We start from the raw sequence: 54,308 nt of genomic DNA, 5'->3' as shown, positions 1-54,308 counted from the left end.
ACCAGCCCAACTCACAGACCACGGCGCCCTGGTGGCTACCCGACCGCGGCTGGCTCCGACAACGGCTGGCGTAGTCAGGTCGCTTGCGGGCCAGTAGTCAGGGTCACTCGCGGGCCAGGCAGCGACCCTTACTACGCCAGCCATCGGTGGTAGCCGTCGGCGGTCCGGGCCAGGAGTGGGCCGCCGCCCCGTGCCTTGCTCGCCGCCGCCTCCTCTTATCCGGCAACGAACGCGGAGGGGTGGGGAGTTCCGCGTTCCGTTACGGATTGTAGTCGGACGGGTGGGGGTGGTGAGGAGGCTTGGGGATACACCCGCGCAGTCGGGGCCGCACAGGCAGGACACAGTGGGGCCGCACAGGCAGGACACAGTCGGGGAGGCGACCGCCGAGGCCGAGGCCGGCAACGCTGCCCACAGGGACGCGACCGCGTAGCCGACCGGAACCGACGCGGCGGGAAAGACGCCAACGGCGCCGGGTCGGAGGGGATGTCCCGGAGCCCGCCCGCAGGATCTGGAGCAAAGCCCCGGGTAATCCTCACCCACACACCAGAGGCGCCCGCACCGAGGACGGGCTCCGGGGCAGCCCCTCCGACCCCCACCCACCGAAGAGTGAGCGAGGCCACCCCAGCCACCACCGCGCCAGACAGACAGACCGACAGACAGACAACAACGCGGGGCGACCACAAACCACCCCCCGCCGCCACGGCGCGCAACCACCCACCGACAGGGACCGGCGGCATACCCAACCCACCAAAACCCCAACGTGGGATGTCAAGAACAGACGTTGGCCCAAGCCTCCCCCAGCGCCCCCGCGACCCCCGACGCCGCGATCGGTTCGCCGTGCGGGCCGGCCGCGAGGCGCCCCGCGAGGCCGTGGAGGTAGGCGCCCACCGAGCCCGCATCGCGCGGCGCGAGGCCCGAGGCGAGGAGGGCCCCGGTGAGGCCGGAGAGGACGTCGCCGCTGCCGGCCGTGGCGAGCCACCCCGTCCCGGTGGGATTGGCCCGCACCGGAACGCCCGGCCCCGGATCCGCCACCAGCGTCGTCGAGCCCTTCAGCAGCACCGTCGCCCCGTACCGCGCCGCCAACTCCCGTACGGAGCCCAGCCGCGCCGCCTCGACCTCCTCGCGGCCGCGCCCCAGCAGCGCCGCCGCCTCCCCCGCGTGCGGCGTCAGCAGCGTCCCGGCCGCGCGCCGCCGGAGCCGATCCGGCGTCAGGAAGCGCAGCCCGTCCGCATCGACGAGCACCGGAACGTCCGCGTCCAGGACGGCCAGGACGTCGTCCAGCGCCCCCGCCTCGTCGCCGAGGCCCGGGCCGATCACCCACGACTGGACCCGGCCGGCCTTCCCCGGCGGGCCGGCGTGCACCAGCGTCTCCGGGAACCGCGCCAACACCGCGTCCGCCGCCGGCCCGACGTACCGCACCGCCCCGGCGCCGCCCCGCAGCGCGCCCGCCACCGCCAGCACCGCGGCCCCCGGATAGCGCGCCGACCCGGCGACCACCCCGACCACGCCCCGCCGGTACTTGTCGCTCTCGGCGGCCGGGCGCGGCAGCAACTCCGCGACGTCCGCATGTTGAAGCGCCGTCACCTCGGCGGTCTCCGGCGGGGTGAGCCCGATGTCCACCAGCCGCAGCGCGCCGGCCCGTTCGCGCGCCGGGTCGATCAGCAGGCCCGGCTTGTACGCGCCGAACGTGACGGTGACATCGGCCCACACGGCGTCCCCGTGCACCTCGCCGGTGTCGGCGTCCACCCCGCTCGGCAGGTCGACCGCCACCACCCTCGCGTGGTCCCACGCGGCGCGGGCGAGCCGGGCGGCCTCCGGGCGCAGCCCGCCGCGGCCGCCGATGCCGACGATGCCGTCGAGCACCAAGTCGGCGCGTTCGACGGCCCGGAGCGGGTCGGTGGCGACCCGGCCACCGGCGGCGCGGAGGGCGGCCAGGCCGCCGGCGTGCGCGCGTTCGGGCGCCAGCAGCACGGCGCTCACGCCGGCGCCGCGCCGCGCCAGCCGCGCGCCGGCGTACAGCGCGTCCCCGCCGTTGTCCCCACTGCCCACCAGGAGCACCACCCGGGAGCCGTAGACCCGGCCCAGCAACTCGGCGCAGGCGACGGCCAGTCCGGCCGCCGCCCGCTGCATCAGGGTCCCCTCGGGCAAGCGGGCCATCAGCTCCTGCTCGGCGGCCCGCACGGTCTCAACGCTGTAGGCAGTCCTCATGCGGCCAGTGTCACACCGGGGCGGGGGCGGGCGACGTACCGCGCGCCCGACGGCCGACGCGCGCCCGGGCGCTACCCCTCGGCGACCACCACCGCCGAGGCGACGCCCGCGTCGTGACTGAGCGACACATGCCAGGACCGCACGCCGAGTTCGGCGGCCCGGGCGGCGACCGTGCCCCGGACCCGCAGCCGCGGCTGCCCGCTGTCCTCGACGTAGACCTCGGCGTCCGTCCAGTGCAGTCCGCCCGGGGCGCCCAGCGCCTTGGCCACCGCCTCCTTGGCGGCGAACCGGGCCGCCAGGGAGGCGATGCCGCGCCGTTCGCCGCTCGGCAGCGTCAACTCCCCCTCGATGAACAGCCGGTGCGCCAACTCCGGCGTCCGCCGCAGCGCCGCGTCGAACCGGTCGATCTCCGCGACGTCGATCCCAACCCCAATGATCACCAGGTCACTCCACCGTGACCGACTTGGCGAGGTTGCGCGGCTGGTCGACCTCGTTGCCGCGGGCGGTGGCCAGCTCGCACGCGAACACCTGGAGCGGTACGGAGGAGACCAGCGGCTGGAGCAACACCGGCGTACGGGGCACCCGGACGAGGTGGTCGGCGTACGGGACCACCGCCTCGTCGCCCTCCTCCGCGATGACGATGGTGCGGGCGCCGCGGGCCCGGATCTCCTGGATGTTGGAGACGATCTTGTCGTGCAGGACGGACCGGCCGCGCGGCGAGGGGACGACCACGACGACCGGGAGGTCCTCCTCGATGAGCGCGATCGGGCCGTGCTTGAGCTCGCCGGCGGCGAAGCCCTCGGCGTGCATGTACGCCAGTTCCTTGAGCTTGAGGGCGCCTTCCAGGGCCACCGGGTAGCCGACGTGCCGGCCCAGGAAGAGCACGGTGTTCTTGTCGGCCAGGGAGCGGGCCAGTTCGCGGACCGGCTCCATGGTGTCGAGCACCTGCTCCACCTGCGTGCCGATGGCGGCCAGTTCGCGGACCACGGCCCGGATCTCGTCGCCCCACTTGGTGCCGCGGACCTGCCCGAGGTACAGCGCGACGAGGTAGACGGCGACGAGTTGGGTCAGGAACGCCTTGGTGGAGGCGACCGCGACCTCCGGGCCGGCGTGGGTGTAGAGCACCGCGTCGGACTCGCGGGGGATCGTCGAACCGTTGGTGTTGCAGATGGCGAGCACCCGCGCGCCCTGTTCGCGGGCGTGCCGCAGCGCCATCAGGGTGTCCATGGTCTCGCCGGACTGGCTGATGGCGATGACCAGCGTGCGGTCGTCGAGGATCGGGTCGCGGTAGCGGAACTCGCTGGCCAGCTCGGTCTCGCAGGGGATCCGCGTCCAGTGCTCGATGGCGTACTTGGCGATCATCCCGGCGTGGTAGGCGGTGCCGCAGGCCACGATGACGACCTTGCTGACCTCGCGCAGCACCGCCGGCGGGATCCGCACCTCGTCCAGCGAGAGGACGCCGGCGCCGTCGACCCGGCCCAGCAGGGTGTCGGCGACCGCCTTCGGCTGCTCGGCGATCTCCTTGAGCATGAAGTAGTCGTAGCCGCCCTTCTCGGCGGCGGAGGCGTCCCAGTCGACGTGGTAGGCGCGGACCTCGGCGGGCGCGCCGTCGAAGTCGGTGACCGTCACGCCGTCCCGGCGGAGCTCGACGACCTGGTCCTGGCCGAGTTCGACGGCCTCCCGGGTGTGCGCGATGAACGCCGCCACGTCGGAGGCGAGAAACGCCTCGTCCTCGCCGATGCCCACCACCAGCGGGGAGTTGCGGCGCGCCCCGACGACCAGGTCCGGCGCGTCGGCGTGCACCGCGACGAGGGTGAAGGCGCCCTCCAGTCGCCGGCACGTCTGCCGCATCGCCTCGGGCAGTTCGCCGCACGAGGAGTACGCCTCGGCGAGCAGGTGCGCGACCACCTCGGTGTCGGTCTCGGAGGTCAACGCGTGGCCGCGGTCGGTGAGTTCGGCGCGCAGCGCGGCGAAGTTCTCGATGATGCCGTTGTGGACGACGGACACCCGGCCGGCGTTGTCCAGGTGCGGGTGCGCGTTGACGTCCGTCGGGCCGCCGTGCGTGGCCCACCGGGTGTGGCCGATGCCGACCGTGCCCGAGGGCAGCGGCCGATCGGCCAACTCCTTCTCCAGATTGGCCAGTTTCCCGGCCTTCTTGGCCGCCGCCAGACCCCCGTCGGCCAGGACCGCGACGCCGGCCGAGTCGTAGCCGCGGTACTCCAGCCGCTTCAGCCCGGCCAGCACCACCTCTAGGGCGCTCTGCCCGCCCACGTAACCCACGATTCCGCACATGGGGGGCAGCCTACGCGCCGGCCTCGACCCCGCGCCGTACGGGCGCGCGCCGCGGCCCGGCCCCGGAATCCCCCGCCCTGGCCCGCTCCCGGCGCGGGTCGCGCGGACCCGCAGGTCGGACCGTGCGGGCCGGCCGCACCGCCACCCCGCCGCGGCCCGCCCGCCCGCGCGGCGGACAATGGGCCCGTGTCTTTGACGACGGATCCGCACGCGCACCCACGACGCCGCACCGACAGCTCGCCGTACGTCGATCTGACGCGCGCGGAGTGGAGCGCCCTACGGGAGAAGACCCCGCTGCCGTTGACCGCCGAGGAGGTCGAGCAACTGCGCGGCCTCGGCGACGTCATCGACCTCGACGAGGTGCGCGACGTCTACCTCCCGCTGTCCCGGCTGCTCAACCTCTACGTCGGCGCCACCAGCAATCTGCGCGGCGCGCTCAACACCTTCCTGGACGACACCGGCAACGGCCACGGCTCGCAGCCCGGCACCCCGTTCGTGATAGGCGTGGCCGGCAGCGTCGCAGTCGGCAAGTCCACCACCGCCCGGCTGCTCCAGGCGCTGTTGGCCCGCTGGCCGGAGCATCCGCGGGTGGAGCTGATCACCACCGACGGCTTCCTCTACCCCAACGCCGAGCTGCACCGGCGTGGCCTGATGTCCCGTAAGGGCTTCCCGGAGTCCTACGACCGTCGGGCGCTGACCCGCTTCGTCGCGGACGTGAAGTCGGGCCGGGCGGAGGTCACCGCGCCGGTCTACTCGCACCTGATCTACGACATCGTGCCCGACGAGCGGCTGACCGTGCACCGGCCGGACATCCTGATCGTCGAGGGGCTCAACGTCCTCCAGCCGGCGCTGCCCGGCAAGGACGGCCGCACCCGGCTGGGCCTGGCCGACTTCTTCGACTTCTCGGTCTACGTGGACGCCCGGTCCGAGGACATCGAGCGCTGGTACCTCGGCCGCTTCCGCAAGCTGCGTCAGACGGCGTTCCAGAACCCGTTCTCGTACTTCCGCAAGTACACCCAGGTCTCCGAGGAGGAGGCGCTGGACTACGCGCGGATGATGTGGCGCACCATCAACCGCCCCAACCTGGAGCAGAACGTGGCGCCCACCCGCGGCCGCGCCAACCTGGTGCTCCGCAAGGGCCCGGACCACAAGGTGCAGCGGCTGTCCCTGCGGAAGCTGTAGACAACGCGGCGGGGGCGCCCGGGCGGCGGCAGAACTGCCGCCGGGGCGCCCCCGCCGTCCGTAACTCCGTTACCCCAGAGCGGACTTGACCGCGTCGGCAAGCCGCTGGGCGACCGCCCGCGCCTGCTCGATGTCGGCGGCCTCGACCATCACCCGCACCAGCGGCTCGGTGCCCGACGGCCGCAGCAGCACCCGACCGGTGGCGCCCAGCTCCCGCTCCGCCTCGGCGACCGCCGCGGACACCTCGGGGGAGCTGCCCACCCGGGACTTGTCGACGTCGGGCACGTTGATGAGGATCTGCGGCAGCCGCTCCATGACGCCGGCGAGCTCGGCCAGGGTCCGGCCGGTCGCGGCGACCCGGGCCGCCAGCATCAGGCCGGTCAGCGTCCCATCGCCGGTGGTGGCGTGGTCCAACACGATGACGTGCCCGGACTGCTCGCCGCCCAGCGCGAAGCCGTGGGCCTTCATCTCCTCCAGGACGTAGCGGTCGCCGACCGCGGTCTGGACGAGGGCGATGCCGGCGCGCTCCATGGCCAGCTTGAAGCCGAGGTTGGACATGACGGTGGCGACGACGGTGTCCTCGCGCAGCGTGCCGGCCTCGTGCATGCCGAGCGCCAGGACGGAGAGGATCTGGTCGCCGTCGACCTCGTTGCCGGCGTGGTCCACGGCCAGGCAGCGGTCGGCGTCACCGTCGTGGGCCACGCCCAGGTCCGCGCCGTGCTCGACGACGGCGGCGCGCAGCTTGTCGAGGTGGGTGGAGCCGCAACCGTCGTTGATGTTCAGGCCGTTGGGCTCGGTGCCGAGGGTGATGACCTCGGCGCCGGCCCGCGCGAACGCCTCGGGCGAGACCCGGGCCGCCGCGCCGTGCGCCCCGTCGATGACGATCTTCAGCCCGTCCAGGCGGTTGGGCAACACGCCGACCAGGTGCGCGACGTACTTGTCGAAGCCCTCGTCGTAGTCGGTGACCCGGCCGACGCCGGAGCCGGTGGGCCGCTCCCACGGCTCGCCGGAGCTGTGTGCCCGGTAGGTCTCCTCGATCCGGTCCTCCAGCTCGTCGGCCAGCTTGTGGCCGCCGCGCGCGAAGAACTTGATGCCGTTGTCGGGCATCGGGTTGTGGCTGGCGGAGAGCATCACGCCCAGGTCGGCGCCGAGCGCCCCGGTCAGGTACGCGACCGCCGGGGTCGGCAGCACGCCCACCCGCAGCACGTCCACCCCGGCGCTGGCCAGGCCCGCGACCACCGCGGCCTCCAGGAACTCACCGGACGCCCGCGGATCGCGGCCGACCACGGCCGTCGGCCGGTGCCCTGCAAACGTCCCCGCCTCGGCCAGCACGTGTGCCGCCGCGACCGACAGGCCGAGCGCCAGCTCCGCCGTCAGGTCCGCATTGGCGACGCCGCGCACACCGTCCGTGCCGAAGAGTCGTCCCACTGGTGTCCTCCATTGCGATCCACCAGGCGCCGTCCCGGGCGCCTGCCACCGAGTGTCTAAACGACCGCCCCGGCAGCACACAGCGTGCCGCCGGGGCGAACGTGACGTACGGGCAGCGATTAGCGCTTGCTGTACTGCGGCGCCTTGCGGGCCTTCTTGAGACCGGCCTTCTTGCGCTCGACCGCACGGTCGTCACGCTTGAGGAACCCGGCCTTCTTCAGGGCGGGACGGTTGGCGTCCACGTCCGCCTCGTTCAGCGCACGGGCCACGCCGAGGCGCAGCGCACCGGCCTGGCCGGAGATGCCGCCGCCGGCGATGCGGGCGATGACGTCGTAGCGGTTGTCCAGTTCGAGCACCTTGAAGGGCTCGTTGACTTCCTGCTGGTGCACCTTGTTGGGGAAGTAGCCCTCAAGGGTGCGGCCGTTGATCTTCCACTGGCCGGTGCCCGGGACGATCCGGACGCGGGCGATGGCGTTCTTGCGGCGGCCCAGGCCGGCGGCCGGCTGCGGCTCACCGAAGCGGGACGCGAGGGACTCGGAGGTGTACTCGCCCTCCACGACCTCGGTCTCGGTGGTGTACTGCTCGACCTCGACCTCGTCCAGCGGGGTCTCGGGGGTGGTCTCAGCCACGATGCTCCTCAGATTCTCTCTGTCGTCTTAGGGGGTGGCCGGACTTACTGCGCGACCTGGGTGATCTCGAACGGGACCGGCTGCTGAGCAGCGTGCGGGTGCTCGGCACCCGCGTAGACCTTCAGCTTCGAGAGCATCTGACGGCCGAGGGTGTTCTTGGGGAGCATGCCCTTGATGGCCTTCTCGACGGCCTTCTCGGGGTTCTTGTCCAGCAGCTCGTCGTAGCGGACGGAGCGCAGACCACCCGGGAAGCCGGAGTGGCGGTAGGCCATCTTCTGGGTGCGCTTGTTGCCGGAGAGGTGCACCTTGTCGGCGTTGATGATGATGACGAAGTCACCCGTGTCAACGTGAGGGGCGTAAACCGGCTTGTGCTTACCCCGCAGGAGGGTGGCGGCCTGGCTGGCCAGGCGGCCCAGGACGACGTCCTGCGCGTCGATGATGTGCCACTGGCGCTGAACGTCGCCGGGCTTGGGGCTGTACGTACGCACGTCTTAGCCTTCGCTTCGTGAGTTGGGTATCCCCTGGTCCTGACGGACCGCGGGGAAGGGTCCTGTCCTGGCACCACGGCCACTCACACAGCCAGGCGGCACTACGGGCGACGCAACCCGATCGTCCACTGCTGGTCAGCGGCCCTGTAAGCCGGCGTAAGGCCCCTCACGTGAGATGGAGCAAGCCCATACGCATAACGAACTAGCAGGATACTGACCCGACCCCGTACGGGTCAAAACACGCACCGGACGGACGTGCGACCTGCCCCTTCTCCCCCACCGGCCGCGCGGCCGAGCCCCTCGCCACGACCGCCTCCGTCGCCGCCCCCCACAGGCCGCGGGGCCCTTCGCACAGGAAGCACTCCGGCCCCCCACACGGACGCGCGTGCGCATTAAGATGCGCGGCATGAGTTTTGGGCAAGGGGGGCCGTTCGGCGGCCAGGGGGATTCCACCCCGAACTGGGAGGCGCTGGCCGACGAGAGCGAGGCCCGCAACCGCCGCAAGCGCTGGCTGATGATCGGCGGCGGCGCGATCGCCGCGCTCGCGGTCGCCGGCATCGTGGCCGCCGCCGTGATCACCAGCAGCGGCCCCTCCGACGGCAACCCCTCGGCCCACCCCAGCACGTCCGGCCAGTCCGCCCTGCCGGACGACAAGCCGTCCTTCCCCGACGTCTCGGTCCCGCCGCCGCCCAACCCGCAGGACTACATCTCCGACCCCAAGAAGGACACCGCGCCGCTCAATCCGGACACCCTCTTCCCGCAGCGGACCATGGTCGTCGGCGAGCACAGCTACGCGAAGACGACCGCGGCCAGCACCGGCGACTGCACCGCCGGCGCCCAGGGCGCCCTGGTCTCCTCGCTCAGCCACAACGGCTGCAAGCAGCTGCTGCGCGCCACGTACACCAAGGGCGGGGTCGCGGTCACCATCGGCGTCGCGGTCTTCGACTCCCCCGCCAAGGCCACCGCGGTGATGAACGAGAGCAAGCCCAACCTCATGCCGCTGCCCGGCGGCGAGGTCCCCGCCAACTTCTGCCAGGGCAGCAAGTGCCGGATGACCACCAACGCCACCGGCCGCTACGCCTACTTCACCATCGCCGGCTTCACCAACGGCAAGGACGTCGGCGGCAACGACGCCTCCCAGCAGATCAGCCGGGACGGCGGGGCCTACGCCTTCACGCAGATCGCCCAGCGCGGCAAGGACCAGGCCGCCAAGGCCGCCGCGGAGCAGCTCAAGGAGGCCGAGCGGAAGGCCGGCCGGACCTCCTGACGCGTAGCACGCCGTAGCGCCGGCCCGCCCGCCGTGGCGGCGCGGGCAGGCCGTTTGGAGGGGCCTCAGCAGCAGCAGCCCGACGGCAGCGACCGCTTGTTGCGCGCCTCCTTGTTGCGGGCCATCAGCAGCTCGTCGGCCGGGTACCCGACCTCCTCCAGCGTCAGCCCGTGCGGCCGCACCACGTGCACCGCGGAATCCCGCACCCCGGCGGCCAACACCTTCCCCGGCCAGTCCACCGGCCGGTGCCCGTCGCCGACGAACAGCAGCGCCCCCACCAGCGACCGCACCATGTTGTGGCAGAACGCGTCCGCCCGCACCGTCGCCGTGACGATCCCGTCCGCGCCCCGCTCCCAACTCAGCTCCTGGAGCGTGCGGATGGTGGTCGCGCCGTCCCGCCGCTTGCAGTACGCGGCGAAGTCGTGCTCCCCCAGCAGCGCCCGGGACGCCTCGTTCATCGCCGCCACGTCCAGGTCCCAGTCGTGCCACAGCACGTGCCCGCGCAACAGCGGATCGACGCCGCCGTGCTGGTCGCAGACCCGGTACGCGTAGCGCCGCCAGATCGCCGAGAACCGGGCGTTGAAACCGTAGGGCGCCTCGGTGACCCGCCACACCCGGACGTCCTTGGGCAGCCGCCCGGCCAGCCGGCGCAGCAGCTTGTCGGCGTGCTCGGCCCACAGCTCGGCCGGCAGGTCCACGTGCGCCACCTGCCCGCGCGCGTGCACCCCGGCGTCGGTCCGCCCGGCGACGGTGAGCTCGTAGGTCTCGCCGGACCGCGTCACGGTCCGGATCGCGTCCTCCAACTCCCCCTGGACCGTGCGCCGTTCGCGCTGTTTGGCCCACCCGGAGAACTCCGTACCGTCGTACGACAGATCCAGCCGCACCCGGACGAACCCGGGCTCCACTTCGTCACTCACACCAGCAATCCTCTCAGGCCGGGCGCAGACGAAAGCGGGCCCGCCCCCAGGGGGGCGGACCCGCTCACCGCTTCAGCGCCGGACTCAGGCGTCCTTCGCAGCCTTGTCAGCCGCATCCGCGGCGGGCTCGGCGGCGGCCTCGTCGGCCTCCTTCACCGCGCGCTTGGTCGCGGCCTCGGCCTCGGCAACGGTCGCCTTCTTGGCGATCTCGCCCTCGACCAGCTCGATGACGGCCATCGGGGCGTTGTCACCACGGCGGTTGCCGATCTTGGTGATGCGGGTGTAGCCACCCGGACGCTCCGAGAACCGCGGCGCGATCTCGGTGAAGAGCGTGTGCACGACGCTCTTGTCCGTGATCAGCTCCATGACCTGACGACGGTTGTGCAGGTCGCCCTTCTTCGCCTTGGTCACCAGACGCTCGGCGAACGGACGCAGACGACGGGCCTTGGCCTCGGTCGTGGTGATGCGGCCGTGCTCGAAGAGGTTGGTCGCCAGGTTCCGCAGGAGCGCCTTCTCGTGCGAAGCGCTGCCGCCCAGACGGGCACCCTTGGTGGGCTTCGGCATGGTGTTTCTCCTTCATTGCTGCACCGGCCGTATCAGGTACCGGTGTCAGTTCCCACGAGGCGGCCGCCCCGCGGAAGTCACAAGCCGGCCCGAGCGTCGCGAGGACGCCCGAGCCGGAAAATCTCAGCCCGTCCGGCGTTTGAGGACAAAGCCTCAGCCGGACACGGCGGGACAGTCGAGCACGCTCGACCACCCCGCCGTCAGGGCGATCAGTACTGCTCGGTCTCCACGAAGCCCTGGTCCGCGTCGTCGTCCGCACCGAACGCGTCGGCGGCGGCGGTCGGGTCGAACCCGGGGGGCGAGTCCTTCAGGGCCAGGCCCATGCCGGCCAGCTTCGCCTTGACCTCGTCGATCGACTTCGCACCGAAGTTGCGGATGTCGAGCAGGTCCGCCTCGGACCGGGCCACGAGCTCACCCACGGAGTGGATGCCCTCGCGCTTGAGGCAGTTGTAGGAGCGGACGGTGAGCTCCAGCTCCTCGATCGGCAGCGCCAGGTCGGCGGCGAGCGCGGCGTCCGTCGGGGACGGGCCCATGTCGATGCCCTCGGCGTCGATGTTCAGCTCGCGGGCGAGACCGAACAGCTCCACCAGGGTCTTACCGGCCGAGGCCATGGCGTCGCGCGGACGCATCGCCTGCTTGGTCTCGACGTCGACGATCAGCTTGTCGAAGTCGGTGCGCTGCTCGACACGGGTCGCCTCGACCTTGTACGTGACCTTGAGCACCGGCGAGTAGATCGAGTCGACCGGGATGCGGCCGATCTCCTGGCCGACCTGCTTGTTCTGGACGGCGGAGACGTAGCCGCGACCGCGCTCGACGGTCAGCTCCATCTCCAGCTTGCCCTTGCCGTTCAGCGTGGCCAGGACCAGGTCGGGGTTGTGCACCTCGACACCGGCCGGCGGCGCGATGTCGGCGGCGGTGACGACGCCGGGGCCCTGCTTGCGCAGGTACATCACGACCGGCTCGTCGTGCTCCGAGGAGACGACCAGCTGCTTGATGTTGAGGATCAGGTCGGTGACGTCTTCCTTGACGCCGGGCACGGTGGTGAACTCGTGCAGCACGCCGTCGATGCGGATGGACGTGACCGCCGCACCCGGGATCGAGGAGAGCAGGGTCCGGCGAAGGGAGTTGCCGAGGGTGTAACCGAAGCCCGGCTCCAGCGGCTCGATCACGAACCGGGAGCGGTACTCGTCGACGACCTCTTCGGTCAACGAGGGACGCTGAGCGATCAGCATGGTGTGTTTCCTTCAGTCGTGGACGCCCGCTATTTGACGTCCGCTGTACTGACAAGGGTACGGGCGGCACGGCGCCATCGGCTCCGTACCGCCCCCACCGGTCAGCTCTTACTTGGAGTAGAGCTCGACGATCAGCTGCTCCTGCACCTGGGTGTCGATCACCTGGCGCTCGGGCAGGCTGTGCACGAGGATCCGCAGCTGCCCGGGGACCGCCTCCAGCCACGCCGGAACGGTCTTCTCGCCGGCCTCGGCCTTGGCCACCTCGAAGGGGGTCAGGGCGCGAGAGCCCTCGCGGACCTCGATGACGTCGTGCACGGCCACGCGCGCCGACGGGATGTCGGTCTTGCGGCCGTTGACCTGGATGTGTCCGTGACGGACCAGCTGACGAGCGTGGTCGCGGGACTTGGCGAAGCCGGCCCGGTAGATCACGTTGTCGAGACGGGTCTCAAGGATGCGCAGAAGGTTCTCACCGGTCTTGCCGGACTTCTGGTTCGCTTCCTTGTAGTAGTTCACGAACTGCTTCTCAAGGACGCCGTAGATGCGGCTGCACTTCTGCTTCTCGCGCAGCTGCAGCAGGTACTCGCTGTCCTTGGTGCGCCCGCGACCGTGCTCACCCGGGGGGTAAGGACGGATCTCGATCGGGCACTTTGCGCTCTCGCACTTGCTCCCCTTGAGGAAGAGCTTCTGCTTCTCCCGACGGCAACGCTTGCAGTCGGCCCCGGTGTAACGCGCCATTGTCTAGTTGTCTCCTACTTCAGTGGGTCAGACGCGGCGACGCTTGGGCGGGCGGCATCCGTTGTGCGGGGTGGGGGTGACGTCCTGGATGGAGCCCACCTCAAGGCCGGTCGCCTGCAGCGAACGGATGGCGGTCTCGCGGCCCGAGCCCGGGCCCTTGACGAAGACGTCGACCTTGCGCATGCCGTGCTCCTGCGCGCGGCGGGCGGCCGACTCGGCGGCCATCTGCGCGGCGAAGGGGGTGGACTTGCGCGAGCCCTTGAAGCCGACGTGGCCGGCAGAGGCCCAAGAGATCACGTTCCCGGTCGGGTCGGTGATCGAGACGATCGTGTTGTTGAACGTGCTCTTGATGTGAGCGTGCCCGTGGGCGACGTTCTTCTTCTCCTTGCGGCGCACCTTCTTGGCGCCGGCCGTACGGCCCTTCGGAGGCATTCAATAACTCCCGTGGAGGTGGTCGGTCCTACAGCGAAGACCGCTGGCGGGGTCCTGCTGAGGACTACTTCTTGCCCGGCTTCTTCTTGCCGGCGATCGCGCGACGCGGACCCTTGCGGGTACGGGCGTTCGTGCTGGTGCGCTGACCGTGCACCGGCAGGCCGCGGCGGTGACGCAGACCCTGGTAGCAGCCGATCTCGACCTTGCGGCGGATGTCGGCCTGGATCTCGCGACGGAGGTCACCCTCGGTCTTGAGGTTGTTGTCCACGTACTCGCGGATCTTGACGAGGTCTTCCTCGGTCAGGTCGCGGACCCGGGTGTCCGGGTTCACGCCGGTCGCGGCGAGGGTCTGCTCCGAGAGCGTCCGCCCAATGCCGAAAACGTAGGTGAGGCCGACCACCACACGCTTGTCGCGCGGGAGGTCAACGCCTGCGAGGCGTGCCATTGATGTGGCTCCTGATGGCTATTCGGAGGTCTTCCGCAGCACCGTTCCCGTAAGACTCTGCGGCATTACGAGCCGGGTCCCCGGCCTCCGAGCCGGGGGTGTCGTCCCCTCACGCCGGGCGCGGGGGTCGGGTGACTGCGTATGTACGTGTACTTCGTGCGTCGCGCGAACTGCGAAGTTGCAGGTGGTCGGCGTGCGTCAGCCCTGGCGCTGCTTGTGGCGCAGGTTGTCGCAGATGACCATGACCCGGCCGTGGCGGCGGATCACCTTGCACTTGTCGCAGATCTTCTTGACGCTCGGCTTGACCTTCATGGGTGTGAGGTTCTCCGGGTCAGTGCCAATGCCCCACGGGAGCGGGGCTTCGACAAGATCTACTTGTAGCGGTAGACGATTCGGCCACGCGTCAGGTCGTAGGGAGAGAGCTCCACGACGACCCGGTCATCCGGGAGGATACGGATGTAGTGCATCCGCATCTTGCCGCTGATGTGCGCGAGGACCTTGTGACCGTTCTGGAGCTCCACCTTGAACATTGCGTTCGGCAGAGACTCGATCACGGTGCCCTCAATCTCGATGGCACCTTGCTTCTTGGCCACGCTTCGCCTTTCGGATCGGCTACCTTGATCGACTCATGTGCACGTCGGCCGTGAGATGTGCTGGCAATGCTTCAACATTGCCCCCTATCTCCAGGCACACGGATGCACGAGAGCCGACGCGTCAGTCTACGTCAGTGCCTGAGAAAAGACGAATCCAGGGTTATTGCCCGCAGACCAAGATCCTTACGCGCCAAGGCCAGTTACTAGCCCAGGGGGTCCGGCGCCGCGGTGATGCCGAGGGAGGCCAGCTTGGCCTTGCCGCCGTCCGGCGCGGTCAGCACCAGCGGGCCGTCCTCGGTGAGCGCGACCGAGTGCTCCCAGTGCGAGGACCAGCTGCCGTCGTTGGTCTTGACCGTCCAGTCGTCGTCCAGGACGTGGGTCTTGGCGGTGCCGAGGTTGACCATCGGCTCGATGGCGATGCAGAAGCCGGGCACCAGCTTCGGGCCCCGGCCGCGCTTGCGGTCGACGTAGTTCAACAGGTGCGGGTCCATGTGCATCTGCGAGCCGATGCCGTGGCCGCCGTAGTCCTCGACGATGCCGTACTTGCCGCTGGACGGCCGGGGTTGGCGACGGATGTAGCCCTCGATCGCCTTGGAGATGTCCACCAGCCGGTTGCCCTTGGCGACCGCGGCGATGCCGGCCCACATCGACTCCTCGGTGACCCGGCTGAGTTCAACCAGCTCGGCGGAGTGGCCGGAGCCGACGAAGGCGGTGTACGCCGCGTCGCCGTGCCAACCGTCGACGATCGCGCCGCAGTCGATGGAGATGATGTCGCCGTCGGCCAGCACCGTGTCGGCGGACGGAATGCCGTGCACCACAACGTCGTTGACCGAGGTGCAGATCGTGGCGGGGAAGCCGCCGTAGCCCAGGAAGTTGGACTTCGAGCCGTGCTCGGCGAGCACCTTGCGCGCGGCCTCGTCCAGGTCCTTGGTGGTGGCGCCCGGCACCGCGACCTCACGGGTCGCGGCGTGAATGGCGGCGACCACCAGCCCCGCCTCGCGCATCTTCGCGATCTGCGCGGGGTTCTTGATCTCCAGCATGCCGGTGCCTACCGCCTTCGCTCTCGTTCGCGGGTCCGTCCCGCCGACCCAACACTACGGCCGCGGCGCCCGTGTGGGACACCGCGGCCGTACCGAGTTGCTCGCTTATTCGCCGCGGCCCAGGGCGTGCAACGCCCGCTGGGTGACCTCCGCGACCTTGCCGAGGGCCGGGATCGTGACGACCAGGTCCTGGGCCTTGTAGTAGTCGATGATCGGCTCGGTCTCCGAGTGGTAGACCTCCAGCCGCTTGCGGACGGTGTCCTCGCGGTCGTCCTCACGCTGGTACAGCTCGCCGCCGCACGCGTCGCAAACGCCCTCGACCTTGGGCTGGTTGTACTCGACGTGGAAGACGTGGCTGGAGTCCTTGCGGCAGATCCGCCGGCCGGCGATCCGCTTGACCACCTCGTCCTCGGGGACCTCCAGGTCCAGCACCGCGTCCAACTTCAGGCCCTGGCCCCGGAGATACGCGTCCAGCGCCTCGGCCTGACCGAGGTTGCGCGGGAACCCGTCCAGCAGGAAGCCCTCGGCCGCGTCGCCCTGCTCCATGCGGTCCTCGGCCATCCCGATGGTGACCGAGTCCGGAACGAGGTTGCCGGCGTCCATGTAGGACTTGGCCTCGACGCCCAGGGGCGTGCCCTGAGAGATGTTGGCCCGGAACAGGTCCCCCGTGGAGATGTGCGGGATCGCCAGGTCCTTGGCGAGGTACGCGGCCTGCGTACCCTTACCGGCTCCCGGGGGTCCGACGAGGACGATTCGCATCAGCGGAGGAACCCTTCGTAGTTGCGCTGCTGAAGCTGGCTCTCAATCTGCTTCACGGTCTCCAGACCCACACCCACGATGATCAGGATGCTCGTCCCGCCGAACGGGAAGTTCTGGTTCGCGTTGAACAGCACCAACGCCACTGTTGGTACGAGCGCGATCAGCCCCAGGTACAGCGAGCCCGGCCACGTGATCCGGTTGAGCACGTAGCTGAGGTACTCGGCCGTCGGGCGACCAGCCCGGATGCCCGGGATGAAGCCACCATACTTCTTCATGTTGTCGGCAACTTCTTCGGGGTTGAAGCTGATGGCCACGTAGAAGAAGGCGAAGAAAACGATGAGCAAGAAGTACGCGGCGATGTAAACCGGGTGATTTCCCTTGGTGAAGTTGCTGGCGATCCACCGCGCCCAGCCCGCGTTGGATCCGCTGAACTGAGCGATCAGGGCCGGGATGTAGAGCAACGATGACGCGAAGATGACGGGAATCACACCCGCCTGGTTCACCTTCAGCGGGATGTACGTGGACGTACCGCCGTAAGACCGGCGACCGATCATGCGCTTCGCGTACTGCACCGGGATCCGCCGCTGCGCCTGCTCGACGAAGACCACCAGGGCGACCATCGCCAGGCCCACCACGATCACCGAGAAGAACTCGATCCAGCCGTCGGCCAGCTTGCCGGTCAGCTTGATCTGCCACAGCGCGCCCGGGAAGCCGGCGGCGATCGAGATGAACATCAGGATCGACATGCCGTTGCCGATGCCGCGGTCGGTGACCAGCTCGCCGAGCCACATGATCAGGCAGGTGCCGGCGGTCATCGTGATCACCATCGTGATGGTGGTGAAGATCGAGTCGTTGGGCACGATCTGGCTGGCGACCGGGCAGCTCTGGAAGAGCGCGCCGCTGCGGGCGGTGGCCACCAGGCCGGTGCCCTGCAACACGGCCAGCGCCACGGTCAGATAGCGGGTGTACTGGGTGATCTTCGCCTGGCCGGACTGCCCCTCCTTCTTGAGGGCCTCCAGCCTGGGGATCACCACGGTCAGCAGCTGGAGGATGATGCTCGCCGTGATGTACGGCATGATCCCCAGCGCGAAGATCGTGATCTGCAGCAGCGCTCCACCGCTGAACATGTTCACCAGGGCGAACAACCCGCTGTTGCCGCCGGCCTGCTTCATGCAGGTCTCGACGTTCGCGTAGTTCACCCCTGGGACCGGGACGTGCGCCCCGATCCGGTAGAGCACGATGATGCCCAGTGTGAACAGCAGCTTCTTGCGCAGGTCGGGCGTCTTGAACGCTCGGGCGAACGCGGTGAGCACGGTGCCTCCTGCGCCCCCCGCCCCATGCGGTCGGGAGGTGACGGTCTTGAGGATCGACGAATTAGCGGCTGTACCGCGCGGATTCGGCCCGCACGGCGGGTGCCGGGGGCGGCCCCCCGGACAAATCAAACAGTGCAGGCCACCTTACCGGCGACCGTACCCCCGTGGAACGACCAACCGGGGATGCCCCAATCGATGGGCATCCCCGGTCAGTTGAACCAACGAACTCAGAGGAGTTCGGTGACGCTGCCACCAGCAGCGGTGATCTTCTCCTTGGCGGAACCGGAGACGGAGTCAACCGTCACCTGGAGCGCCACGGAGATCTCGCCCTGGCCCAGGACCTTGACGAGCTCGTTCTTGCGCACCGCGCCCTTGGCGACCAGGTCGGCCACCGTGACCTCGCCACCCTGCGGGTAGAGCGCGGCCAGCTTCTCCAGGTTCACGACCTGGAACTGCTTGTGGGCGGGGTTCTTGAAGCCCTTCAGCTTCGGGAGGCGCATGTGGAGGGGCATCTGCCCACCCTCGAAGCGCTCCGGAACCTGGTAACGGGCCTTGGTGCCCTTGGTACCACGACCAGCGGTCTTACCCTTGGACGCCTCACCACGACCGACACGGGTCTTGGCGGTCTTGGCGCCCGGGGCGGGCCGGAGGTTGTGGACCTTCAGCGGGTTGGTCTCCGCCATGTCAGTCGACCTCCTCGACCGTCACCAGGTGACGCACGGTGTGGACCATGCCGACGACCTCGGGACGGGCATCCCGGACGACGCTGTCGTTCAGGCGCTTGAGGCCGAGCGAACGGAGCGTGTCACGGTGGTTCTGCTTGCTACCGATGTAGGACTTGGTCTGGGTGATCTTGATGCGCATCACGCACTCACCCCGGCACGCGCCCGCAGCAGAGCGGCGGGAGCAACGTCCTCCAGCGGCAGACCACGACGGGCGGCGATCTCCTCGGGCCGCTGCAGGCCCTTGAGCGCCTCCACCGTGGCGTGCACGATGTTGATCGGGTTCGACGAACCGAGCGACTTGCTCAGCACGTCGTGGATGCCCGCGCACTCCAGGACGGCGCGCACCGGGCCACCGGCGATCACACCGGTACCGGGGGAAGCCGGCTTGAGCAGGACGACGCCCGCAGCCTTCTCGCCCTGGATCGGGTGCGGAACGGTACCGGCGATACGGGGGACCTTGAAGAAGTTCTTCTTGGCCTCTTCCACGCCCTTGGCGATGGCAGCCGGAACTTCCTTGGCCTTGCCGTAACCGACACCTACGGTGCCGTCACCGTCGCCCACCACGACGAGCGCGGTGAAGCTGAAGCGACGACCACCCTTGACAACCTTGGCGACGCGGTTGATCGCGACAACGCGCTCAACGTACGCGGTCTTCTCGGCGGCAGCGCCACCGTCGCGACCCTTCCGGTCCCGCCGCTCGCCGCCACCGGCACCGCTCCCGCGGCGCTGGGGTCCAGCCATTGGAATTACCTCTCTCTGTTACGTCCGCTAGCTCCGGAACCGGGGCTTAGAACTTCAGCCCGGCTTCGCGGGCGGCGTCGGCCAGAGCGGCAATCCGCCCGGCGTACTGCTTGCCACCGCGGTCGAACACGACGGCCTCGACACCGGCGGCCTTGGCACGCTCGGCGACCAGGGCGCCAACCTTCTGGGCCTGGGCGCTCTTGTCGCCCTCGCCACCACGGATCGACGCGTCCAGGGTCGACGCCGACGCCAGGGTGTGACCCTGAACGTCGTCGATGACCTGGGCGAAGATGCCGCGGTTCGATCGCGTCACGACCAGACGGGGGCGCTCCTGCGTACCCGAAATCCGCTTACGGATGCGGATGTGGCGACGCTTGGCGGCAGCGCGCTTGTAGGCGTTGCCCTTAGCGATCTTCACACCGTATGCCATGGCTTACTTACCCGCCTTTCCGACCTTGCGGCGGATGACTTCGCCCTCGTACTTGACGCCCTTGGCCTTGTACGGGTCGGGCTTCCGCAGCTTGCGGATGTTCGCGGCGACCTCGCCGACCTTCTGCTTGTCGATGCCCTCGACGCTGAACTTCGTCGGCGACTCGACCTTGAAGGAGATGCCCTCGGGCGCCTCGATCAGGATCGGGTGGCTGTAGCCCAGGGAGAACTCCAGGTTGGAGCCCTTGGCCTGGACGCGGTAACCGACACCGCTGATCTCAAGCTTCTTCGCGTAGCCCTGGGTCACGCCGGTGATCATGTTCGCCACCAGCGTGCGGGACAGGCCGTGCAGGGCCTTGTTCTGACGCTCGTCGTTCGGACGGGAGACGGCGATGGCGCCGTCCTCACCCTTGGCGACCTCGATGGGCGCCGCGACGGTGTGCGAAAGGGCGCCCTTGGGGCCCTTCACGTTGACCGTGCGGCCCTCGATGGTGACGTCCACACCAGCGGGAACCTGGATGGGCAGCTTGCCAATGCGCGACATTAGCTATTCCTCCGTTCCCTGTTACCAGACGTAGGCGAGGACTTCCCCACCCACGCCCTTCTTCTGCGCCTGCTGGCCGGTCAGGAGACCGTGGGACGTGGAGATGATCGCCACGCCCAGGCCACCGAGGACCCGCGGCAGGTTGGTGGACTTGGCGTAGACCCGCAGACCCGGCTTCGAGATCCGCTTGATGCCGGCGATCGAGCGCTCGCGGTTCGGGCCGAACTTGAGCTCCAGGACGAGGTTCTTGCCAACCTCGGCGTCCTCGACGCGCCAGCCGGTGATGTAACCCTCCTGCTGGAGGATCTCCGCGATGTGCGACTTGATCTTGCTGTGCGGCATCAACACGGTGTCGTGGTATGCCGAGTTCGCGTTCCGCAGACGGGTCAGCATGTCTGCGATGGGATCAGTCATGGTCATGAATTGGCCTTCGGCCTCTCTCGCCGGGGTTTCCTATCTGCGCCATCCCTCTCCCCGATCAGGGTCGGGACGGGTGCGGCACGGGGACCTACGGCGTAGTAAGCGACGTTATGCGGGTGGGTACCCGCGGTCGGTCTCGGGCGGCGGGGCGCCCAAACCCTTCCAGCGTACGGGAAGTAAGTCCGGGCGCCCGCCGACCGATTGCTTACCGAGAGCCTCCGGTAATCCCCAACTGGGGGATTACCAGGAGCTCTTGGTCACGCCCGGCAGCTCGCCACGGTGAGCCATCTCACGAAGGCACACGCGGCAGAGGCCGAACTTGCGGTAAACGGAGTGCGGACGGCCGCAGCGCTGGCAGCGGGTGTACGCGCGCACACCGAACTTCGGCTTGCGAGCAGCCTTGGCAATCAGAGCCTTCTTCGCCATCTCGCTCACGCCTCCTTGAACGGGAAGCCGAGGTGACGAAGGAGGGCGCGGCCCTCGTCGTCGTTGGTCGCCGTGGTGACCACGGTGATGTCCATACCCCGGGTGCGGTCGATCTTGTCCTGGTCGATCTCGTGGAACATGACCTGCTCGGTGAGACCGAAGGTGTAGTTGCCCCGACCGTCGAACTGCTTCGGGGACAGACCACGGAAGTCGCGGATGCGCGGCAGCGCCAGCGACAGCAGGCGGTCCAGGAACTCCCACATGCGGTCACCACGCAGGGTGACGTGGGCGCCGATCGGCTGGCCCTCGCGCAGCTTGAACTGCGCGATGGACTTCCGGGCCTTGGTGACGGCCGGCTTCTGGCCGGTGATCGTGGTGAGGTCGCGCACGGCGCCCTCGATCAGCTTGGAGTCGCGGGCGGCGTCGCCCACACCCATGTTGACCACGATCTTGGTCAGACCGGGGATCTGCATGACGTTCTCGTAGGAGAACTCGTCCTTCAGCTTCCCGGCGATCTCTTCGCGGTAGCGCGTCTTCAGACGCGGCGCGTTGGTGGTGGCAGTCATCAGATGTCCTCACCGGTCCGCTTGGCAACGCGGATCTTGTTGCCCTCGTCGTCGAAGCGGTACCCGACGCGGGTGACGACCTTGTTGCCGTCCTTCTCCACGACCAGCTGAACGTTGCTGACGTGGATGGGGGCCTCGGTCGTCACGATGCCGCCGGTCTGCGACCCACGAGCGGTCTGTCCGGCCTTGGTGTGCTTCTTGACCCGGTTGACACCCTCGACCAGGACGCGGTCCTCGCGGGGGTAGGCCGCGATGACCTTGCCCTGCTTGCCCTTGTCCTTACCGGTGATGACCTGGACCAGGTCGCCCTTCTTGATCTTCATCGGTTACAGCACCTCCGGCGCGAGCGAGATGATCTTCATGAACTTCTTCTCGCGCAGCTCACGGCCCACGGGGCCGAAGATACGGGTGCCGCGGGGGTCGCCATCGTTCTTGAGGATGACGGCCGCGTTCTCGTCGAAGCGGATGTACGAGCCGTCCGGGCGGCGGCGCTCCTTGACGGTGCGAACGATGACGGCCTTGACGACGTCACCCTTCTTCACGTTGCCGCCGGGGATCGCGTCCTTGACGGTGGCAACGATGACGTCACCGATGCCCGCGTAGCGTCGACCCGAGCCACCGAGAACACGGATGGTGAGGATTTCCTTCGCACCCGTGTTGTCGGCGACGCGAAGCCGAGACTCCTGCTGGATCACGTCTATCTCCTGAATGTCTGCCGGTTCCCGGCAGGTGTTTCACGAGGAAACACCTGCCGAGCCTGGCGGAACTGTTCCTAGGGGGTCCCCCTAGGAGGGATTACTTGGCCTTTTCGAGGATCTCGACGACGCGCCAGCGCTTCGTCGCGGACAGCGGCCGGGTCTCCATGAGGAGGACACGGTCGCCGACGCCCGCGGCGTTCTGCTCGTCGTGCGCCTTGAGCTTGTTGGTACGGCGGATGACCTTGCCGTACAGCGCGTGCTTGACGCGGTCCTCGACGGCGACGACGACGGTCTTGTCCATCTTGTCGCTGACGACCAGACCCTCACGGGTCTTGCGGAAACCGCGCTCGGTCTTCTGCTCAGTCACATTCTTCTCGCTCATCAGGCGCTCTCCACCGTCTCGATGCCGAGCTCGCGCTCACGCATCAGGGTGTAGATCCGGGCGATGTCCTTGCGGACGGCCTTCAGCCGGCCGTGGTTTTCGAGCTGTCCGGTCGCCGCCTGGAAGCGGAGGTTGAACAGCTCCTCCTTGGCCTCACGCAGCTTGGCAACGAGGTCCTCGTTGTTCAGCTCGCGCAGCTCGGTCGCCTTGGTACCGGCCGCCATCACGACTCACCTGCCTCGCGCCGCACGATGCGGCACTTCATCGGAAGCTTGTGGGCGGCGCGGGTCAGCGCCTCCTTCGCAACCTTTTCGTTCGGGAAGGACAGCTCGAACATCACCCGACCGGGCTTGACGTTCGCGACCCACCACTCCGGAGAACCCTTACCGGAACCCATGCGGGTTTCGGCCGGCTTCTTCGTCAGCGGACGGTCGGGGTAGATGTTGATCCACACCTTGCCGCCACGCTTGATGTGACGGGTCATGGCGATACGAGCGGACTCGATCTGCCGGTTCGTCACGTAGGCCGGGGTGACGGCCTGAATGCCGTACTCACCGAAGGCAAGCTCGGTACCGCCCTTGGCCATACCGTTCCGCTTCGGGTGGTGCTGCTTGCGGTGCTTGACCCTGCGAGGGATCAGCATGTCGGTCAGCCCTCCGTTCCAGGGTTCTCCGCCGGAGCAGCGGCAGCAGCCTCGGCCTTGGGGGCCTCGGCAGCGGCAGCCTGCTGCTGCGGCTTGCGGCCACGACCGCCACGCTCGCCACCGCGGCGCGGGCGCTCGTTGCCACCGCGGGCCGGGCGGTTGCCCGCACGGGCGGCGGCGTTCTCGGCACGCACCTCGGCGATGTTCTTCACGTCGCCCTTGTAGATCCAGACCTTCACGCCGATGCGGCCGAAGGTGGTCTTGGCCTCGAAGAAGCCGTAGTCGACGTTCGCGCGGAGCGTGTGCAGGGGCACACGGCCCTCGCGGTAGAACTCCGAGCGGGACATCTCGGCGCCGCCGAGACGGCCACCGCACTGGATCTTGATGCCCTTGGCGCCGGCCTTCATCGTCGACTGCATGCTCTTGCGCATGGCACGACGGAAGGAGACGCGGGACGAGAGCTGCTCGGCGACGGCCTGGGCCACGAGCTGAGCATCGGTCTCGGGGTTCTTGACCTCAAGGATGTTCAGCTGGACCTGCTTGCCGGTCAGCTTCTCCAGCTCACCGCGGATGCGGTCGGCCTCGGCGCCGCGGCGGCCGATGACGATGCCCGGGCGAGCGGTGTGGATGTCAACGCGGACGCGCTCACGGGTGCGCTCGATCTCCACCTTGGAGATACCGGCGCGCTCCATGCCCTTCGTCATCATGCGACGAATGGCGACGTCTTCCTTGACGTAGTCCTTGTACAGCTTGTCGGCGTACCAACGGGACTTGAAGTCCGTCGTCACACCGAGCCGGAACCCGTGCGGGTTTACCTTCTGGCCCATTACCGGGTTCCTTCCTTGCTGCTGACGACCACGGTGATGTGGCTGGTCCGCTTGCGGATCCGGTAGGCACGACCCTGCGCACGCGGACGGAACCGCTTCAGGGTCGGGCCCTCGTCCACGTACGCCTCGCTGATGACCAGCGTGGAGGCGTCCGTGTGGTCGTAGTTGTGCGCGGCGTTGGCAATGGCGCTGTCCAGCACCTTGCCCACCGGCACGCTCGCGGCCTGCGGGGCGAAACGCAGGACCGCCTGAGCCTCCGTGGCATCCATGCCACGGATAAGGTCCACCACGCGGCGGGCCTTCATGGGCGTGACGCGGATGTACCGCGCCTGGGCCCTGGCTTCCATGGTTGTCCCTTCGGTGTCAGTCATAGTCTTCGCACTCCGGTCGATCAGCGACGACGCGACTTGCGGTCGTCCTTCTCGTGGCCGCGGAAGGTGCGGGTCGGCGCAAACTCGCCGAGCTTGTGGCCGACCATCGACTCGGTGACGAACACCGGGACGTGCTTGCGGCCGTCGTGCACCGCGATCGTGTGGCCGAGCATGGCCGGGACGATCATGGAGCGGCGGGACCAGGTCTTGATGACGTTCTTGGTGCCGGCTTCGTTCTGAACATCCACCTTCTTGGCGAGGTGGTCGTCGACGAAGGGCCCCTTCTTGAGACTGCGCGGCATCTAAACCCGCTCCTAGCGCTTCTTGTTCGTCTTGCGGCGGCGGACGATGTACTTGTTGCTGGCCTTCTTCGGCGAGCGAGTACGACCCTCCTTCTTGCCCCAGGGCGAGACCGGGTGGCGACCACCGGAAGTCTTGCCCTCACCACCACCGTGCGGGTGGTCAACCGGGTTCATCACGACACCACGCACGGTCGGGCGGACGCCCTTCCAGCGCATGCGGCCGGCCTTGCCCCAGTTGATGTTCGACTGCTCGGCGTTGCCGACCTCGCCGACGGTGGCGCGGCAGCGAACGTCGACCAGGCGGATCTCGCCGGACGGCATGCGCAGGTGGGCCATGGAGCCCTCACGCGCCAGCAGCTGCACGGAGGCACCCGCGGAGCGGGCGAACTTCGCGCCGCCGCCGGGCCGCAGCTCGATGGCGTGGATGGTCGTACCGACCGGGATGTTGCGCAGCGGCAGGTTGTTGCCCGGCTTGATGTCGGCGCCAGCGCCGTTCTCAATCCGGTCGCCCTGCTGCAGGCCGCGCGGCGCGATGATGTAGCGCTTCTCGCCGTCGGCGTAGTGCAGCAGCGCGATGCGCGCGGTGCGGTTCGGGTCGTACTCGATGTGCGCGACCTTGGCCGGCACGCCGTCCTTGTCGTGACGACGGAAGTCGATCACGCGGTAGGCGCGCTTGTGGCCACCGCCCTGGTGGCGAACGGTCACACGACCGGCGTTGTTACGGCCGCCCTTGCTGTGCAGCGGGCGGACCAGCGACTTCTCCGGCGTGGACCGCGTGATCTCGACAAAGTCGGCGACGCTGGAGCCACGACGGCCCGGGGTCGTCGGCTTGTACTTGCGGATACCCATTTCTCAGTCCTCGTCCGATTCCGGACGACTCGGACTCCGTTAGGAGACCGGGCCGCCGAAGATGTCGATACGGTCGCCCTCGGCGAGGGTCACGATGGCGCGCTTGGTGTTGGCGCGCTTACCGAAACCGGTGCGGGTGCGCTTGCGCTTGCCCTGCCGGTTGATCGTGTTGACCCCGGTGACCTTGACCGAGAAGACCGCCTCGACGGCCTGCTTGATCTGGGTCTTGTTCGCGCCGGGCGCGACGATGAACGTGTACTTGTTCTCGTCCAGCAGCGCGTAGCTCTTCTCGGAGACGACCGGCTTGACGAGGACGTCACGCGGGTCCGAGAAGGTCTTGCTGGTGACGACGGCCTCAGTCATCAGGCGTCGCTCCCTTCGGTCTCAACGGCCTTGGGGCCAGACACGAAGGACTCGAAAGCGGCCTTGGTGAAGACCACGTCGTCGGAGACGAGCACGTCGTACGTGTTCAGCTGGCCCGGCTCCAGGATGTGGACCTGGGGCAGGTTGCGGGCGGACAGCCACGCGGCCTCGTCGGAGCGGTCGGCAACCAGCAGGACGTTCTTGCGGTCGCTGATCTTGCCGAACAGGCCCTTGGCGGCCTTGGTGGACACCGCGCCGTCGACCACGCCGGAGACGACGTGGATACGGCTGTGGCGCGCCCGGTCGGAGAGGGCACCGCGCAGGGCGGCGGCCTTCATCTTCTTCGGGGTCCGCTGGCTGTAGTCACGCGGCACGGGGCCGTGGACGACGCCACCGCCGGCGAACTGCGGCGCACGGGTCGAACCCTGGCGCGCGCGGCCGGTGCCCTTCTGGCGGTACGGCTTCTTGCCACCGCCGCGGACCTCGCCACGAGTCTTGGTCTTGTGCGTGCCCTGACGGGCAGCGGCCAGCTGCGCGACGACGACCTGGTGGATCAGCGGAACGCTGACCTTTGCGTCGAAGATCTCCGCGGGGAGCTCGACGGACCCGGCCTTGTCGCCAGCCGGCGAAAGGATGTCAATGGTGCTCATCGGTTACCTCAGGCCCCCTTGGCCGCGGTACGGACCAGGACGAGGCCGCCGTTCGGACCAGGAACTGCGCCCTTGATGAGCAGCAGACCCTTCTCCGCGTCAACGGCGTGGACGGTCAGGTTCTGGGTGGTGACCCGCTCATTGCCCATACGGCCGGCCATCCGCATGCCCTTGAACACGCGGCCCGGGGTGGCGCAGCCACCGATGGAGCCCGGCTTGCGGTGCACACGGTGGGCACCGTGGGACGCCTTGCCGCCATGGAAGCCGTGACGCTTCATGACACCGGCGAAGCCCTTGCCCTTGCTCTTGCCGGTCACGTCCACCTTCACGCCGGCCTCGAAGACCTCGGCGGAGAGCTCCTGGCCGAGGGTGTACTCGCTCGCGTCGGCGGTACGGACCTCGACGAGGTGACGGCGGGGGGTGACGTCGGCCTTCGCGAAGTGGCCCTTGAGGGGCTTGTTCACCTTGCGCGGGTCGATCTCGCCGAAGGCGATCTGGACGGAGTCGTAGCCGTCCTGGTCATTGGTGCGCACCTGGGTAACGACGCAGGGGCCGGCCTTCACCACGGTCACCGGGACGACACGGTTGTTCTCGTCCCAGACCTGGGTCATGCCGAGCTTCTCGCCCAGGAGCCCCTTGATCTGCTTAGCCATCTCTTCCGCGCCTCTCAGAGCTTGATCTCGATGTCAACGCCGGCCGGAAGGTCCAGGCGCATCAGCGAGTCAACGGTCTTGGGCGTCGGGTCGAGGATGTCGATCAGGCGCTTGTGCGTGCGCATCTCGAAGTGCTCGCGCGAGTCCTTGTACTTGTGCGGCGACTTGATGACGCAGTACACGTTCTTTTCAGTGGGCAGCGGCACCGGGCCCGCGACCGACGCACCAGTGCGGGTCACCGTCTCGACGATCTTCTTCGCCGAGGAGTCGATGACCTCGTGGTCGTAGGCCTTGAGCCGGATGCGGATCTTCTGTCCCGCCATGGCTACTTCGTAGTCCTGTCTCTCGTAACGCTCTGGGACCCGGTGGGGTCGATACTCTTCTCCGACCCACGCGGTCGGGCGTGTCGCGCTCCTTCTCGTAAATCCCCGCGGGGGAGATCCCTCAAGGAGGAGAGCGTGGGGAAGAACACCCACCGGGCGCCTGGCCGAGGCACCCCGCTGACGCTTCCCGGAAGATTCCCGTACTTCCACCCCTGAAAAGGGGCGACGAATACCTGGGACTCGCTTCCGGTCCCCCCGGCGGGAGGCGCGCAGCATCGGCACTCAACCGAGCAACCTGGACAGTGTGCCATACGGGGATTGCGTAAGGCCAATCGGGGCCCAACTGTCAAGAAGCCCCGCCCACCTGACGGTGAGCGGGGCTCCTCAAGCGCTCCGGGGAGCTACCGGGTCAACCGGATCAACTTACTTGTTGATCTTGGTGACCTGGCCGGCGCCGACGGTCCGGCCACCCTCACGGATGGCGAACTTCAGGCCCTCCTCCATGGCGACCGGCTGGATCAGCTGGACCGACATCTCGGTGTTGTCGCCCGGCATGACCATCTCGGTGCCCTCGGGGAGGGTCACAACACCGGTCACGTCAGTCGTACGGAAGTAGAACTGCGGACGGTAGTTGTTGAAGAACGGCGTGTGGCGGCCACCCTCGTCCTTGGACAGGATGTAGGCCTGCGCCTCGAACTCGGTGTGCGGGGTGACCGAGCCCGGCTTGATGATGACCTGGCCGCGCTCGACGTCCTCGCGCTTGATGCCACGGAGCAGCAGACCGACGTTCTCACCGGCCTGGCCCTCGTCGAGCAGCTTGCGGAACATCTCGATGCCGGTGACGGTCGTCGAGGTCTTGTCTTCCTTGATGCCGATGATGTCAACCTGCTCGTTGACCTTCAGGACACCGCGCTCGATACGACCGGTGACGACGGTGCCACGACCGGTGATCGTGAAGACGTCCTCGATCGGCATCAGGAACGGCTTGTCAACGTCGCGCTCCGGCTGCGGGATCGACTCGTCGACGGCCTTCATCAGCTCAAGGATGGAGTTGCCCCACTCCTTGTCGCCCTCAAGGGCCTTCAGAGCGGAGACCTTGACGACCGGAACCTCGTCGCCGGGGAACTCGTACTCGGAGAGGAGCTCACGGACCTCAAGCTCGACGAGCTCCAGGATCTCCTCGTCGTCCACCATGTCGGCCTTGTTCAGGGCGACAACGATGTACGGAACGCCGACCTGGCGGGCCAGGAGCACGTGCTCCTTGGTCTGCGGCATCGGGCCGTCGGTCGCGGCGACCACCAGGATCGCGCCGTCCATCTGGGCGGCACCGGTGATCATGTTCTTGATGTAGTCCGCGTGACCGGGGCAGTCGACGTGCGCGTAGTGACGCGTCTCGGTCTGGTACTCGACGTGCGCGATCGAGATGGTGATACCGCGCTGGCGCTCCTCAGGAGCCTTGTCGATCTGGTCGAACGCCGAAGCCTCGTTCAGCTCGGGGTACGCGTCGTGCAGCACCTTGGTAATGGCGGCCGTGAGGGTCGTCTTACCGTGGTCAATGTGACCGATGGTGCCGATGTTGACGTGCGGCTTAGTCCGCTCGAACTTCGCCTTCGCCACTGGGGTCCTCCTGTGGAGTGGTTCTGTACGCCTTACTCATCGGCGCCAGGTGATCTTTGCTGGATAGCCCGGGGCCCGGGGGCATTCCTCCGCTGTTGCGGCGGAATGCCCCGGCAGGCTCCGGAGTCAAGCCTAGAGCGTGAACTCGGGGGGTGAGTTACTCGCCCTTGGCCTTGGCGATGATCTCCTCGGCGACGTTCTTGGGAACCTCGGCGTAGGAGTCGAACTGCATCGAGTAGCTCGCGCGACCCGACGTCTTGCTGCGGAGGTCTCCGACGTAGCCGAACATCTCCGAGAGCGGAACCAGGCCCGTGACGAGCTTGGCGCCGGCGCGCTCCTCCATGGACTGGATCTGACCACGGCGGGAGTTGATGTCGCCGATCACGTCGCCCATGTAGTCCTCGGGCGTGGTGACCTCGACCTTCATCATCGGCTCCAGCAGGGCCGGGCTGGCCTTGCGGGCGGCCTCCTTGAAGGCCATCGAGCCGGCGATCTTGAACGCCATTTCCGACGAGTCGACCTCGTGGAAGGCGCCGTCGAGGAGCGTGACCTTGACGCCGGTCAGCGGGTAGCCGGCGAGAACACCGAACTCCATGGCCTCCTGGCAGCCCGCGTCCACGGACGGGATGTACTCCCGCGGGATGCGGCCACCGGTGACCTTGTTCTCGAACTCGTACCCGTCGCCCTCAAGCGGCTCGATGGCGATCTGCACCTTCGCGAACTGGCCGGAACCACCAGTCTGCTTCTTGTGCGTGTAGTCGAGGCGCTCGACCGGCTTGCGCAGGGTCTCGCGGTACGCGACCTGCGGCTTGCCGACGTTGGCCTCGACCCGGAACTCGCGCTTCATACGGTCGACCAGCACGTCGAGGTGCAGCTCGCCCATACCCGCGATGATGGTCTGGCCGGTCTCCTCGTCGGTGTGCACCTGGAACGAGGGGTCTTCCTCGGCGAGACGCTGGATCGCGACGCCCAGCTTCTCCTGGTCGCCCTTCGACTTGGGCTCAATGGCGACCTGGATGACCGGGGCCGGGAACTCCATCGACTCCAGGATCACCGGGTTCGACGCGTCACAGAGGGTCTCACCGGTGGTGGTCTGCTTCAGACCCATGACGGCGACGATGTCGCCGGCACCCACCGAGTCGATCTCCTCACGCTTGTTCGCGTGCATCCGGTAGATCTTGCCGATGCGCTCCTTCTTGCCCTTCACCGAGTTCTGCACCTGCGAGCCGGCCTCAAGGCGACCCGAGTACACGCGGATGAAGGTGAGCTTGCCCAGGTGGGGGTCGCTCGCGATCTTGAACGCCAGGGCGGACAGCGGCTCGTCCTCGGACGGCTTGCGCTTGATGACCTCGTCCGCGTTGCCGACCGCGTGGCCCTCGATGGCCTCGACGTCCAGCGGGGAGGGGAGGTAGCGCACGACCGCGTCGAGCAGGGGCTGCACGCCCTTGTTCTTGAACGCGGTGCCACAGAACACCGGGGTGACCGTGGTGTTCTCGGCCTTGCCGGAGGCGATGGTGATCCGACGGATCGCGGCGTAGAGCTGCTCCACGGTGGGCTCCTGGCCCTCCAGGTACAGCTCCATGACCTCTTCGTCGTTCTCGGCCACGGCCTCAAGGAGCTTGCCGCGCCATTCGTCGGCAGCCTCGATGTGCGTTTCCGGGATGTCGACGGTGTCGTACATCTCGCCCTTGGCGGCCTCGGCCGACCAGACCAGGGCCTTCATGGTGACGAGGTCGACGACGCCCTTGAAGTCGGACTCGGTGCCGATCGGCAGCTGCATCACGATCGGGGTCGCGCCGAGGCGGTCCACGATCATGTCGACGCAGCGGTGGAACTCGGCGCCCGTACGGTCCAGCTTGTTGACGAAGCAGATGCGCGGCACGCCGTAGCGGTCCGCCTGACGCCAAACGGTCTCGGACTGGGGCTCGACACCGGCGACGCCGTCGAACACCGTCACCGCACCGTCGAGCACGCGCAGCGAACGCTCCACCTCGACGGTGAAGTCGACGTGACCCGGGGTGTCGATGATGTTGATGGTGTTGTCGACGTTGTCCAGCGGCCAGTGGCAGGTCGTCGCGGCAGACGTGATGGTGATGCCACGCTCCTGCTCCTGCTCCATCCAGTCCATCGTGGCAGCGCCGTCGTGGACCTCACCGATCTTGTAAGAAACACCGGTGTAGAACAGGATCCGCTCGGTGGTGGTCGTCTTGCCCGCGTCGATGTGGGCCATGATCCCGATGTTGCGGACCTTGGCCAGGTCAAGCGAAGTGGTAGCCATAGTGGCTCAGTCTTCTCTCGGTCTCGATGTGGGTTGCGACTACCAGCGGTAGTGCGCGAAGGCCTTGTTGGACTCGGCCATCTTGTGCGTGTCCTCACGCTTCTTGACCGAAGCGCCGAGGCCGTTGGAGGCGTCGAGCAGTTCGTTCATGAGGCGCTCGGTCATGGTCTTCTCGCGGCGGGCGCGGGAGTAGCCCACGAGCCAGCGGAGCGAGAGGGTGGCGGCGCGGCCGGGCTTGACCTCGACCGGGACCTGGTAGGTCGCGCCACCGACGCGGCGGGACTTGACCTCAAGGGTCGGCTTGATGTTCTCCAGCGCGCGCTTCAGCGTGATGACCGGGTCGGTGCCGGTCTTCTCGCGCAGACCCTCCATGGCGCCGTAAACGATGCGCTCAGCGGTGGAGCGCTTGCCGTTCAGCAGAACCTTGTTGATGAGGGAGGTCACCAGAGGAGAGCCGTAGACCGGGTCGATGATGACCGGGCGCTTCGGGGCGGGGCCCTTACGAGGCATTCTTACTTCTCCTTCTTGGCGCCGTAGCGGCTGCGAGCCTGCTTGCGGTTCTTGACGCCCTGCGTGTCGAGGGAGCCGCGGATGATCTTGTACCGAACACCCGGCAGGTCCTTCACACGGCCGCCGCGCACGAGCACGATCGAGTGCTCCTGCAGGTTGTGGCCCTCACCCGGAATGTAAGCGGTGACCTCGATCCCGCTGGTCAGACGCACACGCGCGACCTTACGCAGGGCCGAGTTCGGCTTCTTCGGGGTGGTCGTGAACACACGCGTGCAGACGCCACGGCGCTGGGGCGAACCCTCAAGTGCGGGCGTCTTGTTCTTCTCGACCTTGTCCTGCCGGCCCTTACGGACCAGCTGCTGGATCGTAGGCACTACTTCTCCGGTTTCTGTGTGCCAGTCTCGGTAAAGCTAACCTGGAACGCGCCCCGACCCACGCGGTCGGGTGTGTCGAATACTGCAGACCTGCCTCGCTGGAACGAGGGCGGCGACAGATTGCGGTGTCAAAACCCGGCTTCCGTGCTGCCGGGACTCTCCGGTCGGTACCAACGGGAGAAGGCGCGCACGGCAGCCCAGGGACACCCCAGGCACAAGGTCAGAGCGTACCTAGCGCATTGGCTGCGGTCAAAACAAATGCACACGCGAAGGACACGCCGGACTCCCCCCGCGCTGCGGCCACCGTAGTGCGTCCCCGGCACCTACGGAAGAAGGCGCACGCCCCTCAGGAGTGGGCCACCGCGATCAGCGCCATCACCAGGAAGAACAGGGCCCAGGCCCCGATCCCGAGCCAGCCGATCACCAGCCCGGCGATCGCCTGGCCGTCCCCCCGCTCCCCCGTGCGCCGGATCTCGGCCCGCGCCTTGTGCCCCAGGATCACCGCGGGGACCGACGTCACACCCCAGGTGAACGGCGCGAGCAGCCCGCAGACCAGGGCGCCCGTGGCGGAGCCGTTGGTCGACTGCGGCATCGGCATCTGCATCGGGAGGAACGTCGCGGGCACCGCCGGCCGCGGCGCGAACTGCGCCTGGGGAACCGGCCCTTGGGGCAGGTCCGCGACCAACATCTGCAATTCCGCGTGAGTTTGGGCCTGGTACGCGCGCGAGATGCGCTGCTCGTACTCGGGCTGGGCCAGCCGGCCCTCCGCGAAGCCCGCCTTCAACACGTCGACCGCCCGCTCGCGATCGGCGTGCGAGGCACGCATGGCCGGTGCCTGGTAAGGGTTTTGAGCAGGCTGCCCACCCTGCCACGGCTGGAATGCCATGTCGCGAACCTCCCCCCGCTCAACAGTTGTCCCCATCCTCTCATCACAGACGCGGCAATGGGAGAACAAGTTCCCGGGGCGCGAACGCCGCAGGGCGGCCACCCACGTGGGGTGACCGCCCTGCGGACTCAGCGGCGTGCTTACTGGTTGTACGGACCGTAGTCGTAGTCCTCCAGCGGGACCGCCTGGCCGGAGCCGGTGCCGAACGGCGAGTAGTCGATGTCGTCGTAACCGACGGCCGAGTACATCGCGGCCTTGGCCTCTTCGGTGGGCTCGACCCGGATGTTGCGGTAACGGGACAGGCCCGTACCGGCCGGGATGAGCTTACCGATGATGACGTTCTCCTTGAGGCCGATGAGGCTGTCGGACTTGGCGTTGATCGCCGCATCCGTCAGGACTCGGGTCGTCTCCTGGAAGGAGGCGGCCGACAGCCAGGACTCCGTCGCCAGCGAGGCCTTGGTGATACCCATCAGCTGCGGACGGCCGGAGGCCGGGTGGCCGCCTTCCGCCACCACGCGACGGTTCTCGCCCTCGAACTTCGAGCGCTCCACCAGCTCGCCCGGCAGCAGCTCAGCGTCGCCGGACTCGATGATCGTCACGCGGCGCAGCATCTGCCGGATGATGATCTCGATGTGCTTGTCGTGGATCGCCACGCCCTGGCTGTTGTAGACCTTCTGGACCTCGCCGACCAGGTGGACCTGGACGGCACGCTGACCCAGGATCCGCAGCACGTCGTGCGGGTTGATCGCACCGACGGTCAGCGGCTGGCCGACCTGCACGTGGTCGCCCTCGGAGACCAGCATGCGGGCGCGCTTGGAGACCGGGTAGGCCGTCTCGTCGCTGCCGTCGTCCGGCGTGACGACGACCTTCTTGGTCTTCTCCGTCTCCTCGATCCGGACGCGGCCGGCCGCCTCCGAGATCGGGGCGACGCCCTTGGGCGTACGGGCCTCGAAGAGCTCGACGACACGCGGCAGACCCAGGGTGATGTCGTCACCGGCCACACCACCGGTGTGGAAGGTACGCATCGTCAGCTGGGTGCCGGGCTCACCGATGGACTGGGCGGCGATGATGCCGACCGCCTCACCGATGTCGACCAGCTTGCCGGTGGCCAGCGAACGGCCGTAGCAGAAGGCGCAGGTGCCGACCGCGGACTCACAGGTCAGGACCGAGCGGGTCTTGACCTCCTCCACGCCGTGCGCGATCAGCTGGTCGATCAGCACGTCACCGAGGTCGACGTTGGCCGGGGCGACGACCTTGCCGTCGACCACGACGTCCTCGGCGAGCATCCGCGCGTACACGGAGGACTCGACGTCCTCCGCCTTGCGCAGGATGCCGTCGGCGCCCTTCGAACCGATCCGCAGCTTCAGGCCGCGCTCGGTGCCGCAGTCCTCCTCGCGAATGATGACGTCCTGGGAGACGTCGACCAGACGACGGGTGAGGTAACCGGAGTCGGCGGTGCGCAGGGCGGTGTCCGCCAGACCCTTACGGGCACCGTGGGTGGAGATGAAGTACTCCAGCACGGACAGGCCCTCGCGGAACGACGCCTTGATCGGACGCGGGATGGTCTCGTTCTTCGCGTTCGACACCAGACCACGCATACCGGCGATCTGCCGCATCTGCATCATGTTTCCTCGGGCACCCGAGTCAACCATCATGAAGATGGGGTTGGTCTTGGGGAAGTTCTCGTTCATCGCCTCGGCGACCTCGTTGGTCGCCTTGGTCCAGATGTTGATCAGTTCCTGAGTGCGCTCGTCCTTGGTGATCAGACCGCGCTCGTACTGCTTCTGGACCTTCTCGTCCTGGGCCTCGTAGCCGGAGACGATCGCCTTCTTGGCCTCCGGCACGACGATGTCGGAGACGGCGACGGTGACGCCGGAGCGGGTGGCCCAGTAGAAGCCGGCCGCCTTCAGGTTGTCGAGCGTCGCCGCCACGATGACCTTCGGGTACCGCTCGGCCAGGTCGTTGACGATCGCGGAGAGCTGCTTCTTGCCCACCGAGTAGTCGACGAACGGGTAGTCCTCGGGCAGCAGCTCGTTGAAGAGCGCGCGGCCCAGGGTCGTCCGCAGCCGGAAGCTGTCGCCCTGCTGCCACTCCGGCTCGCCCTCCGCCGGGGCCGGCGGGGTCCAGCCGCGGGGCGGCACGGTGCCGATCGGGAAGCGGATGTCGACCTTCGCCTGGAGCGAGAGCTCGCGGGCGTCGAACGCCATGATCGCCTCGGAGACCGAAGCGAACGAGCGGCCCTCGCCCTTGACCTCGCGCTCCTCCTCGTCGGTGGTGAGGAAGAACAGGCCCAGCACCATGTCCTGGGTCGGCATGGTGACCGGCCGGCCGTCGGCCGGCTTGAGGATGTTGTTCGAGGACAGCATCAGGATGCGGGCCTCGGCCTGCGCCTCCGCGGACAGCGGCAGGTGCACGGCCATCTGGTCACCGTCGAAGTCCGCGTTGAACGCGGTGCAGACGAGCGGGTGGATCTGAATGGCCTTGCCCTCGACCAGCTGCGGCTCGAAGGCCTGGATGCCGAGGCGGTGCAGGGTGGGCGCACGGTTCAGCAGCACCGGGTGCTCGGCGATGACCTCTTCGAGGACGTCGTAGACCACGGTGCGGCCGCGCTCGACCATGCGCTTGGCCGACTTGATGTTCTGCGCGTGGTTGAGGTCCACCAGGCGCTTCATCACGAACGGCTTGAAGAGCTCCAGCGCCATGGCCTTCGGCAGACCGCACTGGTGCAGCTTGAGCTGCGGGCCGACGACGATGACGGAACGGGCCGAGTAGTCGACGCGCTTACCGAGCAGGTTCTGACGGAAGCGGCCCTGCTTGCCCTTGAGCATGTCGGACAGCGACTTCAGCGGACGGTTGCCGGGGCCCGTGACCGGGCGACCACGACGGCCGTTGTCGAAGAGCGCGTCGACGGCCTCCTGGAGCATGCGCTTCTCGTTGTTCACGATGATCTCGGGCGCACCGAGGTCGAGAAGGCGCTTCAGGCGGTTGTTGCGGTTGATGACCCGGCGGTACAGGTCGTTCAGGTCGGAGGTCGCGAAGCGGCCACCGTCCAGCTGCACCATCGGACGCAGGTCCGGCGGGATCACCGGGATGCAGTCCAGCACCATGCCCTTGGGGCTGTTGCGGGTCTGCAGGAAGGCGGAGACGACCTTCAGGCGCTTGAGCGCCCGGGTCTTCTTCTGGCCCTTGCCGGTCCGGATGATCTCGCGGAGGCGCTCGGCCTCCTCGTCCAGGTCGAAGGTCTCCAGGCGCTTCTGCAGCGCGGCGGCGCCCATGGAGCCGTCGAAGTACGTGCCGAAGCGGTCACGCAGCTCGCGGTAGAGGAGCTCGTCGCCCTCCAGGTCCTGGACCTTGAGGTTCTTGAAGCGGTTCCAGACCTCGTCGAGGCGGTCGATCTCGCGCTGCGCGCGGTCGCGCAGCTGCTTCATCTCGCGCTCGGCGCCCTCGCGCACCTTGCGACGGGCGTCCGCCTTGGCGCCCTCGGCCTCCAGCTCGGCCAGGTCGGTTTCGAGCTTCTTGGCGCGGGCCTCCAGGTCGGAGTCGCGGCGCTGCTCGATCTGCTGGCGCTCGACGGAGACGTGGGCCTCCAGCGAGGGCAGGTCGCGCGTGCGGCGCTCCTCGTCCACCCACGTGATCATGTAGGCGGCGAAGTAGATGACCTTCTCAAGGTCCTTGGGCGCGAGGTCCAGCAGGTAACCCAGCCGGCTCGGCACGCCCTTGAAGTACCAGATGTGGGTCACGGGCGCGGCCAGCTCGATGTGGCCCATCCGCTCACGACGCACCTTGGCGCGAGTGACCTCGACGCCGCAGCGCTCGCAGATGATGCCCTTGAAGCGGACGCGCTTGTACTTACCGCAGTAGCACTCCCAGTCCCGGGTGGGGCCGAAGATCTTCTCGCAGAAGAGCCCGTCCTTTTCCGGCTTGAGGGTGCGGTAGTTGATGGTCTCCGGCTTCTTGACCTCACCGTGGGACCACTGACGGATGTCGTCAGCGGTGGCGAGGCCGATCCGCAGCTCGTCGAAGAAGTTGACGTCGAGCACTATGCGTCAATCCCTCTCAGGGTCGTATCTAGATGGTCTGTACGGGGTCCGGGGAGGGGCCGGGAGCTCCTGGGGAAAGGAGCTCCCGACCAGACCCGTCAGACCTCTTCGACGCTGCTCGGCTCGCGCCGGGACAGGTCGATGCCGAGCTCCTCCGCAGCGCGGAAGACGTCCTCGTCGGTGTCGCGCATCTCGATGGACATGCCGTCCGAGGACAGCACCTCCACGTTGAGGCACAGGGACTGCATCTCCTTGATGAGCACCTTGAAGGACTCGGGGATGCCGGGCTCGGGGATGTTCTCGCCCTTGACGATGGCCTCGTAGACCTTCACGCGGCCGGTGACATCGTCGGACTTGATCGTCAGCAGCTCCTGGAGAGCGTACGCGGCGCCGTAAGCCTCCAGCGCCCACACCTCCATCTCACCGAAGCGCTGGCCACCAAACTGAGCCTTACCGCCCAGCGGCTGCTGGGTGATCATCGAGTACGGACCGGTCGAGCGCGCGTGCAGCTTGTCGTCGACCAGGTGGTGGAGCTTGAGGATGTACATGTACCCGACCGAGATCGGGTCCGGGAACGGCTCACCGGAGCGGCCGTCGAACAGCCGGGCCTTGCCGGACGGGAGGACCATGCGGTCGCCGTCGCGGTTCGGGCGGGTGTTCTCCAGCAGACCGGCCAGCTCGTCCTCGCGGGCGCCGTCGAAGACCGGGGTCGCGACGTTGGTGCGCGGCTCGACCTGGTCGGCGGCGATGGACTGCAGACGCTGGGCCCACTCCTCACCGAGGTTGGAGACGTCCCAGCCCTGGCTGGCGAGCCAGCCGAGGTGGATCTCCAGGACCTGTCCCGGGTTCATTCGGGACGGGACACCCAGCGGGTTGAGGATGATGTCGACCGGGGTGCCGTCCTCCATGAACGGCATGTCCTCGACCGGCAGGATCTTCGAGATGACGCCCTTGTTGCCGTGACGGCCGGCGAGCTTGTCACCGTCGGTGATCTTGCGCTTCTGCGCGACGTAGACGCGGACGAGCTGGTTCACGCCCGGGGGCAGCTCGTCGCCCTCCTCGCGGTCGAAGACGCGGACGCCGATGACCTTGCCGATCTCGCCGTGCGGCACCTTCAGCGAGGTGTCGCGGACCTCGCGCGCCTTCTCACCGAAGATCGCACGCAGCAGGCGCTCCTCGGGGGTCAGCTCGGTCTCACCCTTGGGCGTGACCTTGCCGACGAGGATGTCGCCGGCGACGACCTCGGCACCGATGCGGATGATGCCGCGCTCGTCGAGGTCGGAGAGGACCTCCTCGGAGACGTTCGGGATGTCCCGGGTGATCTCCTCGGGGCCGAGCTTGGTGTCACGGGCGTCGACCTCGTGCTCCTCGATGTGGATCGAGGAGAGGACATCGTCCTGCACGAGGCGCTGCGACAGGATGATCGCGTCCTCGTAGTTGTGACCCTCCCACGGCATGAACGCCACGAGCAGGTTCTTGCCGAGCGCCATCTCGCCCTCGTCCGTGGACGGACCGTCGGCGAGGACCTGGCCCTCGATGACCCGCGCGCCCTCGTCCACGACGACCTTCTGGTTGAAGGAGGTGCCCTGGTTGGAGCGGGTGAACTTGGCGACGCGGTACGTGGTGTACGTGCCGTCGTCGTTGGCGACGGTGATGTAGTCCGCGGAGACCTCCTGGACCACACCGTTCTTCTCGGCCTTGATGACGTCGCCGGCGTCGACCGCGCAGCGGTACTCCATGCCCGTACCGACCAGCGGCGACTCCGCCTTGATCAGCGGAACGGCCTGGCGCATCATGTTCGATCCCATGAGCGCGCGGTTGGCGTCGTCGTGCTCAAGGAACGGGATCATGGCGGTCGCGGCCGACACCATCTGGCGCGGCGAGACGTCCATGTAGTGCACCTCGTCGGCGGGGACGAGGTCGACCTCGCCGCCACGGCGACGGACCAGCACACGCTGCTCGGCGAAGCGCAGGTCGTCGGTGAGCTTGGCGTTGGCCTGGGCGATCAGGAAGCGGTCCTCCTCATCTGCGGTGAGGTAGTCCACCTCCTCCGTGACCTGGCCGTCGACGACCTTGCGGTACGGCGTCTCGATGAAGCCGAAGACGTTGACGCGGCCGTAGGACGCGAGCGAACCGATCAGACCGATGTTCGGGCCTTCGGGCGTCTCGATCGGGCACATGCGGCCGTAGTGCGAGGGGTGCACGTCACGGACGTCCAGACCGGCCCGCTCACGGGAGAGACCACCCGGGCCCAGCGCCGACAGACGACGCTTGTGGGTCAGACCCGACAGCGGGTTGGTCTGGTCCATGAACTGGGACAGCTGGCTGGTGCCGAAGAACTCCTTGATGGAGGCGACGACCGGCCGGATGTTGATCAGGGTCTGCGGCGTGATCGCCTCGACGTCCTGAGTGGTCATGCGCTCACGCACGACGCGCTCCATACGGGCGAGACCCGTACGGACCTGGTTCTGGATCAGCTCGCCGACGTTGCGCAGGCGGCGGTTGCCGAAGTGGTCGATGTCGTCGGTCTCGACGACGATCGTGTTGCCGTTGTCGGCGACCGTCTCGACCTCACCGGCGTGCAGCTTCACCAGGTACTTGATCGTGGCGATGATGTCGTCGGTGGTCAGCACACCGGCGTCCAGCGGCTCGTCGCCGCCGAGCTTCTTGTTGACCTTGTAGCGGCCGACCTTGGCCAGGTCGTAGCGCTTGGGGTTGAAGTAGAGGTTCTCCAGCAGCGTCTGCGCGGCCTCACGCGTCGGCGGCTCGCCCGGGCGCAGCTTGCGGTAGATGTCGAGCAGCGCGTCGTCCTGACCCTGGGTGTGGTCCTTCTCCAGGGTGGCGCGCATCGACTCGTACTCGCCGAACTCCTCCAGGATCTGGTCGGTGGTCCAACCGAGAGCCTTGAGCAGAACGGTCACGGACTGCTTGCGCTTGCGGTCGATGCGCACACCGACCATGTCGCGCTTGTCGATCTCCATCTCCAGCCAGGCACCCCGGGACGGGATGATCTTGGCGGAGAAGATGTCCTTGTCGGACGTCTTGTCGATGGAGCTGTCGAAGTACACACCCGGCGAGCGGACCAGCTGCGACACCACGACACGCTCGGTGCCGTTGATGACGAAGGTGCCCTTGTTGGTCATGAGCGGGAAGTCGCCCATGAAGACCGTCTGGGACTTGATCTCGCCGGTCTCGTTGTTGGTGAACTCCGCGGTGACGAAGAGCGGAGCGGCGAAGGTGAAGTCGCGCTCCTTGCACTCGTCGATGGAGTTCTTCGGAGGCTCGAAGCGGTGGTCGCGGAACGTCAGCGACATCGACCCGGAGAAGTCCTCGATCGGGGAGATCTCTTCGAAGATCTCTTCCAGACCGGACTTGGTGGGTACTTCCTGCCCACTCTCCAGCGCAGCCTCGACGCGACCCTTCCATGCGGCATTGCCGAGCAGCCAGTCGAAGCTTTCGGTCTGCAGCGCAAGGAGGTTCGGAACCCCGAGGGGCTCCTTGATCTTCGCAAAAGAGATGCGCAGCGGGGCGGTGCTGTCGCCGTTGTTCGTATTGGCAGTCGAGGCGTTGCGCGAGGCGGCCAAGAGGGGGTCCTTCCGAGGGCTCGGACTCACTACGCGCGTACCGGTCCCGAATCGAGCAGAGCGATCGATATGCCCAGGTCAGGGCGGGTCAATGAGCTTTGCTCGGGTTCGGGCATGCCCCTGGTGACGGGCAGGGAGCAGCTAACAGGCAGCGCAAAGGGTCAGTGTAGCCACATGGCCCACTGATGTCCAGAGCGAGTTTCCGGAGACCGGTACCGCACCGCGTCCCGATCTTCTCCCTCCGGGAGGTCATGCCCTCCACAACGGAGGAGCGCCTCGTTGTTCTTCTCTTCGCCCAATGCCCTGCGCCTGCCGAAAGCCCTGCGCCAATGGCGCACACCGATGCTTCCCTCTTCGTCGGCGATCCATGCCTCGAACCTGGACCGCTTCTGCGTCGCGTCCCGAGAATTGCGCGCCGCGTCCGGTTCGTCAAGGCCCCCCGCCTCTGGGCAATCGTCACATGGAGGTGCGTCCGGACAACGAAGATCACCATACTCGCTCTCCGGCGCCTGACAACGCAGCCGGGGCGGGTACGCGGAAGGGCGACCACCCGCATGGGTGATCGCCCTTCGCAGTGTCCGCGTTACACCTGGGGTGCCGCGGACGGGAGTCAGAGACTCACCAAGGTCACTTGACCTCGACGGAGGCGCCGGCGCCCTCAAGGGCCTCCTTGGCCTTGTCGGCGGCGTCCTTGGCAACCTTCTCCAGGACCGGCTTCGGGGTGCCGTCGACCAGGTCCTTGGCCTCCTTCAGGCCGAGGGAGGTCAGCTCGCGCACGACCTTGATGACCTGGATCTTCTTGTCGCCGGCGCCGGTGAGGATGACGTCGAACTCGTCCTTCTCCTCAACAGCGGCAGCCTCGCCACCGGCGGCACCGCCGGCAACGACGACCGGCGCGGCAGCGGCGGCGGTGACGTCGAACTTCTCCTCGAAGGCCTTCACGAACTCGGAGAGCTCGATGAGGGTCATGCCCTCGAACTGGGCCAGCAGCTCGTCCTGGGTGAGCTTCGCCATGATGGCGGTCCTTCCACTAATCGGCAGGTGCCGGATGTACTGGGTAAGGCGGGCGTACGTCGGGCCCGCTGGCGACCCTTGCCGCACTCAGGCGGCGAGGATCAGATAGCGAGCCGAATTACTCGGCACCGCCCTGCTCGGCCTGCTTGGCGCGCAGCGCGTCCACGGTGCGGACGAGCTTCGACGGCAGCGCCTGGAAGACGGAGGCAGCCTGGGACTGCTTCGCCTTGAAGGCACCGGCCAGCTTGCTGAGCAGAACCTCGCGGGACTCAAGGTCCGCAAGCTTCTTGATCTCGTCGGCGGAGAGCGCCTTGCCGTCAAGGACGCCGCCCTTGATGACGAGGTTCTGGTTCTCCTTGGCGAAGTCACGAAGACCCTTCGCCGCCTCGACCGGGTCACCGGTCACGAAGGCGACGGCCGTCGAGCCACTGAGGTGCTCGTCCAGCGCAGAGATCCCGGCCTCCTTGGCCGCGATCTTGGTCAGCGTGTTCTTCACCACACGGTACTGAGCGTTGTCACCGAGCGAACGGCGCAGATTCTTGATCTGCGCGACGGTGAGCCCGGTGTACGCGGTTACAACGGCGCCGTTGGAGTTACGGAACTTCTCCGTGATCTCGTCGACGGCTGCGACCTTGTCGGGGTTCGCCATGAGCCTCGGCCTCCTTCCGGGTGATGAGGACCGCGCAGAAGGGGCTGGGCAAAGCAAACGCCCCGGCGCAGGCGCGCACGGGGCGATTCTCGACCGGACAGAAAACTGCCTGGGAGTTCCCATTCACAACCTGCGCAGGCCGTCCGCAGCTAGCGGATCCTTCGGCCACCACGCGCCCGGGAACGGACACGCAGAGACAACCAGCGGTCTTTGGCTTCCGGCACACCGTACGGGAACGGCCCACGCAAGAGCAAATCGGCTGGACGGGGCATCGGAGGCACACCCCGGGCCCCGGCCAGCCTAGGCCGGGTGCGGGAGCCGAGCCCGGACTTCCCCGGGCTCAACTCACCGAACTTCGGGCCTACTTGTACTCCGTGGTGTCGCTCGCCGGCGGCGGCGTCACCGAGACCTTGGTGCCGTAGTCGGAGTAGTAGACCGTCGAGTCGTACGGCGACTTCTTGCTGGCCATCTGCTCGCGCTTCTTGACCAGCAGGTTGTCCGAGCTGACCCAGAGGTCGATGGTCTCGGTCGTGGCACCCATACTCTGGAACTGCTGCTCCAGGGCCTTGAGGTCCGCCTCGCTGACGTTCTTCGTCTGCATGCGGGTCAGCTCGCTCACCGAGAGCGTGCCGCTGTAGTGGGTCGCCTGGACGCCGCGGACGTCCTCCTTGCCGACCTGCTTGACCTTGCCCGAGGCCATCAGCAGATCCACCGACCGGCTCGGGTTGTTGTTGTTCATCATGTCCTTCATCAGGGCACCGGCCGCGCCCAACTTCTTGGCCATGACGTCGTAGTCGTACTTGATCCAGTTCTTGCCGCCCATGGGCATGCCCATGTTCATGTACATCGCGTCCGGCGTGTACAGGGCCTTCGCGGGCTTGCCGGAGCCGCCCATCGGGCCGCCGGCCTGGGTGATGTCCACCGACATGTGCATGCCGGACGACCAGTCCATCGCGCCCTTCATGGTCGTGGACGCCGTGCCGCTCTTGGTGGTGCCCTCGACCTTGGCGGAATTCTTGCCGTTCGTCTGCTGCGAGACCGTCTTCAGCGAGGCCAGTGCGGCCTCCAGCGGAGACTTCGCCCCCGAAGCGTCGTTGCTGCCACCGCTGGCGCTGCCACCGCCGGTCCCGTTGCTCTTGTCGCCACCGCCGTTGCAGGCGGTCAGACCGGCCATCATGACAACTCCCGCCGCGACGGCGGCGGCTATACGCGTGCTGCGCACTTGAGGCTCCCCCTTTGAATTCCTTTATGGACCTCGCAGGGGACTGTAGTCCAGGCCACTGACAGCGCTCACGGCAGCCCTGTTATGAACGCGTCAGGCCCCGCTCTCCGTACGGAAAGCGGGGCCTGGCGGCAAGCGTCACGCGCTACGAGGCATCGATCGCGAGGATCAGATGGCCTCTTCCTCGACGAGGAGGTTGCGGGTGCGGTTGGGGTCCACCGGGACGCCGGGGCCCATGGTGGTGGAGACCGTCGTCTTCTTGATGTAGCGGCCCTTGGCGGCGGACGGCTTCAGACGGGTGATCTCCTCCAGCGCCGCGGCGTAGTTCTCCACCAGCTTGGCGTCGTCGAAGGACACCTTGCCGATGATGAAGTGGAGGTTCGCGTGCTTGTCGACGCGGAACTCGATCTTGCCGCCCTTGATGTCGGTGACAGCCTTGGCGACATCCGGGGTGACGGTGCCGGTCTTCGGGTTCGGCATCAGACCACGGGGACCGAGCACGCGGCCGAGGCGGCCGACCTTGCCCATGAGGTCCGGGGTGGCGACGACGGCGTCGAAGTCCAGACGACCCTTGGAGACCTCGTCGATCAGTTCGTCCGAGCCGACGATGTCGGCGCCGGCGGCCTCCGCGGCCGCAGCACGGTCACCGGTCGCGAAGACCAGGACCCGGGCGGTCTTACCGGTGCCGTGCGGGAGGTTCACGGTGCCACGGACCATCTGGTCGGCCTTGCGCGGGTCAACGCCCAGACGCATGGCGACCTCGACGGTCGAGTCGAACTTGACGGACGCGGTGTCCTTGGCGAGACGGACGGCTTCGAGCGGGGCGTACAGCCGCTCCCGGTCGATCTTCGCGTCCGCGTTGCGAAGAGTCTTGCTGCGCTTCACTTCTGCTCCTGATGCAGTGGGGTGGAGTCGTGGTACGGACCAGCGCCTGGTCCTTCCACGGGGGTGCCGTTAAGGGCTGGGGTTCAGCCCTCGACCGTGATGCCCATGGAGCGGGCGGTGCCGGCGATGATCTTCGACGCGGCGTCCAGGTCGTTGGCGTTCAGGTCGGGCATCTTGGTGGTGGCGATCTCGCGGACCTGCGCCTCGGTGATCTTGGCGACCTTGGTCTTGTGCGGCTCGCCGGAGCCCTTCTCCACGCCCGCGGCCTTCAGGATCAGCTTCGCGGCCGGCGGGGTCTTGGTGACGAAGGTGAAGGAACGGTCTTCGTAGACCGTGATCTCCACCGGCACGACCATGCCACGCTGCGACTCGGTCGCGGCGTTGTAGGCCTTGCAGAACTCCATGATGTTGACGCCGTGCTGACCCAGCGCGGGGCCGACCGGCGGGGCCGGGTTGGCGGCACCAGCCTGGATCTGGAGCTTGATCAGCCCCGTGACCTTCTTCTTCTTGGGAGGCATGCTCTCTCCGGGTCCTAGTGAGAGGTGGTTCGCCCCCAATCCGGGTCATCCGGATGGAGGCATACCGCACAACGATAACGGGTACCGTCCTGCGGCCAAAAACCGCGCAGGTCAGACCGGCTAAGTGCCGGTCTGACCTGGTCGGTGGCTGTGGGTCCGGAAGAACCTAGTTCTTCTGGATCTGGTCGAAGCTGAGCTCGACCGGGGTCTCGCGGCCGAAGATCTCGACCAGGCCCTTGACCTTCTTCGAGTCGGCGTTGATCTCGTTGATCGTCGCCTGGAGGGTCGCGAACGGGCCGTCGGTGACGGTGACCGAGTCGCCCACCTCGAAGTCCAGGACCTGGACCTCGACCTTGCGGGACGGCGCCGGCTTGCCCTCGGCCGCGGCGGCCTCCTTGGCGGCCTTCTCCTCGGCCTCCGGGGCGAGCATCTTGACGATCTCGTCCAGGGTCAGCGGGTACGGGTCGTAGGCGTTGCCGACGAAGCCGGTGACGCCGGGGGTGTTGCGCACCACGCCCCAGGACTCGTTCGTCAGGTCCATGCGCACCAGGACGTAGCCCGGAAGCTTGTTCTGACGAACGGTGCGGCGGTCACCGTTCTTGATCTGCACGACCTCTTCCTGCGGCACCTCGGCCTGGAAGATGTAGTCCTCGACGTTCAGCGAGACGGCGCGCTGTTCGAGGTTGGTCTTCACGCGGTTCTCGTAGCCCGCGTAGGTGTGGATGACGTACCACTCGCCGGGGAGCCCGCGCAGCTCGTCACGGAGGGCGGCCACCGGGTCGACCGGCTCCTGCTCCTCCGCGTCCTCGGAAGCCTCGACGGCCTCTGCTTCATCGGCGGACTCGACGTGCACGGCGTCCGCCTCGGCGGGCTCGCCGGCGGCGGCGTCCTCGGCGTCCAGCTCGTCGACGTCGTCGGCGTCGGCGACGATGTCCGCGGCGCCCTCTTCGTCAGCGATGGCCGCAGCGTCCCCCTCGACCTCGGCCGAGACGGCCTCGTCAACCTCGGCCTCTGCGGCCGCGACGGGCTTGGCGGCGTCGTTCAGGTTCGGGTCAGACACGTGGCTGCTTCTTCCTTGCTTCAAGGGGTTGAACGTGCGAAGGGCCGCCCACGGAAGGCACCCCCCGCGGGATCAGCCGAAGACGTACCCGACGACTCGGTTGATTCCCAAGTCAATCACGGTTACGAGACCAATGATGATGGCTACGAAGACGATCACCACGGTGGTGTACGACGACAGCTGGCTGCGCGTGGGCCAGACGACCTTGCGGAGCTCCGCGATGACCTGGCGGTAGAAGAGCGCGAGGCGCGCGAAGGGCCCCTTCTTGCCGCGCTTGCCGCCGCGGCGGGGCTTCTTCTGGGATTCCGGGGTATCGGCCTCGGAGCGACCGCGCTCAGGCATGTCGATGGAGCCCAGGGCGTCCGTCACTCGTCCTCACCTGAATCCGGGTCGTGGCCGTGCCGCGCCCGGCCCGGCCGCACGGCGGTGCATTTCGTACGTACGCGTGCACGCACTCGGTGATGCGGTGCGTGTAGCAGGGCCGGAGGGACTTGAACCCCCAACCGCTGGTTTTGGAGACCAGTGCTCTACCAATTGAGCTACGACCCTTTGTGGTTCCCCCAACCTACCGCATGCGGGCGACTGCTCTACGTCGTGCGCCGCGGCGACCCGGTGGGAGCCAACGGTCAGCGAGTGTACGTGGTTCGCGGCCGGGCGTCGAACAGGAACCTCGCGTACTGGCCCCGCAAACCCGTGTATCGGGCCCCCGGGAGGTCTGCGACGATGCCTCTATGAGCGCTGCAACTCCCTCCGCATCGTCCCCCTCCGACCGCCGGGTCTCCGTCCGGGTCGGTTCGATCTCCGAGTCCGCCACCCTCGCCGTCGACGCCAAGGCCAAGGCCCTCAAGGCCGCCGGGCGCCCGGTGATCGGCTTCGGCGCCGGGGAGCCCGACTTCCCCACGCCCGGCTACATCGTCGAGGCGGCGGTGGAGGCCTGCCGCAACCCGAAGTTCCACCGCTACACCCCGGCGGGCGGCCTGCCCGAGCTGAAGAACGCGATCGTCGAGAAGACCCGGCGCGACTCCGGCTACGAGATCGAGGCCGCGAACGTCCTGGTGACCAACGGTGGCAAGCAGGCCATCTACGAGGCGTTCGCCGCGATCCTGGACCCGGGTGACGAGGTCATCGTCCCGGCGCCGTACTGGACCACCTACCCCGAGTCGATCCGGCTGGCGGGCGGCGTGCCGGTCGACGTCGTCGCCGACGAGACCACCGGATACCGGGTGACCGTCGAGCAGTTGGAGGCGGCCCGCACCGAGCGCACCAAGGTGGTGCTCTTCGTCTCGCCGTCGAACCCGACCGGCGCGGTCTACCCCCGCGAGCAGGTCGAGGCGATCGGCCGCTGGGCCGCCGAGCACGGCCTGTGGGTGCTGACCGACGAGATCTACGAGCACCTGGTCTACGGCGACGCGGAGTTCTCGTCGCTGCCGGTGGTGGTGCCGGAGCTGCGCGACAAGTGCATCGTCGTCAACGGCGTGGCGAAGACGTACGCGATGACCGGTTGGCGGGTGGGCTGGGCGATCGGTCCCAAGGACGTCATCAAGGCGGCCACCAACCTCCAGTCGCACGCCACCTCCAACGTCTCCAACGTGGCGCAGGCCGCGGCGATCGCGGCGGTCAGCGGCGACCTGGCGGCCGTCGAGGAGATGAAGGTGGCCTTCGACCGGCGCCGGAAGACCATCGTGCGGATGCTCAACGAGATCGAGGGCGTGCTCTGCCCGGAGCCGGAGGGCGCGTTCTACGCCTACCCGTCGGTGAAGGGGCTGCTGGGCAAGGAGATCCGCGGCAAGCGCCCGCAGAGCAGCGTCGAGCTGGCCGAGCTGATCCTGGAGGAGGCGGAGGTCGCCGTCGTCCCGGGTGAGGCGTTCGGCACCCCCGGTTACCTGCGGCTGTCCTACGCGCTGGGCGACGAGGACCTGGTCGAGGGCGTCTCCCGGATCCAGAAGCTGCTGGCGGAGGCCAAGTAGCCGGTGCCATAGGTCATTTCGCGCCATCGGCGAATGCGGGGTCGGACGTCGTCCGGCCCCGCACGCCTTTGCGGGGGTCCCTTCGTTCGGGGCGGGGCCTATGCCGTCGGCGCGAGGTGCGGCAGTATCTGCGGATGGAGCGTGTTCGTGATCTGCGTCAACTGCCGAAGGCCCATCTGCACCTGCACTTCACCGGCTCGATGCGCCCGGCGACCCTGCTGGACCTCGCCGACAAGTACGGCGTCCACCTGCCGGACGCGCTCACCAGCGGGCGGCCGCCCCGGCTGAGCGCCACCGACGAGCGTGGCTGGTTCCGCTTCCAGCGGCTCTACGACATCGCCCGGTCGTGCCTGCGCTCTCCCGAGGACATCCAGCGGCTGGTGCGGGAGGCGGCCGAGGAGGACGTCCGGGACGGCTCGCGCTGGCTGGAGATCCAGGTCGACCCGACCTCGTACGCGCCGCGGCTGGGTGGCCTGATCCCGGCGCTGGAGATCATCCTGGACGCGGTGGACCGAGCGTCCCGGGACACCGGGCTGGCGATCCGCGTCCTGGTGGCGGCGAACCGGATGAAGCACCCGTTGGACGCCCGCACCCTGGCCCGGCTCGCGGTGCGCTACGCCGACCGCGGCGTGGTCGGCTTCGGGCTCTCCAACGACGAACGCCGGGGCCTGGCACGGGACTTCGACCGCGCCTTCGCCATCGCCCGGGACGGCGGGTTGCTGTCGGCGCCGCACGGCGGGGAGCTGTCAGGCCCGGCCAGCGTCCGGGACTGCCTGGACGATCTGCACGCGTCCCGGATCGGGCACGGGGTGCGGGCCGCCGAGGACCCGGTGCTGCTGCGCCGGCTGGCGTCCCGCGGGGTGACCTGTGAGGTGTGCCCGGCCTCCAACGTGGCGCTGGGCGTCTACGGCAAGCCGGAGGACGTGCCGCTGCGGACGTTCTACGAGGCGGGCGTGCCGATGGCGCTGGGCGCCGACGACCCGCTGCTGTTCGGCTCCCGGTTGGCGGCCCAGTACGAGATCGCCCGCACCGCGCACGGGTTCACCGACGCCGAACTGGCGGAGCTGGCCCGGCAGTCCGTACGGGCCTCCCAGGCGCCCCAGGAGGTGCAGCGGGCGGTACTGGCGGACGTGGACGCGTGGTTGGCCGCGCCGGCGCCGTAGCGGGCCGGCGCGGCCGTCCGCGGTCCCTCAGAGGCTGACGCCGACCGTCACCGGCTCGTTGACGAGGGTGACCCCGAAGGCGTCCCGGACGCCGTCGCGGACCTCGCGGGCGAGGGCGAGCAGGTCCTCGGTGGTGGCCTCACCGCGGTTGGTGAGGGCGAGGGTGTGCTTGGTGGAGATCCGGGCCGGGCCGCTTCCGTAGCCCTTGGTGAAGCCGGCCCGGTCGATGAGCCAGGCCGCGGAGGTCTTCACCCGGCCGTCGCCGTCGGGGAAGGCGGGCGGGGCGGCGTCCGGGCCGAGGCGGTCGTGGACCCGGCGGACGAGCTCGGCGTGCTCGGCCTCGGTCAGGACCGGGTTGGTGAAGAAGGAGCCGGCGGACCAGGTGTCGTGGTCGTCGGGGTCCAGCACCATGCCCTTGCCGGCCCGCAGCGCCAGGACGGTCTTGCGGGCGACGGCGAGCGGCACCCGCTCCCCGACGCCGACGCCGAGCGCGCGGGCCGTCTGGTCGTAGCGCAGCGGCGCGGAGAGGCCGCCGGCGTCCTCCAGGGCGAGCCGCACCCGCAGCACGACGAACCGCTCGGGGTGCTGCTTGAAGCGGCTGTGGCGGTACGAGAAGCCGCACTCCTCGTTGGTGAGGGTGACCGTCTCGCCGGTGCGGCGGTCGTAGGCGACGACCTCGGTGAGGGTCTCGGAGACGTCCTGCCCGTAGGCGCCGACGTTCTGGACCGGGGTGGCGCCGGCCGAGCCGGGGATGCCGGCCAGGCACTCGACGCCGGCCAGTCCGACCTCGACGGTGCGGGCGACGGCGTCGGACCAGTTCTCGCCCGCGGCGAGCTCCAGGGACGTGCCGTCGAGGGCGAAGCCGCGGGTGGCGATGCGCAGGGCGGTGCCGTCGAAGCCCTTGTCGCCGATGACGAGGTTGCTGCCGCCGCCGATGATCAGCAGCGGGGTGCCGGCCTCGTCGGCTTCACGGACGGCGGCGATCACCTCGTCGTCGGTGGTGGCCGTGACGAGCCGGTTCGCGGGACCACCGAGGCGGAAGGTGGTCAACGGGGCGAGGGGGGCGTTGTCTGCTACGTGACGTTCCTGCACCCGGCCAAGGGTACGGGGGCGGCCCGACGATGCCGGGCCGGCCGTCCCGTCCGGCTGCCTCAGGCGAGCCTGACCACGGCGCGGGACATGCCCAGCACCTTCTGGCCGGCGCTCCTGGCGATCAGATCGACCCGGACCGTGCGCTCCGCGTCGTCCAGCTTGGCCGCGACGGTGCCGGTGACCTCAATCAGCGCGCCGGTCTCGTCGTTGGGCACCACGACCGGCTTGGTGAAGCGCACGCCGTACTCGGCGACCGCGCCCGGGTCGCCGACCCAGTCGGTGACCACCCGGACCGCCGAGGCCATGGTGAACATGCCGTGCGCGATGACGTCCGGCAGTCCGACTTCCTTGGCGAACTTCTCGTTCCAGTGGATCGGGTTGAAGTCCCCGGAGGCACCGGCGTATTGGACGAGGGTGGCGCGGGTCACCGGGAAGTTCTGCGCGGGCAGTGCGGTGCCGACCTCGACGTCGTCGTAGGCGATCTGCGCGGTCATCTCAGGCAGCCTCCTCAGCGGGCCGGGCGACGAGTTTGGTGAATGCCGTCACAACGTGCTCGCCGGCCTCGTCGCGCACCTCGCCACGGATGTCGATGACCTCGTTGCCGGCCATGGTCTTGATGGCCTCGATGGTGGAGGTCACGGTCAGCCGGTCACCGGCGCGCACCGGACGCCGGTAGGCGAATTTCTGGTCGCCGTGGACCACGCGGCTGTAGTCCAGGCCGAGTTGCGGGTCGGCGATGACGCATCCGGCGGCCTTGAATGTGATGGCGAACACGAAAGTCGGCGGCGCGATCACATCGGAGTGGCCGAGCGCCTTGGCGGCTTCGGCGTCCCTGTAGGCGGGGTTGGGGTCCCCGATCGCCTCGGCGAATTCGCGGATCTTTTCCCGGCCGACCTCGTACGGGTCGGTGGGCGGGTATGTGCGTCCGACGAATGACTGGTCGAGCGCCATGAGCTCGCAACCTCCCTGGACTGATGGTGCCAATGCCGCGAGGCCGCCCCCAGGAAATGGGGACGGCCTCACAGACGAGCCTTGGTTATCGCGTCTCGCGGTGCGCGGTGTGCGAGTTGCAACGGGGGCAGTGCTTCTTCATCTCAAGACGGTCCGGGTCGTTACGCCGGTTCTTCTTGGTGATGTAGTTCCGCTCCTTGCACTCCACGCAGGCCAGCGTGATCTTCGGGCGGACGTCGGTGGCAGCCACGTGAGTGCTCCTTGACGAACGGATAGATGGATCGAACGCATAGAAGAGTAGCCGACCGGAGGACCGACCCCACAATCGGCTACTGTTAGTAGCGGTGACCGGACTTGAACCGGTGACACAGCGATTATGAGCCGCTTGCTCTACCGACTGAGCTACACCGCTGTGATGCGAGAGTTACCCGTCCGAGGACGGGATCCCTCACACATCAGAGCCCCAAAACGGAATCGAACCGTTGACCTTCTCCTTACCATGGAGACGCTCTGCCGACTGAGCTATTGGGGCGAGCGATGAAGACATTACACGGCCCGCCGCCAAACGTGAAATCCAGATCCGCACCGCGCCCCAACAGCCCCCCGCACCACGCTGGTACGACTATTTCGCGCCTGCGCGAAGCTCTCCGGGGCGCGCCCTAGGCTCGGACCCACGCTGCGTGATCTTGCACGCCCGGGGCTTCTAGGAGCGCGATGTCCGACAGCAGTTCGCCGCAGCCGGGGAAGCCCGGGGGCGCCGGCCGGTACGCCCGGCCGGATTCCGGCGCGCTGGTCCTGTGCGGCGCCCGGCTCGCCGACGGCCGCACCGTGGACGTCCGGCTCGGCGGCGGGCGCATCGAGGCGGTCGGCACGGCCGGCAGCCTCGCCCCGCAGGGCGCCCGGGTGGACCTCGGCGGCTATCTGCTGCTCCCGGCCCCCGCCGAGCCGCACGCGCACTGCGACACCGCGCTGACCGCGGACGCCGACGGGCCCGCCTCCGACTCCGCCGAGGACGTCCAACGCCGCACCACCGAGGCGGCGCTGTTGCAGCTCGGGCACGGGGCCACCGCCTCGCGCAGCCATGTGCGGATCGGCGGCGTCCAGGGGTTGCGGGCGCTGGCGGCGGTGCTCCAGGCGCGGCGGGCGCTGCGCGGGCTGGCGGACCTGGCGGCGGTGGCGGTGCCCCGGGTGCTGACCGGGGTGGCCGGCGCCAACGGGCTGGCGATGCTGCGGGACGCGGTCAACATGGGCGCCACGGTCATCGGCGGGTGCCCGGATCTGGACCCCGATCCGGCCGGGTACGTGGAGTCCGTCCTGGAGGTGGCCGGCGAGCACGGCTGCCCGGTGGACCTGCACACCGATGGTGACGATCCGGCGCGGCTGGCGCGGTTCGCGGCGATGTGCGGCGGGCTGCGACCGGGGGTGGCGATCGGGCCGTGCGCCGGGATGGCGCGGATGCCGCGCAGCGTGGCGGCGCGGGTGGCGGAGCAGTTGGCGGCCGCCGACGTCGCCGTCGTCTGCCTGCCGCAGGGCGACTGCACCGGCCTGGAGCGGAACGGCACCCGGGTGTCGCGGCCGGCGCCGGTACGGCTGCTGCGGGCGGCCGGGGTGCGGGTGGCGGCCGGCAGCGGGGCGTTGCGGGACGCGGCCAACCCGGTGGGGCGGGGCGACCCGTTGGAAGCCGCCTACCTGCTGGCCTCGTTGGGCGAGGCGACGCCGGAGGCGGCCTACGAGACGGTGAGTTCGGCGGCGCGGGCGACGCTGGGGCTGCCCGAGGTGCGCGTCGAGGCGGGTTTTCCGGCCGAGTTGCTCGCGGTGCGCGGGGAGCGGATCGCCGGGGTGCTCTCGCTGGCGTACAGCCGGATCGTGGTGCACCGGGGGCGGGTGGTGGCGCGCACCAGCGCGGTGCGCGAGTACTGCGATTCGGTGGACGTGGCGCTGGAGTTGCCGCGCCAGTCGCAGCGTTAGGGCCGGTACCGGGGCCGCCGCACCGGCCGGTCCTCGGGTACACGGGGGCGGTTCGGCGTACGGTCGGCAGCATGCGCATTGTCATCGCAGGTGGACATGGTCAGATCGCGCTGCGGCTGGAGCGGTTGCTGCACGCGCGCGGGGACGAGGTCGCGGGGATCGTCCGGCGACCGGAACAGGCCGGCGATCTGCTGGCCGCGGGCGCCGAACCGGTGGTCTGCGATCTGGAGTTGGCGTCGGTGGCCGATGTCGCCCGGCATCTGGAGGGCGCGGACGCGGCCGTCTTCGCGGCCGGCGCCGGGCCGGGCAGCGGCGCCGCGCGCAAGGACACCGTGGACCGCGGTGCGGCGACGCTGTTCGCGGACGCGGCCGAGGCGGCCGGGGTGCGGCGCTTCGTGGTCGTCTCGGCGATGGGCGCGGACCGGGAGCCCCCGGAGGGCACCGATCCGGTCTTCGCGGCCTATCTGCGGGCCAAGGGGGCCGCGGACGCCGACGTCCGGGCCCGCGCCGGGCTGGATTGGACGATCCTGCGGCCCGGCCGGCTCACCGACGACCCGGGCGTCGGTCAGGTGACGCTGGCCGACGCGACCGGGCGCGGGGCGGTGTCGCGGGACGACGTGGCGGCCGTCCTGGTGGCACTGCTGGACGAACCGGGCACCATCGGGCGGACGTTGGAGCTGATCGGCGGGGATGTGCCGGTGGCGGACGCGGTGCGGAACGTGGCGTCGCACTGAGGCGCCCGGCGGCGCGCCCGCCGGGGCGGCCTTGAGCGCGCGCCTGCCGCCCTCGGACGGCCGGCGGGCCACGCCGGACCCGCGGGCGGCACACGGCGCTCAGCGGCGCCGTGACGCCCTCACCGGCCTCCGTTCGCCGCGGCGCCCGCTACGGCACGACGAGGATCCGGCCGAGGTGCGTCCGCGCCTCGATGAGCCGGTGCACGGCGGGCGCGTCGGCGAGCGGGAACCGGGCGTGGACGGCGGTGCGCAGCCGGCCGGCCGCGGCGTGCCCGGCCAGTTCGGTCATCTCCGCGCGGGCCCGCTCCGGGGCGGCCGCGCGCCAGGCCAGCAGGGAGAAGCCGGCGATCGTCTTCAGGG

63 protein-coding genes and 3 tRNA genes (1 of these 66 cut by a window edge) are annotated in these 54,308 nt (G+C 68.5%); 6 read left to right on the top strand and 60 right to left on the bottom strand.

All coding sequences use genetic code 11. The features are described 5' to 3' along the window. Positions 1-768: 768 nt before the first annotated feature. The 3 genes from ACFVFQ_RS09290 to glmS all read right to left on the bottom strand — a co-directional run bounded on the left by ACFVFQ_RS09290 (position 769) and on the right by glmS (position 4,500). Positions 769-2,208 (bottom strand): NAD(P)H-hydrate dehydratase, encoded by a 1,440-nt coding sequence (locus ACFVFQ_RS09290; protein WP_383411303.1) that lies wholly within the window; start codon positions 2,206-2,208, stop codon positions 769-771. 71 nt (positions 2,209-2,279) lie between these two features. Next, the gene (locus ACFVFQ_RS09285; protein WP_383411534.1) at positions 2,280-2,651 is read right to left on the bottom strand and encodes a holo-ACP synthase; all 372 of its coding nucleotides are present in this window, start codon (positions 2,649-2,651) and stop codon (positions 2,280-2,282) included. A gap of 1 nt (position 2,652) precedes the next feature. Next, positions 2,653-4,500, bottom strand: coding sequence for a glutamine--fructose-6-phosphate transaminase (isomerizing) (gene glmS, locus ACFVFQ_RS09280; RefSeq protein ID WP_383411300.1), 1,848 nt, complete (start codon positions 4,498-4,500; stop codon positions 2,653-2,655). A 186-nt stretch (positions 4,501-4,686) separates the two neighbouring features. On the opposite strand from glmS, the gene coaA reads away from it, so the two are divergent. Then, positions 4,687-5,682 carry a type I pantothenate kinase gene (gene coaA / locus ACFVFQ_RS09275; protein WP_383411297.1) on the top strand — a complete coding sequence of 332 codons (996 nt, stop codon included), beginning with the start codon at positions 4,687-4,689 and terminating at the stop codon, positions 5,680-5,682. Positions 5,683-5,751: 69 nt separating this feature from the next. On the opposite strand, the gene glmM is transcribed toward coaA, so the two are convergent. From glmM to rplM, 3 genes are all read right to left on the bottom strand, one after another. Further along, positions 5,752-7,110, bottom strand: coding sequence for a phosphoglucosamine mutase (gene glmM, locus ACFVFQ_RS09270; RefSeq protein ID WP_383411294.1), 1,359 nt, complete (start codon positions 7,108-7,110; stop codon positions 5,752-5,754). Positions 7,111-7,229: 119 nt separating this feature from the next. Next, the gene (gene rpsI / locus ACFVFQ_RS09265) at positions 7,230-7,739 is read right to left on the bottom strand and encodes a 30S ribosomal protein S9 (protein ID WP_274915091.1); all 510 of its coding nucleotides are present in this window, start codon (positions 7,737-7,739) and stop codon (positions 7,230-7,232) included. Between the two features lie 44 nt (positions 7,740-7,783). Further along, positions 7,784-8,227 carry a 50S ribosomal protein L13 gene (gene rplM / locus ACFVFQ_RS09260; RefSeq protein WP_383411291.1) on the bottom strand — a complete coding sequence of 148 codons (444 nt, stop codon included), beginning with the start codon at positions 8,225-8,227 and terminating at the stop codon, positions 7,784-7,786. Positions 8,228-8,633: 406 nt separating this feature from the next. Between rplM and ACFVFQ_RS09255 the strand changes: the two genes are divergently transcribed. Then, entirely contained in the window at positions 8,634-9,494 is an 861-nt protein-coding gene (locus tag ACFVFQ_RS09255; protein ID WP_383411288.1) for a hypothetical protein, read from the top strand. Between the two features lie 65 nt (positions 9,495-9,559). On the opposite strand, the gene truA is transcribed toward ACFVFQ_RS09255, so the two are convergent. From truA to ACFVFQ_RS09020, 47 genes are all read right to left on the bottom strand, one after another. After that, complete coding sequence (gene truA, locus ACFVFQ_RS09250; protein ID WP_383411285.1) at positions 9,560-10,411, bottom strand: tRNA pseudouridine(38-40) synthase TruA; 852 nt, start codon at positions 10,409-10,411, stop codon at positions 9,560-9,562. Between the two features lie 84 nt (positions 10,412-10,495). Beyond that, on the bottom strand, positions 10,496-10,975 hold the full coding sequence (rplQ, locus tag ACFVFQ_RS09245; protein ID WP_383411282.1) for a 50S ribosomal protein L17: 480 nt from the start codon (positions 10,973-10,975) through the stop codon (positions 10,496-10,498). 209 nt (positions 10,976-11,184) lie between these two features. Then, a complete protein-coding gene (locus tag ACFVFQ_RS09240) occupies positions 11,185-12,207 on the bottom strand; it encodes a DNA-directed RNA polymerase subunit alpha (protein WP_274915087.1) in 1,023 nt (340 codons plus the stop codon). 108 nt (positions 12,208-12,315) lie between these two features. Then, a complete protein-coding gene (rpsD, locus tag ACFVFQ_RS09235) occupies positions 12,316-12,942 on the bottom strand; it encodes a 30S ribosomal protein S4 (RefSeq protein WP_383411278.1) in 627 nt (208 codons plus the stop codon). Positions 12,943-12,969: 27 nt separating this feature from the next. Further along, entirely contained in the window at positions 12,970-13,374 is a 405-nt protein-coding gene (gene rpsK, locus ACFVFQ_RS09230) for a 30S ribosomal protein S11 (protein ID WP_004571845.1), read from the bottom strand. Between the two features lie 64 nt (positions 13,375-13,438). After that, positions 13,439-13,819 carry a 30S ribosomal protein S13 gene (rpsM, locus tag ACFVFQ_RS09225; protein WP_018538741.1) on the bottom strand — a complete coding sequence of 127 codons (381 nt, stop codon included), beginning with the start codon at positions 13,817-13,819 and terminating at the stop codon, positions 13,439-13,441. A gap of 198 nt (positions 13,820-14,017) precedes the next feature. Continuing rightward, on the bottom strand, positions 14,018-14,131 hold the full coding sequence (rpmJ, locus tag ACFVFQ_RS09220; RefSeq protein ID WP_003956441.1) for a 50S ribosomal protein L36: 114 nt from the start codon (positions 14,129-14,131) through the stop codon (positions 14,018-14,020). A gap of 59 nt (positions 14,132-14,190) precedes the next feature. Continuing rightward, a complete protein-coding gene (infA, locus tag ACFVFQ_RS09215) occupies positions 14,191-14,412 on the bottom strand; it encodes a translation initiation factor IF-1 (RefSeq protein ID WP_003956442.1) in 222 nt (73 codons plus the stop codon). 203 nt (positions 14,413-14,615) lie between these two features. Further along, the gene (gene map, locus ACFVFQ_RS09210) at positions 14,616-15,452 is read right to left on the bottom strand and encodes a type I methionyl aminopeptidase (protein ID WP_383411273.1); all 837 of its coding nucleotides are present in this window, start codon (positions 15,450-15,452) and stop codon (positions 14,616-14,618) included. A 105-nt stretch (positions 15,453-15,557) separates the two neighbouring features. Beyond that, on the bottom strand, positions 15,558-16,211 hold the full coding sequence (locus ACFVFQ_RS09205; protein WP_383411270.1) for an adenylate kinase: 654 nt from the start codon (positions 16,209-16,211) through the stop codon (positions 15,558-15,560). Continuing rightward, a complete protein-coding gene (gene secY / locus ACFVFQ_RS09200) occupies positions 16,211-17,524 on the bottom strand; it encodes a preprotein translocase subunit SecY (RefSeq protein WP_383411267.1) in 1,314 nt (437 codons plus the stop codon). The genes ACFVFQ_RS09205 and secY overlap by 1 nt, the downstream gene beginning before the upstream one ends. Before the next feature lie 227 nt (positions 17,525-17,751). Beyond that, positions 17,752-18,207, bottom strand: coding sequence for a 50S ribosomal protein L15 (rplO, locus tag ACFVFQ_RS09195; protein ID WP_274915082.1), 456 nt, complete (start codon positions 18,205-18,207; stop codon positions 17,752-17,754). A gap of 1 nt (position 18,208) precedes the next feature. Then, complete coding sequence (gene rpmD, locus ACFVFQ_RS09190; protein WP_383411262.1) at positions 18,209-18,391, bottom strand: 50S ribosomal protein L30; 183 nt, start codon at positions 18,389-18,391, stop codon at positions 18,209-18,211. Then, positions 18,388-18,990, bottom strand: a complete 603-nt coding sequence (rpsE, locus tag ACFVFQ_RS09185; protein ID WP_018538747.1) for a 30S ribosomal protein S5 — start codon at positions 18,988-18,990, stop codon at positions 18,388-18,390. The genes rpmD and rpsE overlap by 4 nt, the downstream gene beginning before the upstream one ends. Positions 18,991-19,036: 46 nt before the next feature. Then, entirely contained in the window at positions 19,037-19,420 is a 384-nt protein-coding gene (gene rplR, locus ACFVFQ_RS09180; protein WP_274915078.1) for a 50S ribosomal protein L18, read from the bottom strand. 3 nt (positions 19,421-19,423) lie between these two features. Next, positions 19,424-19,963 (bottom strand): 50S ribosomal protein L6, encoded by a 540-nt coding sequence (gene rplF, locus ACFVFQ_RS09175; RefSeq protein ID WP_383411258.1) that lies wholly within the window; start codon positions 19,961-19,963, stop codon positions 19,424-19,426. A 21-nt stretch (positions 19,964-19,984) separates the two neighbouring features. Then, entirely contained in the window at positions 19,985-20,383 is a 399-nt protein-coding gene (rpsH, locus tag ACFVFQ_RS09170) for a 30S ribosomal protein S8 (protein ID WP_274915076.1), read from the bottom strand. A gap of 240 nt (positions 20,384-20,623) precedes the next feature. Continuing rightward, positions 20,624-20,809 (bottom strand): type Z 30S ribosomal protein S14, encoded by a 186-nt coding sequence (locus tag ACFVFQ_RS09165; protein WP_003956452.1) that lies wholly within the window; start codon positions 20,807-20,809, stop codon positions 20,624-20,626. Between the two features lie 5 nt (positions 20,810-20,814). Beyond that, on the bottom strand, positions 20,815-21,375 hold the full coding sequence (gene rplE, locus ACFVFQ_RS09160) for a 50S ribosomal protein L5 (RefSeq protein WP_274915075.1): 561 nt from the start codon (positions 21,373-21,375) through the stop codon (positions 20,815-20,817). After that, positions 21,375-21,698 (bottom strand): 50S ribosomal protein L24, encoded by a 324-nt coding sequence (gene rplX / locus ACFVFQ_RS09155; RefSeq protein ID WP_274915074.1) that lies wholly within the window; start codon positions 21,696-21,698, stop codon positions 21,375-21,377. The genes rplE and rplX overlap by 1 nt, the downstream gene beginning before the upstream one ends. 3 nt (positions 21,699-21,701) lie before the next feature. Further along, positions 21,702-22,070: a 50S ribosomal protein L14 gene (gene rplN, locus ACFVFQ_RS09150; protein ID WP_003974257.1), complete on the bottom strand. Its 369-nt coding sequence runs from the start codon at positions 22,068-22,070 to the stop codon at positions 21,702-21,704. A 100-nt stretch (positions 22,071-22,170) separates the two neighbouring features. Then, positions 22,171-22,455, bottom strand: coding sequence for a 30S ribosomal protein S17 (gene rpsQ / locus ACFVFQ_RS09145; protein WP_274915073.1), 285 nt, complete (start codon positions 22,453-22,455; stop codon positions 22,171-22,173). Further along, positions 22,455-22,679 (bottom strand): 50S ribosomal protein L29, encoded by a 225-nt coding sequence (gene rpmC / locus ACFVFQ_RS09140; protein ID WP_004950453.1) that lies wholly within the window; start codon positions 22,677-22,679, stop codon positions 22,455-22,457. Before rpmC ends, rpsQ begins: the two co-directional genes overlap by 1 nt. After that, entirely contained in the window at positions 22,679-23,098 is a 420-nt protein-coding gene (gene rplP / locus ACFVFQ_RS09135; protein WP_004571829.1) for a 50S ribosomal protein L16, read from the bottom strand. The genes rpmC and rplP overlap by 1 nt, the downstream gene beginning before the upstream one ends. 5 nt (positions 23,099-23,103) lie before the next feature. Then, positions 23,104-23,925: a 30S ribosomal protein S3 gene (gene rpsC / locus ACFVFQ_RS09130; protein WP_383411251.1), complete on the bottom strand. Its 822-nt coding sequence runs from the start codon at positions 23,923-23,925 to the stop codon at positions 23,104-23,106. Next, a complete protein-coding gene (gene rplV / locus ACFVFQ_RS09125; RefSeq protein WP_009997296.1) occupies positions 23,925-24,272 on the bottom strand; it encodes a 50S ribosomal protein L22 in 348 nt (115 codons plus the stop codon). Before rplV ends, rpsC begins: the two co-directional genes overlap by 1 nt. Before the next feature lie 44 nt (positions 24,273-24,316). Beyond that, a complete protein-coding gene (gene rpsS, locus ACFVFQ_RS09120) occupies positions 24,317-24,598 on the bottom strand; it encodes a 30S ribosomal protein S19 (protein WP_004571826.1) in 282 nt (93 codons plus the stop codon). A gap of 12 nt (positions 24,599-24,610) precedes the next feature. Continuing rightward, positions 24,611-25,447, bottom strand: a complete 837-nt coding sequence (gene rplB, locus ACFVFQ_RS09115; RefSeq protein ID WP_016571056.1) for a 50S ribosomal protein L2 — start codon at positions 25,445-25,447, stop codon at positions 24,611-24,613. Between the two features lie 39 nt (positions 25,448-25,486). After that, complete coding sequence (gene rplW / locus ACFVFQ_RS09110) at positions 25,487-25,810, bottom strand: 50S ribosomal protein L23 (protein WP_383411246.1); 324 nt, start codon at positions 25,808-25,810, stop codon at positions 25,487-25,489. Further along, positions 25,810-26,460 carry a 50S ribosomal protein L4 gene (gene rplD, locus ACFVFQ_RS09105; RefSeq protein ID WP_383411243.1) on the bottom strand — a complete coding sequence of 217 codons (651 nt, stop codon included), beginning with the start codon at positions 26,458-26,460 and terminating at the stop codon, positions 25,810-25,812. Before rplD ends, rplW begins: the two co-directional genes overlap by 1 nt. A gap of 8 nt (positions 26,461-26,468) precedes the next feature. Continuing rightward, complete coding sequence (rplC, locus tag ACFVFQ_RS09100) at positions 26,469-27,113, bottom strand: 50S ribosomal protein L3 (RefSeq protein ID WP_383411239.1); 645 nt, start codon at positions 27,111-27,113, stop codon at positions 26,469-26,471. Positions 27,114-27,127: 14 nt separating this feature from the next. After that, complete coding sequence (gene rpsJ / locus ACFVFQ_RS09095; protein WP_003948644.1) at positions 27,128-27,436, bottom strand: 30S ribosomal protein S10; 309 nt, start codon at positions 27,434-27,436, stop codon at positions 27,128-27,130. 423 nt (positions 27,437-27,859) lie between these two features. Further along, positions 27,860-29,053 carry an elongation factor Tu gene (gene tuf / locus ACFVFQ_RS09090; RefSeq protein WP_383411236.1) on the bottom strand — a complete coding sequence of 398 codons (1,194 nt, stop codon included), beginning with the start codon at positions 29,051-29,053 and terminating at the stop codon, positions 27,860-27,862. Positions 29,054-29,210: 157 nt separating this feature from the next. Continuing rightward, positions 29,211-31,331 carry an elongation factor G gene (gene fusA / locus ACFVFQ_RS09085; RefSeq protein WP_383411233.1) on the bottom strand — a complete coding sequence of 707 codons (2,121 nt, stop codon included), beginning with the start codon at positions 31,329-31,331 and terminating at the stop codon, positions 29,211-29,213. 39 nt (positions 31,332-31,370) lie between these two features. Next, on the bottom strand, positions 31,371-31,841 hold the full coding sequence (rpsG, locus tag ACFVFQ_RS09080; RefSeq protein ID WP_018538761.1) for a 30S ribosomal protein S7: 471 nt from the start codon (positions 31,839-31,841) through the stop codon (positions 31,371-31,373). A gap of 2 nt (positions 31,842-31,843) precedes the next feature. Next, positions 31,844-32,215, bottom strand: coding sequence for a 30S ribosomal protein S12 (gene rpsL / locus ACFVFQ_RS09075; RefSeq protein ID WP_003948652.1), 372 nt, complete (start codon positions 32,213-32,215; stop codon positions 31,844-31,846). 346 nt (positions 32,216-32,561) lie between these two features. After that, positions 32,562-33,041 carry a DUF1707 and DUF4190 domain-containing protein gene (locus ACFVFQ_RS09070; protein ID WP_383411229.1) on the bottom strand — a complete coding sequence of 160 codons (480 nt, stop codon included), beginning with the start codon at positions 33,039-33,041 and terminating at the stop codon, positions 32,562-32,564. Between the two features lie 200 nt (positions 33,042-33,241). Beyond that, positions 33,242-37,141 (bottom strand): DNA-directed RNA polymerase subunit beta', encoded by a 3,900-nt coding sequence (locus ACFVFQ_RS09065; RefSeq protein WP_383411226.1) that lies wholly within the window; start codon positions 37,139-37,141, stop codon positions 33,242-33,244. 98 nt (positions 37,142-37,239) lie between these two features. Then, positions 37,240-40,725, bottom strand: a complete 3,486-nt coding sequence (rpoB, locus tag ACFVFQ_RS09060) for a DNA-directed RNA polymerase subunit beta (protein WP_383411223.1) — start codon at positions 40,723-40,725, stop codon at positions 37,240-37,242. Between the two features lie 627 nt (positions 40,726-41,352). Further along, positions 41,353-41,739: a 50S ribosomal protein L7/L12 gene (gene rplL / locus ACFVFQ_RS09055; RefSeq protein WP_383411221.1), complete on the bottom strand. Its 387-nt coding sequence runs from the start codon at positions 41,737-41,739 to the stop codon at positions 41,353-41,355. A 118-nt stretch (positions 41,740-41,857) separates the two neighbouring features. Continuing rightward, positions 41,858-42,388: a 50S ribosomal protein L10 gene (gene rplJ / locus ACFVFQ_RS09050; RefSeq protein WP_383411218.1), complete on the bottom strand. Its 531-nt coding sequence runs from the start codon at positions 42,386-42,388 to the stop codon at positions 41,858-41,860. 361 nt (positions 42,389-42,749) lie between these two features. Beyond that, a complete protein-coding gene (locus tag ACFVFQ_RS09045; protein ID WP_383411530.1) occupies positions 42,750-43,565 on the bottom strand; it encodes a hypothetical protein in 816 nt (271 codons plus the stop codon). 213 nt (positions 43,566-43,778) lie between these two features. Continuing rightward, a complete protein-coding gene (rplA, locus tag ACFVFQ_RS09040) occupies positions 43,779-44,495 on the bottom strand; it encodes a 50S ribosomal protein L1 (protein WP_383411212.1) in 717 nt (238 codons plus the stop codon). Between the two features lie 83 nt (positions 44,496-44,578). Beyond that, positions 44,579-45,013, bottom strand: a complete 435-nt coding sequence (gene rplK / locus ACFVFQ_RS09035) for a 50S ribosomal protein L11 (protein ID WP_016571043.1) — start codon at positions 45,011-45,013, stop codon at positions 44,579-44,581. Positions 45,014-45,179: 166 nt separating this feature from the next. After that, complete coding sequence (gene nusG, locus ACFVFQ_RS09030) at positions 45,180-46,073, bottom strand: transcription termination/antitermination protein NusG (protein WP_383411209.1); 894 nt, start codon at positions 46,071-46,073, stop codon at positions 45,180-45,182. Positions 46,074-46,145: 72 nt separating this feature from the next. Beyond that, on the bottom strand, positions 46,146-46,442 hold the full coding sequence (secE, locus tag ACFVFQ_RS09025; RefSeq protein WP_274915056.1) for a preprotein translocase subunit SecE: 297 nt from the start codon (positions 46,440-46,442) through the stop codon (positions 46,146-46,148). Between the two features lie 107 nt (positions 46,443-46,549). Then, positions 46,550-46,622: transfer RNA gene (locus tag ACFVFQ_RS09020), tRNA-Trp, on the bottom strand. 182 nt (positions 46,623-46,804) lie between these two features. Here ACFVFQ_RS09020 and ACFVFQ_RS09015 point away from each other — a divergent pair. Both ACFVFQ_RS09015 and ACFVFQ_RS09010 read left to right on the top strand, forming a co-directional pair. Further along, complete coding sequence (locus ACFVFQ_RS09015) at positions 46,805-48,040, top strand: pyridoxal phosphate-dependent aminotransferase (protein ID WP_383411206.1); 1,236 nt, start codon at positions 46,805-46,807, stop codon at positions 48,038-48,040. Between the two features lie 134 nt (positions 48,041-48,174). Then, positions 48,175-49,203, top strand: coding sequence for an adenosine deaminase (locus tag ACFVFQ_RS09010; protein ID WP_383411204.1), 1,029 nt, complete (start codon positions 48,175-48,177; stop codon positions 49,201-49,203). 27 nt (positions 49,204-49,230) lie between these two features. Here the strand turns inward: ACFVFQ_RS09010 and ACFVFQ_RS09005 are convergent, their stop codons facing one another. The 6 genes from ACFVFQ_RS09005 to ACFVFQ_RS08980 form a co-directional block, all read right to left on the bottom strand. Next, on the bottom strand, positions 49,231-50,295 hold the full coding sequence (locus ACFVFQ_RS09005) for a UDP-N-acetylmuramate dehydrogenase (protein WP_383411201.1): 1,065 nt from the start codon (positions 50,293-50,295) through the stop codon (positions 49,231-49,233). A gap of 59 nt (positions 50,296-50,354) precedes the next feature. Further along, positions 50,355-50,789, bottom strand: a complete 435-nt coding sequence (locus tag ACFVFQ_RS09000) for a MaoC family dehydratase (RefSeq protein WP_274915049.1) — start codon at positions 50,787-50,789, stop codon at positions 50,355-50,357. Between the two features lies 1 nt (position 50,790). Beyond that, positions 50,791-51,246 carry a MaoC family dehydratase N-terminal domain-containing protein gene (locus ACFVFQ_RS08995; RefSeq protein WP_383411198.1) on the bottom strand — a complete coding sequence of 152 codons (456 nt, stop codon included), beginning with the start codon at positions 51,244-51,246 and terminating at the stop codon, positions 50,791-50,793. Positions 51,247-51,331: 85 nt separating this feature from the next. Further along, entirely contained in the window at positions 51,332-51,496 is a 165-nt protein-coding gene (rpmG, locus tag ACFVFQ_RS08990) for a 50S ribosomal protein L33 (protein WP_006604855.1), read from the bottom strand. 89 nt (positions 51,497-51,585) lie between these two features. Beyond that, positions 51,586-51,658 (bottom strand) — tRNA-Met (locus ACFVFQ_RS08985). Between the two features lie 47 nt (positions 51,659-51,705). Further along, positions 51,706-51,778 (bottom strand) — tRNA-Thr (locus ACFVFQ_RS08980). Positions 51,779-51,960: 182 nt separating this feature from the next. Here ACFVFQ_RS08980 and ACFVFQ_RS08975 point away from each other — a divergent pair. Both ACFVFQ_RS08975 and ACFVFQ_RS08970 read left to right on the top strand, forming a co-directional pair. Beyond that, positions 51,961-53,214, top strand: a complete 1,254-nt coding sequence (locus ACFVFQ_RS08975) for an amidohydrolase family protein (RefSeq protein WP_383411195.1) — start codon at positions 51,961-51,963, stop codon at positions 53,212-53,214. A gap of 71 nt (positions 53,215-53,285) precedes the next feature. Then, positions 53,286-53,948, top strand: coding sequence for an NAD(P)H-binding protein (locus ACFVFQ_RS08970; protein ID WP_383411190.1), 663 nt, complete (start codon positions 53,286-53,288; stop codon positions 53,946-53,948). A 148-nt stretch (positions 53,949-54,096) separates the two neighbouring features. Here the strand turns inward: ACFVFQ_RS08970 and ACFVFQ_RS08965 are convergent, their stop codons facing one another. Continuing rightward, on the bottom strand, positions 54,097-54,308 hold the end of the coding sequence (locus ACFVFQ_RS08965) for a zinc-binding alcohol dehydrogenase family protein (RefSeq protein WP_383411188.1). 763 nt of this gene lie beyond the right edge of the window; only the last 212 of its 975 coding nucleotides appear in the window; its start codon lies beyond the right edge, outside the window; it ends in the stop codon at positions 54,097-54,099.

This window comes from Streptomyces sp. NPDC057743 (assembly GCF_042798755.1).
In the GTDB taxonomy this organism is placed as follows: domain Bacteria; phylum Actinomycetota; class Actinomycetes; order Streptomycetales; family Streptomycetaceae; genus Streptomyces.
Note: the sequence above shows the minus strand (reverse complement) of the source record. Positions and strands in the feature narration are given on the sequence as shown.

Excerpts from the sequence above, each read along its gene's own strand:
- rpmJ (WP_003956441.1), bottom strand. The coding sequence starts at position 14,131 with ATGAAGGTCAAGCCGAGCGTCAAGAAGATCTGCGACAAGTGCAAGGTG.
- ACFVFQ_RS09290 (WP_383411303.1), bottom strand. The coding sequence starts at position 2,208 with ATGAGGACTGCCTACAGCGTTGAGACCGTGCGGGCCGCCGAGCAGGAG.
- rplK (WP_016571043.1), bottom strand. The coding sequence starts at position 45,013 with ATGCCTCCCAAGAAGAAGAAGGTCACGGGGCTGATCAAGCTCCAGATC.
- ACFVFQ_RS09165 (WP_003956452.1), bottom strand. The coding sequence starts at position 20,809 with ATGGCGAAGAAGGCTCTGATTGCCAAGGCTGCTCGCAAGCCGAAGTTC.
- glmS (WP_383411300.1), bottom strand. The coding sequence starts at position 4,500 with ATGTGCGGAATCGTGGGTTACGTGGGCGGGCAGAGCGCCCTAGAGGTG.
- rpsE (WP_018538747.1), bottom strand. The coding sequence starts at position 18,990 with ATGGCTGGACCCCAGCGCCGCGGGAGCGGTGCCGGTGGCGGCGAGCGG.
- ACFVFQ_RS09000 (WP_274915049.1), bottom strand. The coding sequence starts at position 50,789 with ATGACCGCGCAGATCGCCTACGACGACGTCGAGGTCGGCACCGCACTG.
- ACFVFQ_RS09240 (WP_274915087.1), bottom strand. The coding sequence starts at position 12,207 with ATGCTGATCGCTCAGCGTCCCTCGTTGACCGAAGAGGTCGTCGACGAG.
- ACFVFQ_RS09070 (WP_383411229.1), bottom strand. The coding sequence starts at position 33,041 with ATGCGTGCCTCGCACGCCGATCGCGAGCGGGCGGTCGACGTGTTGAAG.
- rplL (WP_383411221.1), bottom strand. The coding sequence starts at position 41,739 with ATGGCGAAGCTCACCCAGGACGAGCTGCTGGCCCAGTTCGAGGGCATG.
- fusA (WP_383411233.1), bottom strand. The coding sequence starts at position 31,331 with ATGGCTACCACTTCGCTTGACCTGGCCAAGGTCCGCAACATCGGGATC.
- rpsH (WP_274915076.1), bottom strand. The coding sequence starts at position 20,383 with ATGACCATGACTGATCCCATCGCAGACATGCTGACCCGTCTGCGGAAC.
- ACFVFQ_RS09045 (WP_383411530.1), bottom strand. The coding sequence starts at position 43,565 with ATGATGGCCGGTCTGACCGCCTGCAACGGCGGTGGCGACAAGAGCAAC.
- rpsG (WP_018538761.1), bottom strand. The coding sequence starts at position 31,841 with ATGCCTCGTAAGGGCCCCGCCCCGAAGCGCCCGGTCATCATCGACCCG.
- rplX (WP_274915074.1), bottom strand. The coding sequence starts at position 21,698 with ATGAAGATCAAGAAGGGCGACCTGGTCCAGGTCATCACCGGTAAGGAC.
- ACFVFQ_RS09255 (WP_383411288.1), top strand. The coding sequence starts at position 8,634 with ATGAGTTTTGGGCAAGGGGGGCCGTTCGGCGGCCAGGGGGATTCCACC.
- rplC (WP_383411239.1), bottom strand. The coding sequence starts at position 27,113 with ATGGCTAAGCAGATCAAGGGGCTCCTGGGCGAGAAGCTCGGCATGACC.
- ACFVFQ_RS09205 (WP_383411270.1), bottom strand. The coding sequence starts at position 16,211 with ATGCGAATCGTCCTCGTCGGACCCCCGGGAGCCGGTAAGGGTACGCAG.
- rplE (WP_274915075.1), bottom strand. The coding sequence starts at position 21,375 with ATGACTGCCACCACCAACGCGCCGCGTCTGAAGACGCGCTACCGCGAA.
- rpsQ (WP_274915073.1), bottom strand. The coding sequence starts at position 22,455 with ATGAGCGAGAAGAATGTGACTGAGCAGAAGACCGAGCGCGGTTTCCGC.
- ACFVFQ_RS08995 (WP_383411198.1), bottom strand. The coding sequence starts at position 51,246 with ATGGCGCTCGACCAGTCATTCGTCGGACGCACATACCCGCCCACCGAC.
- ACFVFQ_RS08975 (WP_383411195.1), top strand. The coding sequence starts at position 51,961 with ATGTCCGACAGCAGTTCGCCGCAGCCGGGGAAGCCCGGGGGCGCCGGC.
- rplO (WP_274915082.1), bottom strand. The coding sequence starts at position 18,207 with ATGGCGGAGACCAACCCGCTGAAGGTCCACAACCTCCGGCCCGCCCCG.
- rplQ (WP_383411282.1), bottom strand. The coding sequence starts at position 10,975 with ATGCCGAAGCCCACCAAGGGTGCCCGTCTGGGCGGCAGCGCTTCGCAC.
- rpsJ (WP_003948644.1), bottom strand. The coding sequence starts at position 27,436 with ATGGCGGGACAGAAGATCCGCATCCGGCTCAAGGCCTACGACCACGAG.
- rplW (WP_383411246.1), bottom strand. The coding sequence starts at position 25,810 with ATGACTGAGGCCGTCGTCACCAGCAAGACCTTCTCGGACCCGCGTGAC.
- rplF (WP_383411258.1), bottom strand. The coding sequence starts at position 19,963 with ATGTCGCGCATTGGCAAGCTGCCCATCCAGGTTCCCGCTGGTGTGGAC.
- rplD (WP_383411243.1), bottom strand. The coding sequence starts at position 26,460 with ATGAGCACCATTGACATCCTTTCGCCGGCTGGCGACAAGGCCGGGTCC.
- rplP (WP_004571829.1), bottom strand. The coding sequence starts at position 23,098 with ATGCTGATCCCTCGCAGGGTCAAGCACCGCAAGCAGCACCACCCGAAG.
- rpsD (WP_383411278.1), bottom strand. The coding sequence starts at position 12,942 with ATGGCGCGTTACACCGGGGCCGACTGCAAGCGTTGCCGTCGGGAGAAG.
- map (WP_383411273.1), bottom strand. The coding sequence starts at position 15,452 with ATGCTGGAGATCAAGAACCCCGCGCAGATCGCGAAGATGCGCGAGGCG.
- rpsM (WP_018538741.1), bottom strand. The coding sequence starts at position 13,819 with ATGGCACGCCTCGCAGGCGTTGACCTCCCGCGCGACAAGCGTGTGGTG.
- rplR (WP_274915078.1), bottom strand. The coding sequence starts at position 19,420 with ATGGCATACGGTGTGAAGATCGCTAAGGGCAACGCCTACAAGCGCGCT.
- rplB (WP_016571056.1), bottom strand. The coding sequence starts at position 25,447 with ATGGGTATCCGCAAGTACAAGCCGACGACCCCGGGCCGTCGTGGCTCC.
- rpsC (WP_383411251.1), bottom strand. The coding sequence starts at position 23,925 with ATGGGCCAGAAGGTAAACCCGCACGGGTTCCGGCTCGGTGTGACGACG.
- ACFVFQ_RS09015 (WP_383411206.1), top strand. The coding sequence starts at position 46,805 with ATGAGCGCTGCAACTCCCTCCGCATCGTCCCCCTCCGACCGCCGGGTC.
- rpsK (WP_004571845.1), bottom strand. The coding sequence starts at position 13,374 with ATGCCTCCGAAGGGCCGTACGGCCGGCGCCAAGAAGGTGCGCCGCAAG.
- rpmC (WP_004950453.1), bottom strand. The coding sequence starts at position 22,679 with ATGGCGGCCGGTACCAAGGCGACCGAGCTGCGCGAGCTGAACAACGAG.
- ACFVFQ_RS09010 (WP_383411204.1), top strand. The coding sequence starts at position 48,175 with ATGGAGCGTGTTCGTGATCTGCGTCAACTGCCGAAGGCCCATCTGCAC.
- rplJ (WP_383411218.1), bottom strand. The coding sequence starts at position 42,388 with ATGGCGAACCCCGACAAGGTCGCAGCCGTCGACGAGATCACGGAGAAG.
- rpsS (WP_004571826.1), bottom strand. The coding sequence starts at position 24,598 with ATGCCGCGCAGTCTCAAGAAGGGGCCCTTCGTCGACGACCACCTCGCC.
- ACFVFQ_RS08970 (WP_383411190.1), top strand. The coding sequence starts at position 53,286 with ATGCGCATTGTCATCGCAGGTGGACATGGTCAGATCGCGCTGCGGCTG.
- rplV (WP_009997296.1), bottom strand. The coding sequence starts at position 24,272 with ATGGAAGCCAGGGCCCAGGCGCGGTACATCCGCGTCACGCCCATGAAG.